The sequence below is a fragment of the Marinomonas sp. ATLA20 genome (assembly GCF_057180105.1).
On record NZ_JBXUKU010000016.1, the window covers coordinates 1 to 57,671 of the forward strand.

The 57,671-nt window shown below is 42.6% G+C and carries 46 protein-coding genes and 3 tRNA genes (1 of these 49 running past the window's edge); 25 read left to right on the top strand and 24 right to left on the bottom strand.

Annotated features, from left to right (window positions below; all coding sequences use genetic code 11):
* Positions 1-10 precede the first annotated feature (10 nt).
* The 3 genes from AC2A4J_RS18590 to AC2A4J_RS18600 form a co-directional block, all read right to left on the bottom strand.
* A tRNA-Glu gene (locus AC2A4J_RS18590) sits at positions 11-86 on the bottom strand.
* Between the two features lie 55 nt (positions 87-141).
* Positions 142-216: transfer RNA gene (locus AC2A4J_RS18595), tRNA-Gly, on the bottom strand.
* 60 nt (positions 217-276) lie between these two features.
* A tRNA-Glu gene (locus AC2A4J_RS18600) sits at positions 277-352 on the bottom strand.
* 130 nt (positions 353-482) lie between these two features.
* Between AC2A4J_RS18600 and AC2A4J_RS18605 the strand changes: the two genes are divergently transcribed.
* From AC2A4J_RS18605 to htpX, 3 genes are all read left to right on the top strand, one after another.
* The gene (locus tag AC2A4J_RS18605) at positions 483-1,052 is read left to right on the top strand and encodes a YajG family lipoprotein (protein WP_484177043.1); all 570 of its coding nucleotides are present in this window, start codon (positions 483-485) and stop codon (positions 1,050-1,052) included.
* Between the two features lie 227 nt (positions 1,053-1,279).
* Positions 1,280-2,497, top strand: coding sequence for a pyridoxal phosphate-dependent aminotransferase (locus AC2A4J_RS18610; protein ID WP_484177044.1), 1,218 nt, complete (start codon positions 1,280-1,282; stop codon positions 2,495-2,497).
* A 63-nt stretch (positions 2,498-2,560) separates the two neighbouring features.
* The gene (gene htpX, locus AC2A4J_RS18615; RefSeq protein WP_255824641.1) at positions 2,561-3,442 is read left to right on the top strand and encodes a protease HtpX; all 882 of its coding nucleotides are present in this window, start codon (positions 2,561-2,563) and stop codon (positions 3,440-3,442) included.
* 98 nt (positions 3,443-3,540) lie between these two features.
* Here htpX and AC2A4J_RS18620 read toward each other — a convergent pair whose 3' ends face one another.
* The 4 genes from AC2A4J_RS18620 to AC2A4J_RS18635 form a co-directional block, all read right to left on the bottom strand.
* Positions 3,541-3,771: a formate dehydrogenase subunit delta gene (locus tag AC2A4J_RS18620; RefSeq protein ID WP_484177045.1), complete on the bottom strand. Its 231-nt coding sequence runs from the start codon at positions 3,769-3,771 to the stop codon at positions 3,541-3,543.
* Positions 3,772-3,884: 113 nt separating this feature from the next.
* Complete coding sequence (gene fdhF / locus AC2A4J_RS18625) at positions 3,885-6,755, bottom strand: formate dehydrogenase subunit alpha (RefSeq protein WP_484177046.1); 2,871 nt, start codon at positions 6,753-6,755, stop codon at positions 3,885-3,887.
* 1 nt (position 6,756) lies between these two features.
* Positions 6,757-8,331: a formate dehydrogenase beta subunit gene (locus AC2A4J_RS18630; protein WP_484177047.1), complete on the bottom strand. Its 1,575-nt coding sequence runs from the start codon at positions 8,329-8,331 to the stop codon at positions 6,757-6,759.
* Positions 8,331-8,828, bottom strand: a complete 498-nt coding sequence (locus tag AC2A4J_RS18635) for a formate dehydrogenase subunit gamma (protein ID WP_255824647.1) — start codon at positions 8,826-8,828, stop codon at positions 8,331-8,333. The genes AC2A4J_RS18630 and AC2A4J_RS18635 overlap by 1 nt, the downstream gene beginning before the upstream one ends.
* Before the next feature lie 523 nt (positions 8,829-9,351).
* Here AC2A4J_RS18635 and AC2A4J_RS18640 point away from each other — a divergent pair.
* Positions 9,352-10,920: a Re/Si-specific NAD(P)(+) transhydrogenase subunit alpha gene (locus AC2A4J_RS18640; RefSeq protein ID WP_255824649.1), complete on the top strand. Its 1,569-nt coding sequence runs from the start codon at positions 9,352-9,354 to the stop codon at positions 10,918-10,920.
* A gap of 10 nt (positions 10,921-10,930) precedes the next feature.
* On the top strand, positions 10,931-12,331 hold the full coding sequence (locus AC2A4J_RS18645; RefSeq protein WP_484177048.1) for an NAD(P)(+) transhydrogenase (Re/Si-specific) subunit beta: 1,401 nt from the start codon (positions 10,931-10,933) through the stop codon (positions 12,329-12,331).
* A 74-nt stretch (positions 12,332-12,405) separates the two neighbouring features.
* Here the strand turns inward: AC2A4J_RS18645 and AC2A4J_RS18650 are convergent, their stop codons facing one another.
* The 4 genes from AC2A4J_RS18650 to gcvT all read right to left on the bottom strand — a co-directional run bounded on the left by AC2A4J_RS18650 (position 12,406) and on the right by gcvT (position 16,054).
* A complete protein-coding gene (locus tag AC2A4J_RS18650) occupies positions 12,406-13,128 on the bottom strand; it encodes a flagellar brake protein (RefSeq protein ID WP_484177049.1) in 723 nt (240 codons plus the stop codon).
* 16 nt (positions 13,129-13,144) lie between these two features.
* Complete coding sequence (locus tag AC2A4J_RS18655) at positions 13,145-14,284, bottom strand: 4-phosphoerythronate dehydrogenase (protein ID WP_484177050.1); 1,140 nt, start codon at positions 14,282-14,284, stop codon at positions 13,145-13,147.
* Complete coding sequence (locus AC2A4J_RS18660) at positions 14,265-14,804, bottom strand: elongation factor P hydroxylase (RefSeq protein WP_484177051.1); 540 nt, start codon at positions 14,802-14,804, stop codon at positions 14,265-14,267. Before AC2A4J_RS18660 ends, AC2A4J_RS18655 begins: the two co-directional genes overlap by 20 nt.
* 149 nt (positions 14,805-14,953) lie before the next feature.
* Positions 14,954-16,054 carry a glycine cleavage system aminomethyltransferase GcvT gene (gene gcvT / locus AC2A4J_RS18665; RefSeq protein ID WP_484177052.1) on the bottom strand — a complete coding sequence of 367 codons (1,101 nt, stop codon included), beginning with the start codon at positions 16,052-16,054 and terminating at the stop codon, positions 14,954-14,956.
* A 372-nt stretch (positions 16,055-16,426) separates the two neighbouring features.
* Here gcvT and glyA point away from each other — a divergent pair, with 372 nt between their 5' ends.
* The 3 genes from glyA to gcvP all read left to right on the top strand — a co-directional run bounded on the left by glyA (position 16,427) and on the right by gcvP (position 21,086).
* Complete coding sequence (gene glyA / locus AC2A4J_RS18670) at positions 16,427-17,704, top strand: serine hydroxymethyltransferase (protein ID WP_255824660.1); 1,278 nt, start codon at positions 16,427-16,429, stop codon at positions 17,702-17,704.
* A 58-nt stretch (positions 17,705-17,762) separates the two neighbouring features.
* Positions 17,763-18,146: a glycine cleavage system protein GcvH gene (gcvH, locus tag AC2A4J_RS18675; protein WP_114412507.1), complete on the top strand. Its 384-nt coding sequence runs from the start codon at positions 17,763-17,765 to the stop codon at positions 18,144-18,146.
* A gap of 75 nt (positions 18,147-18,221) precedes the next feature.
* Positions 18,222-21,086: an aminomethyl-transferring glycine dehydrogenase gene (gene gcvP / locus AC2A4J_RS18680; RefSeq protein ID WP_484177053.1), complete on the top strand. Its 2,865-nt coding sequence runs from the start codon at positions 18,222-18,224 to the stop codon at positions 21,084-21,086.
* A gap of 146 nt (positions 21,087-21,232) precedes the next feature.
* Here the strand turns inward: gcvP and AC2A4J_RS18685 are convergent, their stop codons facing one another.
* The 4 genes from AC2A4J_RS18685 to AC2A4J_RS18700 all read right to left on the bottom strand — a co-directional run bounded on the left by AC2A4J_RS18685 (position 21,233) and on the right by AC2A4J_RS18700 (position 24,406).
* Positions 21,233-21,988, bottom strand: coding sequence for a CLCA_X family protein (locus AC2A4J_RS18685; RefSeq protein ID WP_484177054.1), 756 nt, complete (start codon positions 21,986-21,988; stop codon positions 21,233-21,235).
* 46 nt (positions 21,989-22,034) lie between these two features.
* Positions 22,035-22,502: a hypothetical protein gene (locus tag AC2A4J_RS18690; RefSeq protein WP_484177055.1), complete on the bottom strand. Its 468-nt coding sequence runs from the start codon at positions 22,500-22,502 to the stop codon at positions 22,035-22,037.
* A gap of 206 nt (positions 22,503-22,708) precedes the next feature.
* Complete coding sequence (locus tag AC2A4J_RS18695; RefSeq protein ID WP_484177056.1) at positions 22,709-23,305, bottom strand: DJ-1/PfpI family protein; 597 nt, start codon at positions 23,303-23,305, stop codon at positions 22,709-22,711.
* 480 nt (positions 23,306-23,785) lie between these two features.
* Positions 23,786-24,406 carry a LysE family translocator gene (locus AC2A4J_RS18700; RefSeq protein WP_484177057.1) on the bottom strand — a complete coding sequence of 207 codons (621 nt, stop codon included), beginning with the start codon at positions 24,404-24,406 and terminating at the stop codon, positions 23,786-23,788.
* 100 nt (positions 24,407-24,506) lie between these two features.
* On the opposite strand from AC2A4J_RS18700, the gene AC2A4J_RS18705 reads away from it, so the two are divergent.
* Positions 24,507-25,331: an AraC family transcriptional regulator gene (locus tag AC2A4J_RS18705; RefSeq protein WP_255824679.1), complete on the top strand. Its 825-nt coding sequence runs from the start codon at positions 24,507-24,509 to the stop codon at positions 25,329-25,331.
* A gap of 190 nt (positions 25,332-25,521) precedes the next feature.
* Positions 25,522-27,420 (top strand): HAMP domain-containing methyl-accepting chemotaxis protein, encoded by a 1,899-nt coding sequence (locus AC2A4J_RS18710; RefSeq protein WP_484177058.1) that lies wholly within the window; start codon positions 25,522-25,524, stop codon positions 27,418-27,420.
* A 219-nt stretch (positions 27,421-27,639) separates the two neighbouring features.
* Here the strand turns inward: AC2A4J_RS18710 and rluC are convergent, their stop codons facing one another.
* Positions 27,640-28,611 carry a 23S rRNA pseudouridine(955/2504/2580) synthase RluC gene (gene rluC, locus AC2A4J_RS18715; protein ID WP_255824683.1) on the bottom strand — a complete coding sequence of 324 codons (972 nt, stop codon included), beginning with the start codon at positions 28,609-28,611 and terminating at the stop codon, positions 27,640-27,642.
* A gap of 470 nt (positions 28,612-29,081) precedes the next feature.
* Between rluC and rne the strand changes: the two genes are divergently transcribed.
* On the top strand, positions 29,082-32,300 hold the full coding sequence (gene rne / locus AC2A4J_RS18720) for a ribonuclease E (protein WP_484177059.1): 3,219 nt from the start codon (positions 29,082-29,084) through the stop codon (positions 32,298-32,300).
* Positions 32,301-32,424: 124 nt separating this feature from the next.
* Positions 32,425-34,077: a SulP family inorganic anion transporter gene (locus AC2A4J_RS18725; RefSeq protein ID WP_255824687.1), complete on the top strand. Its 1,653-nt coding sequence runs from the start codon at positions 32,425-32,427 to the stop codon at positions 34,075-34,077.
* A gap of 85 nt (positions 34,078-34,162) precedes the next feature.
* On the opposite strand, the gene aceF is transcribed toward AC2A4J_RS18725, so the two are convergent.
* Together aceF and aceE are read right to left on the bottom strand one after the other, a co-directional pair.
* Positions 34,163-36,085 (bottom strand): dihydrolipoyllysine-residue acetyltransferase, encoded by a 1,923-nt coding sequence (gene aceF, locus AC2A4J_RS18730; RefSeq protein ID WP_484177060.1) that lies wholly within the window; start codon positions 36,083-36,085, stop codon positions 34,163-34,165.
* A 96-nt stretch (positions 36,086-36,181) separates the two neighbouring features.
* Positions 36,182-38,848 (bottom strand): pyruvate dehydrogenase (acetyl-transferring), homodimeric type, encoded by a 2,667-nt coding sequence (gene aceE, locus AC2A4J_RS18735; RefSeq protein WP_484177061.1) that lies wholly within the window; start codon positions 38,846-38,848, stop codon positions 36,182-36,184.
* Between the two features lie 954 nt (positions 38,849-39,802).
* Between aceE and nadC the strand changes: the two genes are divergently transcribed.
* The 12 genes from nadC to AC2A4J_RS18795 all read left to right on the top strand — a co-directional run bounded on the left by nadC (position 39,803) and on the right by AC2A4J_RS18795 (position 50,597).
* Positions 39,803-40,651, top strand: a complete 849-nt coding sequence (gene nadC / locus AC2A4J_RS18740; RefSeq protein WP_484177062.1) for a carboxylating nicotinate-nucleotide diphosphorylase — start codon at positions 39,803-39,805, stop codon at positions 40,649-40,651.
* Between the two features lie 2 nt (positions 40,652-40,653).
* Positions 40,654-41,844 (top strand): acetate/propionate family kinase, encoded by a 1,191-nt coding sequence (locus AC2A4J_RS18745; RefSeq protein WP_484177063.1) that lies wholly within the window; start codon positions 40,654-40,656, stop codon positions 41,842-41,844.
* 46 nt (positions 41,845-41,890) lie between these two features.
* Positions 41,891-43,990, top strand: coding sequence for a phosphate acetyltransferase (gene pta / locus AC2A4J_RS18750; protein WP_484177064.1), 2,100 nt, complete (start codon positions 41,891-41,893; stop codon positions 43,988-43,990).
* Between the two features lie 171 nt (positions 43,991-44,161).
* On the top strand, positions 44,162-44,539 hold the full coding sequence (locus AC2A4J_RS18755; protein WP_484177065.1) for a hypothetical protein: 378 nt from the start codon (positions 44,162-44,164) through the stop codon (positions 44,537-44,539).
* A gap of 72 nt (positions 44,540-44,611) precedes the next feature.
* Positions 44,612-45,064, top strand: a complete 453-nt coding sequence (locus AC2A4J_RS18760; RefSeq protein WP_484177066.1) for a type IV pilin protein — start codon at positions 44,612-44,614, stop codon at positions 45,062-45,064.
* Complete coding sequence (locus tag AC2A4J_RS18765; protein WP_484177067.1) at positions 45,061-46,011, top strand: GspE/PulE family protein; 951 nt, start codon at positions 45,061-45,063, stop codon at positions 46,009-46,011. Before AC2A4J_RS18760 ends, AC2A4J_RS18765 begins: the two co-directional genes overlap by 4 nt.
* A complete protein-coding gene (locus AC2A4J_RS18770; protein ID WP_484177068.1) occupies positions 45,998-47,062 on the top strand; it encodes a type II secretion system F family protein in 1,065 nt (354 codons plus the stop codon). Before AC2A4J_RS18765 ends, AC2A4J_RS18770 begins: the two co-directional genes overlap by 14 nt.
* Positions 47,063-47,854 (top strand): prepilin peptidase, encoded by a 792-nt coding sequence (locus AC2A4J_RS18775; RefSeq protein WP_484177069.1) that lies wholly within the window; start codon positions 47,063-47,065, stop codon positions 47,852-47,854. It abuts the gene before it with no gap.
* Complete coding sequence (coaE, locus tag AC2A4J_RS18780; RefSeq protein ID WP_484177070.1) at positions 47,851-48,456, top strand: dephospho-CoA kinase; 606 nt, start codon at positions 47,851-47,853, stop codon at positions 48,454-48,456. Before AC2A4J_RS18775 ends, coaE begins: the two co-directional genes overlap by 4 nt.
* Positions 48,450-48,674 (top strand): DNA gyrase inhibitor YacG, encoded by a 225-nt coding sequence (gene yacG, locus AC2A4J_RS18785; RefSeq protein ID WP_255824710.1) that lies wholly within the window; start codon positions 48,450-48,452, stop codon positions 48,672-48,674. Before coaE ends, yacG begins: the two co-directional genes overlap by 7 nt.
* Positions 48,675-48,700: 26 nt before the next feature.
* Complete coding sequence (locus AC2A4J_RS18790; RefSeq protein ID WP_484177071.1) at positions 48,701-49,912, top strand: response regulator; 1,212 nt, start codon at positions 48,701-48,703, stop codon at positions 49,910-49,912.
* A gap of 1 nt (position 49,913) precedes the next feature.
* Positions 49,914-50,597 carry a sensor histidine kinase gene (locus AC2A4J_RS18795; RefSeq protein ID WP_255824714.1) on the top strand — a complete coding sequence of 228 codons (684 nt, stop codon included), beginning with the start codon at positions 49,914-49,916 and terminating at the stop codon, positions 50,595-50,597.
* A 13-nt stretch (positions 50,598-50,610) separates the two neighbouring features.
* Here the strand turns inward: AC2A4J_RS18795 and AC2A4J_RS18800 are convergent, their stop codons facing one another.
* The 6 genes from AC2A4J_RS18800 to dsbD all read right to left on the bottom strand — a co-directional run bounded on the left by AC2A4J_RS18800 (position 50,611) and on the right by dsbD (position 57,278).
* Positions 50,611-51,234 carry a GntR family transcriptional regulator gene (locus AC2A4J_RS18800; RefSeq protein ID WP_255824716.1) on the bottom strand — a complete coding sequence of 208 codons (624 nt, stop codon included), beginning with the start codon at positions 51,232-51,234 and terminating at the stop codon, positions 50,611-50,613.
* An 11-nt stretch (positions 51,235-51,245) separates the two neighbouring features.
* Positions 51,246-52,418 carry a benzoate/H(+) symporter BenE family transporter gene (locus AC2A4J_RS18805; protein ID WP_484177072.1) on the bottom strand — a complete coding sequence of 391 codons (1,173 nt, stop codon included), beginning with the start codon at positions 52,416-52,418 and terminating at the stop codon, positions 51,246-51,248.
* 74 nt (positions 52,419-52,492) lie between these two features.
* Positions 52,493-53,206 carry a ZIP family metal transporter gene (locus AC2A4J_RS18810; protein WP_484177073.1) on the bottom strand — a complete coding sequence of 238 codons (714 nt, stop codon included), beginning with the start codon at positions 53,204-53,206 and terminating at the stop codon, positions 52,493-52,495.
* A 187-nt stretch (positions 53,207-53,393) separates the two neighbouring features.
* Positions 53,394-54,707 carry an ATP-binding protein gene (locus AC2A4J_RS18815; protein ID WP_484177074.1) on the bottom strand — a complete coding sequence of 438 codons (1,314 nt, stop codon included), beginning with the start codon at positions 54,705-54,707 and terminating at the stop codon, positions 53,394-53,396.
* A gap of 61 nt (positions 54,708-54,768) precedes the next feature.
* The gene (locus AC2A4J_RS18820) at positions 54,769-55,434 is read right to left on the bottom strand and encodes a response regulator (RefSeq protein ID WP_255829273.1); all 666 of its coding nucleotides are present in this window, start codon (positions 55,432-55,434) and stop codon (positions 54,769-54,771) included.
* 14 nt (positions 55,435-55,448) lie between these two features.
* Entirely contained in the window at positions 55,449-57,278 is a 1,830-nt protein-coding gene (dsbD, locus tag AC2A4J_RS18825; RefSeq protein WP_484177077.1) for a protein-disulfide reductase DsbD, read from the bottom strand.
* A 147-nt stretch (positions 57,279-57,425) separates the two neighbouring features.
* On the opposite strand from dsbD, the gene AC2A4J_RS18830 reads away from it, so the two are divergent.
* A protein-coding gene (locus AC2A4J_RS18830) for a TlpA disulfide reductase family protein (protein WP_255824724.1) crosses the window boundary here: on the top strand, positions 57,426-57,671 show its 5' end (the start). 291 nt of this gene lie beyond the right edge of the window; the window shows 246 of its 537 coding nt (coding positions 1-246); its start codon is at positions 57,426-57,428; the stop codon falls past the right edge of the window.

The window sequence follows — 57,671 nt, forward strand, 5'->3', positions numbered from 1 at the left end:
AACTTAAAAGTGGCGTCCCGTAGGGGGTTCGAACCCCTGTTACCGCCGTGAAAGGGCGGTGTCCTAGGCCTCTAGACGAACGGGACACAATCTAGCTTTTATAGAGCTACAACTAATCACTCACTTTCTAGTTTAAGAAAGTGGAGCGGGAAACGAGGCTCGAACTCGCGACCCCAACCTTGGCAAGGTTGTGCTCTACCACTGAGCTATTCCCGCAAAAAACTTCTCACTCAACACATATTTTATGTAGACTATACAGCCAATCGTATGAAAGGATGGCGTCCCGTAGGGGGTTCGAACCCCTGTTACCGCCGTGAAAGGGCGGTGTCCTAGGCCTCTAGACGAACGGGACAACGTTTTAATCTTGCTGTGTGAGCGGGTGCGTATATTACTGTTACCAATCTTAAAATCAACAGTTTTTTTCATTAATTTAAGCAACTTAGAAAAAAGTCGCTTTAGAAATCAATCTGATCGGAGCTATTATGCTAAAGAAACAACTATTTTTATCCCTGTCCCTATCGACGCTTTTATTAGCAGGCTGCTCCACAACGCACTATATAAGCATCACTCCACAAGAAGATGTTAAAGCCGCAACCCTCTCTAATGAGAGAGTCATAGACGTAACCACCAGTACAAACCTAACCAATGCCGTTGGCTCAATTAAAACAGGCCTTAATGAACGAGCTGACATTTTCACAACCAATGACGTCAAACAAAGCGTTAGGGAAAGTGTACTAGAAGGTTTACGCAAAATGGGCTTCACTCCAGATCAAGGCGTAATGCCTGCAGCAGATCTGCAAATCGAAATAACTAAGATGAGCTACACAACTAAAGTAGAAACATTAAAAACAGTGGCCACTTTAGAGTTTGAACTAAAAACAACACTTTCTGCCAAAGGCCAAACCTATAAAGCTAACTATGGATCACAAAAGGTAAATGAGTATGGCACCATGCCTTATCAAAAGGCCATTGAAGATGACATGAATGCGCTTGCTAGCCAAACAGTCAATCGCTTATTGAGCGATCCAAACATCATCGCCCTACTCAAATAAGATTTAGTCAATAAAAAAAGGGTCAAACTTTATAAGTACCAGTGCAGTTTGACTCTTTTTATTCCCTCCGCTATTCCTTCCGTTATACGCTAGCACTTTACATCAACACACCACTGGTTTTATCTAAACAATTTTATTGCTTATAAATTCACTCTCTACCTTGAATGCGCTGAAGTAAGGAGTAAAGTTAGCACTTTACTCCGCCCAGCTTCAGTAAGGATAAAGTGGTGCAAATTCGCAAATCAAACAAACTCGCCAACATATGTTATGAAATCCGTGGTCCAGTCCTAAAAGAAGCCGTTCGCATGGAAGAGGAAGGTCAACGCATACTCAAATTAAATATAGGCAACCCTGCTCCATTTGGGTTTGAAGCGCCTGATGAAATTCTTGTTGATGTGATTCGTAACCTACCAACCTCTCAAGGCTACTGTGAATCCAAGGGTCTTTTTTCTGCCCGTAAAGCTGTTATGCAGAAATACCAAGCCATGGGAATTAAATCTGCCGACGTAAACCACGTATGGATGGGTAACGGTGTTAGTGAACTTATCGTCATGGCTATGCAAGGCCTATTAAACGACGGTGACGAAATATTAATCCCCGCTCCTGACTACCCTCTTTGGACGGCCGCCGCTACATTGGCTGGCGGTTATGTAAAGCACTATTTGTGCGATGAAGGCTCTGGCTGGCAACCTGATATCAACGATATTCGCTCTAAGATTTCAAACAAAACAAAAGCCATTGTCATCATTAACCCAAACAACCCAACGGGTGCGGTTTATGAAAAAGGCATTCTTGAAGCAATTATTGAACTTGCAGAAGAACACAATCTGCTAATTTTCTCTGATGAAATTTACGACAAAATTCTATATGACGAAGCTAAGCACATACCGACAGCCACCCTTACAGAAGGTCGGGCGCCCTGCATTACCTTTGGCGGACTCTCAAAAGTGTATCGAACAGCGGGTTTTCGATCAGGCTGGATGGTGATTACGGGCGATCGAAGCGGTATAAGCGACTATATAGAAGGCTTAGACATTCTTAGCTCAATGCGACTGTGCGCCAACGTACCTGCTCAACACGCTGTACAAACTGCTTTAGGCGGTTACCAGAGCATAAATGAGCTTATTGTCCCTGGTGGTCGCTTCTATGAGCAGCGCAAGGTGGCATGGGAGGCGCTCGACTCTATCCCGGGCGTTCATTGTCACAAACCAGAGGGTGCGTTGTATTTATTCCCGAGGTTAGATCCTAAAATCTACAAAATCAAAAATGATATGGATCTAGTTTTACAATTCCTGCGTGAAGAGAAAGTACTGATAGTTCAAGGCACAGGATTCAACTGGCCAACTCCAGACCATGTCCGATTTGTCTTTCTTCCTCATGTTGAGGAGCTCACACCTGCAATGGATAGATTTGCGGCATTTCTTAGTCGATTAAGAAAGCGCTAATCCTCTCTTGAAATAATCCAATAAAGCCCTACTATGCTCCTTAACAGTCTTTTAAGGAGCATAGTGATGCGTATTATTCTGTTTTTACTGACAAACCTAGCTGTCATGGTGGTAGCGGGTATTGTCTTAAGTCTTTTAGGCGTTAACGGTTACATGACCAGCAACGGTCTAGACTTCACATCACTGCTAATTTTCTGTGGTGTATTTGGTTTTACTGGCAGCTTAATTTCACTTCTTCTTTCAAAATGGATGGCGAAACGTGGATCGGGTGCGGTTGTTATTGAACAGCCTCGCAATCACAAAGAAGTATGGTTACTTGATACTGTCAAAGAGCTTTCCCATAAAGCGGGCATTAAAATGCCAGAAGTGGCGATATTTCCTGCGCATGAAGCCAACGCATTCGCAACGGGCTGGAATAAAAACGATGCACTGGTTGCCGTATCAAGCGGCATGTTAGATCGATTTTCCCCAGATGAAATCAAAGCAGTTCTAGGGCATGAAATTGGACACGTTGCCAATGGCGATATGATCACACTGTCTCTCATTCAAGGCGTGGTAAACACATTCGTAATGTTTTTTGCTCGTATCGCTGCTTACGCCGTCGATCAGTTCCTACGCAAAGACGATAACGAAGGTTCCGTTGGCTGGGGCTATTACATAGCGACATTCGTATTTGAAATTATCTTTGGTATTTTGGCATCCATGATTGTTATGTGGTTCTCTCGTTTCCGTGAGTTCAGAGCAGACGAAGCAGGCGCGAGACTTGCAGGTAAAGGTGCCATGATTGCCGCCCTCGCGAGATTACAGCAAGAACATGAAGAAAGTCGCATGCCTGACTCTATGCTTGCTTTCGGTATTCGTCGTGGAAAAACACCGACGTTGGGCGAACTATTCTCAAGCCACCCCCCTATCGAAGTCCGCATCAAAGCACTTCAAGATCTTTAGTGTCTAGATTTCATGAGCAATAAAAAAACGCCAGCTTATGCTGGCGTTTTCATGAATAATGTCTTCAAAGAAACATTTAGAGTAAGATTTTCACACTATTAAGCATCAAGACTAAAAAGCTTTTTACCTGCTAATAAAGCTGCAGGATGAAGCTGGCTTCCACCTTGAACGATGCAATCGTTCAACATAGTCTTCATACGTCGCGGCCAAAACTTTTTAACATGCCCTGCAATGACATCGGCGACAGCTGAATCATCTCCAGCGCTTATATTATTAACGGCAATCTGATTAATCATTTCGATTAAATGTTCTTCTTCAGTTTGGTGCATATCTTATTCTCACAACAAGAAACCAGTTAGTAATAGCCATATCAGAACCGGCTTATCAAAGTGATAGGTCCTCACCATCACAATAAAAAAGCCGGCCATGATAGACCTATTCATCACTCCTCAACAGAGACTGACAACGTCGCTTCTGAGAGGAATTTTTGTTGGCGATGATGATTTTCCACAAAACCTTTTTGCCACTCAGACGGTTGAGAGACTTTCTCAACCTGCACTGCCGTTACTTTATATTCAGGACAGTTAGTAGCCCAGTCAGAGTTGTTGGTAGTTATCACGTTCGCACCACTACCAGGATGGTGGAAGGTCGTATATACGACACCAGGCTGCATACGATCGCTAATACGAGCGCGAAGCACGGTTTGACCAGCGCGACTACTGATACCAAGCCAATCACCGTCATTAACACCACGTTCTTCCGCATCATGTGGGTGAAGCTCTAAAATATCCTCATCATGCCATGCTTGGTTTTCCGTGCGTCGCGTTTGCGCCCCAACATTATATTGGCTAAGGATACGCCCAGTGGTTAACAACAATGGGAATCGACGATTCGCTCGCTCAGTTGTCGGCACAAATTCGGTAATAGCAAAGTGCCCTTTACCTTCAATCGTTGGAAAGCTATCAACATGCATAATTGGAGAGCCAACAGGAAATTCAGCATTACAAGGCCACTGCAAACTTCCGTGCTTGTCTAACTTGTCATAGTTAACACCAGCAAAACTTGGCGTCAGTGATGCTATTTCATCCATAATTTCAGATGGATGGCTGTAATCCATTGGATAACCCAGCGCATTTGCAAGCTCAACAGTGACTTGCCAGTCTTCTTTACCAGCAATAGGTGGCATCACTTTACGTACGCGGTTAATACGACGCTCGGCGTTCGTAAAAGTACCGTTTTTCTCTAAGAAAGTTGAACCAGGCAAAAGAACATGGGCAAATTTAGCAGTTTCATTCAGAAAGATATCCTGAACAATCAAGCAATCTAAAGCTCTTAGTGCGGCTTCAACATGTTGAGTGTTAGGGTCGGACTGAGCAATATCTTCACCTTGGACATACAAAGCTCGGAACTGCCCAGCAATCGCCGCGTCAAACATGTTTGGGATACGTAAACCAGGCTCATCGTCAAGCTTAACACCCCAAGCCGCTTCAAAACGCCCACGAGCAATCGGATCAGAAACATGCTGGTAACCTGGTAACTCATGAGGGAATGAACCCATATCACAAGAACCTTGCACGTTATTCTGTCCACGTAGTGGGTTAACACCAACACCGTCACGACCAATATTGCCTGTCGCTAATGCTAGGTTGGCAATACCCATTACCATGGTTGAACCTTGACTATGCTCAGTAACGCCCAAACCGTAATAAATGGCTGCATTAGGTGCTTTAGCAAACATGCGAGCAGATTGACGCACTAATTCAGCACTAACGCCTGTAATTTCTTCTACGGCTTCTGGTGCATGGCGAGGATCAGAAATAAATGCTCTCCATTTCGCATAAGCATCAGACTCACAACGTTTCGCAATAAAGTCCGTATCTTCCAAACCTTCGGTAATAACCACATGTGCCATTGCATTGACCATGGCAACGTTAGATCCTGGACGCAAAGGCAAATGCACAGCATCACCTAAGTGTGGGGTTTGCAGCAGGTCAATTTGACGCGGATCAGCCACTATCAAACTTGCACCTTCACGTAAACGGCGACGCATTAGCGAGCCAAATACCGGATGGGCATCCGTTGGGTTAGCACCAATAACCAATACACAATCAGACTTTAGAACTGAGTCAAATGTTTGCGTACCTGCTGATTCGCCAAGAGTCTGCTTCAAACCATAACCGGTTGGACTGTGACAAACACGAGCACAGGTATCCGTATTATTATTTCCGAACGCTGCACGAATAAGTTTTTGTACCAAGTAAGTTTCTTCGTTAGTACAACGAGAAGACGTGATACCACCAATACTTTCACGACCATGCTCAGCCTGGATGCCTTTTAAACGACCGGCTGCGAAGCTCATTGCTTCTTCCCAGCTAACTTCTTTCCAAGGCTGATCGATTGAATCACGAATCATAGGTGTTCTAATACGATCTTTATGTGTCGCGTAGCCAAATGCAAAGCGCCCTTTCACACAAGAGTGACCATGGTTTGCATCGCCACCTTTATCAGGAACCATACGAATTAATTGATCCCCTTTCATCTCTGCACGGAATGAACAACCAACACCGCAATAAGCGCATGTAGTTACAACACTATGTTCAGGCTGCCCTAATTCTATAATAGAATTTTCAGACAAGGTCGCTGTAGGACAAGCCTGTACACAAGCACCACATGACACACAGTCAGATTCCAGAAAGTTTTCATTCTGACCTGCAGCAACTTTTGAGTCAAAACCACGCCCATCAATGGTCAGGGCGAATGTACCTTGAACCTCTTCACAGGCACGTACACAACGAGAACAAACAATGCACTTGCTCGCATCAAAAGTAAAATAAGGGTTTGAGGTATCTTTAGGAGCGTCTAGGTGATTTTCACCGTCAAAACCATAGCGCACTTCTCTAAGGCCTACAGCCCCCGCCATATCCTGTAACTCACAGTCCCCATTAGCAGGGCAAGTTAGACAGTCTAGCGGGTGATCGGAAATATATAACTCCATAATATTACGACGTAGCTTCGCTAACTTATCGTTCTGAGTCGTAACTTTCATACCTTGTTCAGCCGGTGTTGTACATGAAGCCGGCATACCACGACGCCCTTCAATTTGCACAGCACACAATCGGCAAGAACCAAATGCTTCTAAATTATCGGTTGCACACAACTTTGGAATGTTGATGTCAAAAAGTGCAGCGGCGCGCATTACAGATGTACCCTCCGGCACATTGACTTCAACACCATCAATTTCTAGCGTAACAAGCTTCTCACTAAGTGAGGCAGGCGTACCATAATCTTTACTCGGATCAAAATATTGCAACATATCAGACCTCCTCTACATTGTTAGTTGAAACCGCGCTCTTAACAAAGTCTTCTTTAAAAAATTTCATCGCACTTTGTACTGGGAACGGTGTCATGCCACCCATGGCGCATAACGATCCGTCAACCATGGTTTCACACAGATCGGCTAATAGATTTAGATTGCCATCCACGTTTTCACCAGAACGAATACGGTCAATAACTTCAACACCGCGAGTGGAACCGATACGGCAAGGGGTACATTTACCACAAGATTCCGCCACACAAAACTCCATTGAAAATCGAGCTTGCTCACTCATATCAACAGTATCATCAAACATGACCACACCGCCGTGACCAAGAACAGCCTCTTTTTGACTAAACTCTTCATAGCCTAATGACGTATCCCACTGACTTTCATGCAAGTACGCGCCTAATGGGCCGCCCACTTGTACTGCTCGCAATGGACGGCCACTTCGTGTACCGCCACCAAAACCGAACATCAATTCATTAAGTGTAGGACCAAATGCCAATTCTACCAAACCACCAAACTTCACATTACCGGCCACTTGGAAAGGTAAGGTGCCTCGTGAACGGCCAACACCAACATCCGCATAGGCCTTAGCGCCTTTATCCATGATAAATGGGATAGCAGCTAAAGACAGAACATTGTTAACGACTGTGGGCTGACCAAATAAACCAACAATCGCTGGCAATGGTGGTTTCGCTCGTACTAAACCGCGCTTACCTTCAAGACTTTCTAGTAGTGAGGTTTCTTCTCCGCAGATATACGCACCAGCTCCCATGCGCACTTCTAGGTCAAAGTGATTACCACTTCCCAAAATGTTCGCACCTAGTAAATTGTTTTCGTAAGATGTCTTAATCGCTTGATTAAGATTTTCAATTGAAAGCGGATATTCAGAGCGGCAGTAGATATAACCTTGCGCAGCACCAACAGCAAGACCCGCTATAATCATACCTTCAATCAGCATGAATGGATCACACTCCATGACCAAGCGATCCGCAAATGTTCCAGAGTCACCTTCGTCGGCATTACATACGATATATTTTTGATTTTTAGGCGACTCTACATTTAATACTGTTTGCCATTTAATACCTGTAGGGAAAGCTGCACCACCACGACCACGCAGGCCGGACTCTTTCACAGCATCAACGATCTCTTGTGATGACAGCTTGATGGCGTTTTCTAATCCTTTAAAACCATCATTTGCTTGATAGTCGTCTAATGACAGTGGATCAGTGATACCAAGGCGAGAGAATGTGAAGCGCTCTTGGCGTTTTAAATAAGGAATTTCCTCTACCAAACCTAAAGCTAAAGGGTGGTCGACATTACCCTTCCAAAACTCAGCGTCAAACAAAGATTCTATATCAGCTTCTTTTACTGGGCCAAAGCCATATCGACCCTCATCAGTGTCCACCTCAACAAGTGGTTCGATCCAATACAGGCCACGAGTACCGTTGCGACGTATTTCAACATCAAGCTTTTGCTCTTTGGCAACAATATCAACCAAACGAGCGACTCGGTCTGCACCGAGCGCTTTCGCGGTTGTATCAGAAGGAATATGGATACGATAAGTCATCAAAGAATCTCCACTCGCTCAGTTTTAAGGCTATCTACTAACGCATCAAAGCGCTGCGAATCAACTTCTGCGTATACTTCATTGCCAACGCGAACCGAAGGTCCGCAACTGCAATTTCCTAAGCAATAAACAGGCTCTAAGGTAATATTGTTATCCGCTGTAGTTTGATGATATTGCACACCTAAGGAACTCTTTGCATAGGATTCCAATCCACGAGCACCAACGGCCTGACAAGCTTCGGCTCGGCAGATTTCCACAACATGACGTCCTGGCTGTTTAGTTCGAAAATGGTGGTAAAAGCTGATAACACCATGCACTTCCGCACGGCTTAGTTTTAATGCCTTAGCAATTAACGCTACAGCGTCTTCTGGGATATATGAAAAGCGATCCTGAATCGCGTGCAGAAGCGGCAATAATGCTCCTGGCTTTGACTTATACTCATCAATGATTGCTTGCGCGATGGAAGGCTCCCAAGTCACGAATCTCGGCGTAGTCATTATTGTAATTCCTCCTACCACCGCCCTATCTATTGAAAAATCATATTCAGGCGGGAGTGTTACTTTTTATTTTTTAGTATCTATTGATACAGATCATACATTAGCACTTGAATCAAAAACCAATAAATAATGATTTCTGAACAATGCTGTCGTTTATTTACAATCGTAAAAACATCGAAATTTAGACACGTCATCCTACGCCAGTTACAGCGTTGAATGGCGCAGCATCGCATATCCGTCAACCTCTAACTTATCTTATTACGACATTTTCTAATGCCAGATACCCTGCCCGCACTACAAACAAAAAAAAGACAAAGATCGAATCACCCAGAAACCACTTAGGAAGACGAAAACGTCGCGAAAACAACAGCTGTTGACGCTAGCATGCAATATAACAATATACAGCTGGTTTTTAATTACTTGCGTTTCTAAAGCAGCATCTAAGCAGAAACCACGGGCAGCATTCTTTATTTTTAAATAAAAGAATGCACAGACTTAGTCTAAAAACAATAACGGCATCAATATGAAAATCGGAATACCAAAAGAGATTGAAGAAGGCGAATTGAGAGTCGCCATGACCCCGTCCGTTGCTTCCAGAGTGAAGCAATTAGGTTTTAATATCATGATAGAGAGCGGTGCTGGTGTTGCTGCATCCTATTCCGACGAAGCGTACATTGAAGCTGGCGTTGAAGTCGTTCATGATACCAAGCAACTATGGCATGACGCTGACGTCTTGGTAAAAGTCCGCCCTCCCGTCGAGCACCCAGAACTTGGTTTTTATGGTATTGAGCTGTTAGGCAAGGACCAAACCCTAATTAGCCTTATACATCCCGCTCAAAATGCAACCAAACTTCAACAACTATCTGAACGCGGAACAAATGTTGTTGCGCTCGATGCAGTACCTCGCATTTCTCGAGCTCAAAAAATGGATGTACTCAGCTCCATGGCAAACATTGCAGGCTATCGTGCCGTTGTGGAGGCCGCCCAACATTTTGGACGTTTTTTCACAGGCCAAATAACGGCAGCAGGTAAAGTACCACCAGCTAAAGTATTAGTTATAGGCGCAGGCGTTGCTGGTCTAGCAGCCATTGGTGCTGCTAAGAGCATGGGAGCGATTGTTCGTGCATTCGATACTCGCCCTGAAGTAAAAGAGCAAGTTGAGAGTATGAATGCAGAATTCTTACTTTTGGACTTCTCTGATGAAGATGGCACAGGTGAAGGCGGTTACGCCAAAACCATGAGCGCCGAATTCATAGCCGCTGAAATGGCGCTATTTGCTGAGCAAGCCAAAGATGTCGATATTATCATTACGACTGCATTAATTCCCGGTAAGACAGCCCCAGAACTTATTACGGAAGAAATGGTCCGCTCAATGAAGCCAGGCAGTGTCATTGTCGATCTTGCGGCTGAAACAGGTGGTAACTGTCGTTTGACTCAAGCCAACAAGGTTATTAAGGCTCACGACGTTTCTATCATCGGCTACACCAATTTGCCTAGCCGCATGGCTGCCCAATCTAGCCAATTATTTGCGACAAATATTTTCCACTTGCTAACTGAGTTATGCCCAGAAAAAGACGGTCAAATCGTACTTAATATGGAAGACGAAGTAATTCGTGGTGCCACGGTTGTTAAGCAAGGAAAGATTACATGGCCACCACCAGCACCTCGTATTTCAGCGGCACCAAAAATGGATGTCAGCGAACAACTACCAAAAGAAACTAAACAACCTGCAGCGAAAGAAAAAAAGCCCAGTGCGTTTGGCTTCCTCGTTCCTGTTGTTATTACTGGGGCGTTACTTCTCGGTTTAGGTTCGATTGCCCCTGCTGAATTCATGGGTCATTTAACTGTTTTTGTCTTATCTTGTTTTGTTGGCTATATGGTTGTTTGGGGTGTCAGTCACTCTCTACATACACCACTGATGAGTGTAACCAATGCCATTAGTAGTATTATTGTTATTGGTGCGATAACGCAAGTATCCAGCCAAAGCACTACCGTTTCCATTCTCGCGACACTGGCAATATTCATCACCAGTATCAATATTGTGGGTGGCTTTGCCGTCACTCATCGCATGCTTAAAATGTTTCGTAAATAGGAGATATACAATGGACTTCGGAGTAATGACTGCCTCCTATATTGGAGCAAGTGCTTTGTTTATCATGGCCTTAGGCGGATTAAGCCACCAAGAAAGTGCGAGACGAGGCAACATCTATGGAATGCTTGGAATGGCACTTGCTATTGCCGTTACCATTGCAGGAGCCGTAACTGATAATTACCAACTATTGTTACTAGGTATGATACCTGGCAGCTTAATCGGGTGGATTCTTGCAAAGCGCGTTGGAATGACTCAAATGCCGGAGCTCGTAGCCGTATTGCACAGCCTTGTCGGTTTAGCTGCCGTATTTGTAGGGTTTGCAAACGCTTTAGGTCATGGCGAGTACGACTCACTGGTTGCTCAACGCATTCATGACGTTGAAACAGCATTGGGCATATTTATTGGCGCTGTAACCTTCACTGGATCACTGGTTGCTTACCTGAAATTAAGCGGCAAAGTGTCAGGCAAGCCTCTTCGTTTACCTGCGCGCCACCTCATCAACTTGATAATATGTATTGTTGAAGTATACTTAGTAGTGCAGTTTGCCCAAGTGGGTGCTGCAGAAGGCATGAATTATTTAGCCATTATCACCGTACTTGCTTTGCTGTTTGGTGCGCATTTAGTCATCGCGATTGGCGGCGCAGATATGCCTGTTGTTGTTTCTATGCTTAACAGCTATTCAGGATGGGCGGCAGCAGCGATGGGCTTCATGCTAGGTAACGATCTACTTATCGTAGTTGGTGCACTAGTCGGTAGCAGTGGCGCTATTTTAAGCTACATCATGTGTAAAGCAATGAATCGCAAGTTTCTTCACGTCATCCTTGGTGGTATCGGCGGCGGAAAGCCAACTAGTGCGCCAGCTAATGCTTCTACAGAAGTTCAAGGTAACATTATCGAAATTCAAGTAGAAGAAGCAGCTCAAGCTCTAGCTGATGCAAAAGAAGTGATGATCTTGCCTGGTTACGGTATGGCCGTTGCTCAAGCTCAACACACGGTTTATGAAATTACAAAGAAACTCAGAGAGCAAGGTGTAAATGTTCGTTTTGGCATTCACCCTGTTGCTGGCCGCATGCCAGGACATATGAACGTCCTCTTAGCTGAAGCAAAAGTTCCTTATGATATCGTTTATGAAATGGATGAAATAAACGACGATTTCAAAAACATTGACGTGTCTATCGTGATTGGAGCCAATGATATCGTTAACCCAGCAGCCAATGAAGAACCGGACAGCCCTATTGCAGGAATGCCTGTATTAGAGCCTTGGCACGGAAAACAAACGATCGTACTTAAGCGCGGTATGAGTCGAGGTTATGCTGGAGTTGAAAACCCACTATTCTTCAAAGACAACACTCGAATGCTATTTGGTGACGCCAAGCAAAGTTTGGATGCTCTGTTAAAACACTTATCTTAATGAACAGCGCTTTTATTTCTCCCCGTTAAAAAAAACGCCAGCATATGCTGGCGTTTTTTTATGAGGCGAAACACTTACTTTGTTTTATTACGAATCGTTTCTAGAATAAAAGCCATGAGCGGTATACCAGCTTCTTTGGATACATCCAAAAAACGAATGCCATAAACGTAGAAATACTCAACTCCCATACGACTTAAGAAATCATTATCAACCAAAGTCGCCTGAACTTGCTCGAGCATTTGGATTTCTTGAGACCTAATTTCACAGTCCAGTTTAAGAATATGACTATAAGGCCCAATCTTGACATTACAAACCAAACGCATCGTTTGATTTACTGAACCGAAATCTTCTTTAGAGATCAATTTAGCCCCCCCAAGACTAAGATCGATAACAATCGCTGAGGAAAACATACTAATTGAGGTTGGCGACACATTTGGATCTATACTACAAATAAGGCGCGTCTCTACACGCCCAGCCTGCCTAACTTCAGAGGTTTCCACGTAGCTTGGGTAAGCAATATGCAGATGGGCTGAGGGTTCCATATAACTTTTGGCAATCTTACTTGAAAACGCACAAACATGCGTACTCAACATCAAGCGGACATTTACCACCTGACTTTCTCTAACAAGTATGTTGCTTCCATTTAATTTTGGGCAAGAAACAATTAATGAGTGTTTTGGAATATTACCTAGGACTTTTACCATGAAACGTCCAGGTGGAGAAATAAACTCAACCTGTACATTCGTACCTATTGGAACATCAAGATCACCTAGATCAACCTGCATTACTCCAGCCATGCAACTACCTTAGTTATTATTTATTTTCTACTGAAAAACCAACGGCACTCAAAAGGTTACAAGCATCGTTATTATGAGCATGAATTATACATGTATTTAATTCATCCCTTTCTACGTAATGCTTTCGCAACCAATCAAAGATATTTTTTTCTTTATTCTCACGGTATTTATAGCGCAATCTAGCGTCATCTCTTGCTACATCATAGATAGCCTGCACACTTCGGGCCAGCATTTCTTCCAGAGGGGCGGAACTGTTGATATTAACCGATGAAAACCATCCAGCACCAATAGCATCATGCTTCGTCACAACATCAGAATTTAACTGCAGAAACTCACACAGAGCCTGATACACCATCCACGTGCCTTTTTCACGACCTTGCTTGCTATAACCAGCAATGTGCGGCGTAGCAATATCAGCAATAGAAGCCAACTCTTGATTAAGGGCTGGCTCACCATCCCAAACATCAAGCACTAAATGAATATCACCATCCAATTGTCTATGGCGTTCAAGCAATGCATTTTCTTCAATAACACCACCACGGCCAGCTGAAATAATAGCAACACCCGATCGCAAACGAGCCAACTTTTCTCTTCCAATCATCCCTTTTGTTGGGAAAGCCCCCAAATGAGTTAAGGGCGCATGAAGAGAAATCACATCACAAGAGAGAATCTCATCCAAAGAAACAAAGTTAGCAACATCATTTTCTAATTTAAAAGGGTCATAAACACATACCTGACAACCCATATTGGCAAAGCGTTCATAAACAGTTTTGCCAACATTACCATAGCCAACAATGCCAATTTTTTTACCTAACCAGCTGATTTTTTTTGTCATATAAAGGTGGCTCAAGCCACTAAAGACATAATCAGCAACTGCGTCTGCATTGCAACCAGGCGCACTACTAAAAGCAATATTTGATTTGGCCAGGTAATCCAAATCAATATGATCTACACCAATTGTAGCGCTGCCGACAAAACGAACTGAACTCCCTTCAAGCAGTTCTCTGGTTACCTTTGTAACCGAACGAACTAAAAGCACATCGGCAACCTTCACCTGCTCATGAGTTAAAGTTCGACCATTTACTAACTCAACGCTACCCAAATGTGAAAACAAGGCTTTCGCATTTGGCATATTCTCATCTGCAATTATCTTCATACTGTCGCTTTAAAAACTCATTTAATTCTTGGTTAGGAAGTCGCTGCACCAATAAATATTTAGAAAAGATCTCAGCCCTTTTGGGTAAACCGGAAGCAATATACTTAGCGACCTGAGACATAACGGCCTGCTCAAAATGCTTGGCGTCGTAATCTGGCATAGACAAATTATCCACACTGACACGAAAAGGTAATCCTGCCACCCAATGAAAAATACATTCGATTGCCTGAGGCTTGACTTCAACCCTTTCAAACTCTTTTTGTGTTTTCAGGTTACGAGAATCTGATTCATACCAATAGCCATAATCTTCTAGTAATCGCCTATCATGTCCAGCAATACACCAATGACTTACTTCATGCAGCGCACTTGAAGGATAATCAAAACGAAAATACACAGTCGCCGAACTATTTGGTTCAGCTGGCAGATAAAAAGGCTCATCTGCACCACCAATGAGGCGGGTGTTAAAACTTGAAAGGAAACAGGCGCTGAAGGCTTCCACAAGCTGAATTGCACTTGCCAACGGTAGACCTCATAAAAATAAGAAATTATTACATAAGAAACAAACATGCGCTACGCAAAGAAGCAAGCTCCACGTAACGCTCTTTATTTAACTCTATATTGGGCGTCTTTTAACTATACGAGTGTTAATACCCAAAAATCACTAATGAATTATCCACGATAATAACGGGACGGTACAAACGGCATTGCCGCTTGTTTCAATGGAATACTCTTACCTCTCACACTGGCGAACAAAGGCTCAGCAGCATCTAGAGCCTGAGTTGAGACATAAGCCATTACAATAGGTTGAGCAAGACTTGGCGAAAAGCCACCGCTGGTTACAGAACCTTTTACTTCTCCAGAAGCATCAACGATTTCGACACCTTCACGAACAGGCGCTCGACCATCAACCAAAAAACCAACACGTTTTCTTGTAGGTTTGTTCGCAAATTGTGGCAATATAACATCAGCACCTGTGAAGCCACCTACACGCTCACCTTCTAAACGACGAACTTTTTGGATTGCCCAATTCAGAGACGCTTCAATTGGTGTGGTTGTCGTGTCAATATCATGACCATACAAGCACAAACCAGCCTCAAGACGCAAAGAGTCTCGTGCCCCCAGACCAATCCACTCCACCTCATCAAATGCCAATAAAGCATTAGCAAAGACTTCAGCTTTGTCATTTGGCACAGAAACCTCATAACCGTCTTCACCTGTATAGCCAGAACAACTAACCCATAGCTCAACGCCCTGCCATTCAAGCTTTAAGCTTTGCATGAATGTCATATTGGAAGCACCTGGAACCATCCGAGCAAACACTTCACGTGCTTTTGGCCCTTGAATAGCAAGTAATGAACGATCTTCTATAACGTCAACATCACAATCAACTAAAGTAGCCCTTAAGTAGGCGAAATCTTGATCCTTACAGCCAGCATTAACAACCATAAATATTTCATCGCCCCAATTAGCGAACATTAAGTCGTCCGTAATACCACCACTATCAGTGGTAAACATACCGTAACGCTGTGTACCTTCCGCCAAACCAAGCACATCAACAGGTAAAATGGCTTCAAGCGCAGCTTTTACATTTTTACCTCGAAGTATTACCTGCCCCATGTGCGACACATCAAACAGCCCCGCATTTTCACGAGCCCATAAATGCTCCTTCATGACACCCAATGGATATTGAACAGGCATCTCATAACCAGCAAATTCAACCATTCTAGCGCCAGAAGCGACATGTAGATCACATAGTGCAGTACGTTTCATAACGAAAACCTTTAATTAAAGTAGTAATAGTGTCTGTTTCCAATCGGAAACAGAGTATCCAAATTCAGTCGACCTTGACAAGCCCTAAGCAGCATTTATTCATACAAATTCCAACCCAATCCTCATATTTTAGACGGAAATTTTTAAACGAACGGTCAAACATATTAATAAACAAACTTCAAAATTCCATTCCAATTAGTGTTTCCAATTGGAAACTTTTTCATTATCATAGGTGAAAATGACGTAAACCGAACAATGACTGACGCTCCTAGAAAGATGATCTTTTTTCATCATCATAGACTGCCTTAGTGTTATTATACGCACGACTCATTGTCTTTTTGGCATACATGTTTATTTAAGAGGAATTTCCCCATGGCGAATACCGAAGCTTTTTTCAGCCAAACTTTAGCTGAGCGAGATCAAGAACTTTTTGCGACAATCGTTGAAGAGCAAGAACGCCAAGAAACTGGCATTGAATTGATTGCTTCTGAAAACATCACTTCAAAAGCCGTTTTAGAAGCCCAAGGCTCTGTACTAACCAACAAATATGCAGAAGGTTACCCACATCGTCGCTACTACGGTGGCTGTGAAGCAGTTGACGTAACGGAACAGCTTGCCATTGACCGTGCTAAAAAACTTTTCAACTGTGAGTTTGTAAACGTTCAGCCTCATTCTGGCGCACAAGCTAACGGTGCTGTAATGCTAGCACTGCTTCAGCCTGGCGACACTATCATGGGTATGTCATTGTCTTCTGGTGGTCACTTAACTCACGGCGCTGCACCAGCTCAATCTGGTAAATGGTTTAACGCTGTTCAGTACGAAGTTAGCCCAGAAACATTATTGATTGATTACGATGCTATCGAAGCGCAAGCACTAGAGTGCAAGCCAAAGATGATTATCGCGGGTGGTTCTGCCATTCCACGTCAAATCGACTTCAAGCGCTTCCGTGAAATTGCAGACAAAGTTGGTGCTTACCTTTTCGTCGACATGGCTCACATTGCTGGACTTGTTGCGACTGGTGTTCACCCATCTCCACTTCCACATGCACACGTTGTTACCACAACAACACACAAAACACTTCGCGGCCCACGTGGTGGCATGATTCTTTCCAATGATCTAGATCTTGGTAAAAAAATCAACTCTGCGGTATTCCCTGGGTACCAAGGTGGTCCATTGATGCACGTTATTGCTGGTAAAGCAGTCGCTTTCGGCGAAGCATTGAAACCAGAGTTTACTGATTACATTAAACAAGTCGTTGCTAACGCTAAAGCACTTGCAGAAGTAATGGTTGAACGTGGTTGTGACATCGTTACTGGTGGTACTGATACGCATCTAATGCTAGTTGACCTTCGTCCTAAAGGACTTAAAGGTAACGCAGCCGATGCCGCTCTTGAACGCGCTGGTATCACATGTAACAAAAACGGCATTCCGTTCGACACAGAAAAACCAATGGTGACTTCTGGTATCCGTCTAGGTACTCCAGCAGCAACATCTCGTGGTTTTGGTATTGAAGAGTTCCAAAAAGTAGGTCATCTTATCAGTGACGTACTTGACGGTTTAGTTGAGATGCCAGAAGGCAATCCAGAAGTTGAAGCTCGCGTACTTGCAGAAGTTAAAGAGCTTTGTAAACGTTTCCCACTTTACCGCTAAGATCACGTACCCAAGGGGTAACCCTCCTTGGGTATTTTTTTAAAGAGGCATAAATACTATGAGCACTATCCCAGAAAACCTAAAGTACGCTGACTCCCATGAATGGGTGTTAGATAACGGCGATGGAACAGTTACTGTTGGCATTACCGATCACGCACAAGACCTACTAGGCGATGTAGTTTACGTTGAACTACCTGAAGTTGGCGCCGACGTAACTGCTACAGAGCAATTCTCTTTAGTTGAGTCTGTGAAAGCCGCTTCCGATATTTATGCCCCTGTTAATGGCGAAGTAATTGAAGTTAACGAAGCTCTAAATGACTCACCAGAGCTTATCAATGAAGCACCTTTTAAAGATGCATGGATTGCTAAAATCAAGCTCAGCGACCCTGCTGACCTTGACAAATTACTTGATGCTGCAGGCTATTCAGCCACAATCGAATAGCCTCAAATCTAGGCTCTCCCTCTATCCGTATTGAGAGCCTAACTCCTCGATCTAATCTTAATAGGTAATTAAACCATGACCTCGTGCATTCGCGATTTGTTAAACAGTGATGAATTTATTGCTCGCCACATTGGCCCTGACGCTTCAGAGCAGGCAAAAATGCTATCTACAATTGGCATCAACAGCCTTCCAGAACTAATCGAAAAAACAGTCCCGGAAGCCATTCGTCAAGCAAATCTAGATCTTTCAGCTAACCCTGTTAGTGAAAACGAAGCACTTGTTCAACTAAAGGCCATCGCCAATCTAAACAAAGTAGCGCGTTCTTTTATCGGCATGGGTTACCACGACACACATGTGCCCTCACCAATTCTGCGCAACCTACTAGAAAACCCAGGCTGGTACACGGCTTACACGCCTTACCAACCAGAGATATCTCAAGGTCGCTTGGAAGCACTATTAAACTTCCAACAAGTCATTATCGACCTAACAGGCATGGAAATTTCCAACGCCTCTTTATTAGATGAAGCGACGGCCGCAGCCGAAGCGATGACACTAATGAAACGCTCCAACCGCAAGAAGAGCGATAAATTATTCGTTGCAAGCCACTGCTTGCCACAAACAATAGACGTCGTTAAAACTCGAGCAGAACTGCTTGAAATTGAAGTCATCGTTGATGATATCGCAAATTTCGCACAACACGATGTATTCGGCGCCATTATTCAATACCCAGGCATTGATGGCACAGTGACTGATTTAACCCCTGTTATTGCTCAAGCACATGAGCAAGGCGCACTTGTCAGCATTGCCGTCGACCTACTGTCTCTTGTTCTATTGAAATCACCAGGCGATATGGGTGCTGACATCGTTTTCGGCTCCGCTCAGCGCTTTGGTGTACCAATGGGCTTTGGTGGCCCACACGCTGCATTCCTAGCAACCAAAGATGCATTCAAACGCTCTATGCCAGGTCGTGTTATCGGCGTATCGAAAGACAGTCATGGCAAACCAGCGCTACGCATGGCAATGCAAACACGCGAGCAACATATTCGCCGTGAAAAAGCGACATCGAACATATGTACCGCTCAAGCACTACTAGCGATGATGGCTGGCTTCTACGCGGTTTATCACGGCCCTGCTGGCCTTAAAAAGATAGCGAACCGCGTTGCGGCGCTTACCAACTGCTTTGCCAACACCATCCAAGCAAAAGGCTTCACCACTAACTCAAGTTACTTTGATACCGTTATCGTTAACACTGGTGAACAAACTGATAGCATCATGAATAAAGGCGCTGAGAAGTTAATGAACTTCCACAAAGCGTCTGACAGCCAAGTGTCTATCGCGTTAAACGAGACAATAACCCCAAATGATCTTATCGACTTAGCTGAATGCTTCGGCGCAGAGCTATCACTAGAAGACATTACAAACACGGAAAGCGCTTATGGCTTTGATGATGCCCTATTGCGTCAAGATGACATACTGACTCACCCAGTATTTAATAGTCATCACAGCGAAACCGAATTGATGCGCTATATGCACCAATTGGAAGTCAAAGACATTGCGCTTAACCAAAGCATGATCCCTCTTGGATCTTGCACAATGAAACTAAATGCGGCATCCGAAATGATTCCGGTTACTTGGGCTGAATTTGGTCGCATTCATCCGTTTGCACCAAGCACTCAAGTTGCTGGCTATCATGCATTATTGCAAGAGCTGATCGACATGCTTTCCAAAGCAACGGGATATGACACCGTTTCTTTGCAACCAAACTCTGGCGCACAAGGTGAGTACGCAGGCCTTATCGCTATCGATAAGTACCACAAATCTCGCGGCGACCATGATCGTGATGTCTGTTTGATTCCAAGCTCAGCTCATGGAACAAACCCAGCTTCTGCTGCGTTAGCCGGCATGAAAGTTGTCATCGTGAAATGCGACGAGGACGGCAACATTGATTTAGTTGACCTTGCTGAAAAAGCTGAAAAGCATGCTGCTGAACTGAGTTGCATCATGGCAACATACCCATCTACTCACGGTGTATTTGAAGAACACATTCGTGAAGTCTGTGACATTGTTCACAAATTTGGTGGCCAAGTGTACATTGATGGCGCCAACTTAAACGCTCTAGTGGGTGTTGCGCCTCCTGGCTCATTTGGTGGTGACGTTTCGCATCTTAACCTACATAAAACATTCTGCATCCCACATGGTGGTGGCGGTCCAGGCATGGGCCCAATCGGCGTTAAATCTCACCTTGCGCCTTTCTTACCTGGCCACGCGGTTTCCCCTGTGATGGGCATGCTTGAGCAACACGGCGCGGTTTCAGCCGCGCCATACGGTAGTGCAAGTATTCTTGTGATCACTTGGATGTACATCAAAATGATGGGTGACAAAGGCTTGCGCGATGCAACCTTCAACGCAATTTTGAATGCAAACTACATTGCTAAGCGCTTAGGCGAACACTATCCAGTACTTTACACTGGCAAAAATGGCACAGTTGCACATGAATGCATTATCGATATTCGCCCATTGAAAGCGGAATCAGGTATTAGCGAAGAAGACATCGCTAAACGTTTGATGGATTTTGGCTTCCATGCACCAACCATGTCCTTCCCTGTTGCTGGCACATTGATGATCGAACCAACGGAATCTGAAAACCTAGAAGAGCTAGACCGCTTCTGTGATTCCATGATTCAAATTCGCAAAGAAATCAGCAAGGTGCAAGCCGGCGAATGGCCTCTAGAAGACAACCCGCTAGTAAATGCACCACACACAGCAGACAGCCTTTTAGATATGGAATGGAATCACGCTTATTCACGTAAAGAAGGCGCTTACCCTTTAAATTGGATCAAAGCACGTAAATACTGGCCACCCGTTGGCCGTATCGACAATGTCTACGGTGATCGCAACCTATTCTGCGAATGCCCCCCAATTGACAGCTATGAAGACTAATCTTCTAAGCAGGTAAAAAGTACTAAAAACAAAAAAAGGCGAATCAGCAATGATTCGCCTTTTTTATTTCATTCGCCATGATGAACCACATCAAATCCATATAATAATTAAAATATAAATGGTATTTTATTTATTAAATGTGCGCATTACACTTTACTTAATGCTAGACCAAGTAAGCTGAAATAATTCTGAAAGGCTTGATTAATACGAAGTCGCTGCTCACCTTGAGGATAAAGGCCTATTTTAGCCTCTTCAGAATGGCGACTGCCTTTTACCAAGAAGGTACTGGTAGGTTTTGTGTCCTCAACGAAGGCTTCGAAGGCGCGCGCTGCCATTTCTTCTGGTTTGGCGTAGTAGATGACTTTTAGCTTTTGATCGGTAAGGCGGGATATTTGAAACATGTCGCTTGGCTCATCCCCTTGCTCGTTCAGCATAATGACTTTGAAGCATTCAGCCAATAACAAGCTCAGCGGATGAGGCTGCCTGTTACGAGACAGTTGTAATTGGGCGCTATTAAGCCAGCATGCAGAAGCAAAATGAGAAGTCGATACGTGCTGGAACATTTTTTCGCCCATATAATGGTCGAAAGCATGAAACCATTCGTGAGCAAGGCTGCCAGCTCCCGCATTTTTGGCTAAGGATAGCTGCCGCGTTGCTGGCATATAGTGAGCGGCTACGCCGGGCCTTCCGCCCTTTCCATATTGAAGCCCAAGAGTACCTCGCAATGATATTAATAGCTCAGGTCCTTGCAACACAGACATTAGGTCTTCCAATGCTCGATAGAAATTGACCGCGGCTCGATCCCTTTCATCTGGCGTTACCCAACGCCCCATTTCAATACCACGAAAATCAAACTGCCGGCGTATTATGACGAAATTAATGGGGGTTTGGTTAAAGGACATGCAAACTCGATAGTTAACTAGGCTAGATTCAAAACGGCAGTATGCTTTATGTTATTCCAAATTGCTGATTAAATTCTGCAATTTTTGAACGGCGCATCTCTTTCAGATCCTGCAACTGATCTTCAACTCTACGCTTGGCAATCTGGATGCTTTCTGGATTACTATTTGTCGCCGCATCCTCTAATTCACGCTCATACTGATCTAATAGCGTATCGTAATCATCCTGGTACGCTTCCTCCACCAGCGCCAAAGCAACTTGATGCTGGTAACTAGCCGCTTTCTCCGTGTGCTTTTGAATGTAAGTCAGTGAATTATCAAAATACAACTGCTTTAGTGAATCTGTTTGGGAATCTGCGCTCTTAAGTGTGCTTTTTCTATCATCGGAAAGCACCCTAGCCTGCAGCACCTCGGCTTCATAGTTAACACCGCCAGTCTGTGCAAAGCTAACAGGTACCGTATTCAGCACAAGAATCGCGGTAAGAGACTGCAGTTTTTTCAAGAAAACTTTCTTCATGCGGACCTTCTTGTTCTATAAAATGTAGATCAAACCTCGTGGAGTTGAACTTCGGTCAAAGTACAAAGTAACCACAAGACGAGTAATAGTGACATTTGATTCTATTGAGGCGAAGCAACAAGAACAACAGTCAAAACACAGATGCACATTTTAATCTTATCTTTACAGCATTAGATTCATCTACTTAGCACTGGAGCCTCTGATTACTACAGATACGGTGAAATATTATGCATAACACGACTTACGTATTCTTCTTTTTCACCGACAGGAGCAACGTAGTCGATCGCATTTTTTGCTTCGTCAATACCGTCTAGTCGGGCAATAACCCATGCAGCAAGATAATGCGATGCCAAACAGCCTCCCGCTGTCGCTACATTCCCTTTCGCGAAAAAAGCTTGATTTAGCACCTCAACGCCAGCTTCTCTCACCCATGGTAATGTTGTTAAATCTGTACAAGCAGGCACACCATCTAATAAACCTAGTTTAGCTAAAACCAAGGTGCCAGAGCATTGCGCACCAATAACCTGACGACTTGGATCAAGTTGTAATTGCGCCATAATAGATGGGTCAGCCACCACGTCTCGTGTTTTTAAGCCACTTCCCACGATGACAGCATCGGCAGAAGCGAGTCCATCAAGCGACTCCTGCCTTTCAATCACGACACCATTCATCGACTTAACTTGTTTAGTTGGGCTAGCAATGGACACCTTCCAACCTTTATTTTTCACTCTGTTCAAAATACCAAGCGCTATAAATGAGTCCAGTTCGTTGAAATCATCAAAAGTTAAGATAGATATGTTCATAATTTAATTTTCCTCGAGGCCTGATCATTAATATATTCTATTAACTCATGACACCAAAGTGACTATCGTGAATTATTCATACATAAACAACACAACCTAGTAACCATGTTGAAGATCCAAAAGCAGGGGCTGTATACGAGCACCAGCTAGCTTGTGGACAAAAAGTCCATACTGGCAGCAATCGACAGCGAATCAGTATTCGTTAACATGCATACCCCAGCTAGCTTAATTAGCGGAGAGCTATCTCTCATCATGTATTGCCCTGCTGGTGCAGAATCAACTGGTTTGCTTGCACTGAATGAAAGTGAAAGACACATTAGACCCGTACATCTGCTATAACTACAAAAACCGTTACGGAGCTGCTGTTGGTTACATTATAGAAATCTCTAAAGTTTAAGAGCTAAGATTTAAAAGCTAAAACTTTAAATCTGTAAAAACGAAAAGGGCAACCATCTGACTGCCCTTTTCTTCATCTGATTATTAAGACAACCACAAAACAACAATCGAAAAACAGACAAACATCAAACCAATAATGGCATCCACCCACCTCATGTGCCGAACAAAGAAATCAGACACATAAGTACAGAGTTTGCTATAAGCTAAATGTACAGCAAAAGTACAGAGCAATAATATTAAAGTGAGAGTAAAAGTCTGCGATACAAGACTGCTATGTTGGTGGATAAAAGCTGGAAGTAAAGCTGTGAAAAACATCAAGGTTTTTGGATTAAAAATAGACAAAATAACACCCGTTACGAATGTCATTTTTCTCTCTGATTTTTGAGACTTCATAGCTTCTTGTTTACTGTTAAATAAAGGCCATAAAATACGCACACCCAAATAGCCAATATACAATCCACCAATGTATTTGATTACCATAAAAGCCAGTTCAGAGTGCAGAATCAGAGCACTTAAACCTGTCACTGTTGCTACGGACACAACGCCCATCCCAAACAAAATCCCAAACATGACTGGTAACGTTCTCCGAACACCAAAAAGCAACGCAGAATTCAATACAGCAAGGGTTCCTGGGCCAGGTGTGCCTGCCGCAATTAAACAAATCGCTATATAATACAAAACCGTGTCGCTACCAAGACCAAACATAAACTCTCCTTTAAATAAGCCTTCATTATCGTCTTGGAGAAATTTGCTTATAGGATAAAATTGCGCTTTTATGTCTCACAAACAATTTGCAGGACACATCATGAACTCGAAAATCGGCTCACACTTCTTTAATCTAGATTGCTATGAAGGGATTGAATGTGTTCGGGCTGATTTCAAAGACCAGCACTTCTCAAAACACGTGCACGAAGGTTATGCAATAGGTGTTATAGAACATGGCGTACAGCGCTTTTTTAATGAAGGTGAAAATCATACCTCTGGGGCTGGCAGTTTAGTAATAGTCAATGCTGATTCCGCCCATACTGGTAGCGCAGCCTCACAAAATGGATGGGGATATCGAGCTATGTATCCAACTCCAGAATTATTCGATGAGCTATTAAGCGACTTTACAGGTAAGCATAAAAACGCGCCTTATTTCCATAACCCGATTATTAACGATGAAAAGCTTATCAAACAATTTAACTTAATATTCAGCTCTCTTTCCGATAAATCATCAAGACTCACCCTAGAGACCATCGTTTATAATTTTCTCATGCAATTGACGCTCAATAGCAAAATCAATCAATCCGTTATTCAAACAAAAAAAGCAAAGAAATCATTACTAAGTGCGAAAGAGTTCATTAACGCTTACGCCAGCAAGGAAATTAGCCTAGAACACCTATCGAAAGTAATTGGCATGAGTAAATATCACCTCATACGTCAATTCCAAGCATCTTTTGGCATTACACCGCATCAATATCAAATCCAGTCTCGAATACAAAAGGCAAAATGTTTACTCAAAAGTGGCGAACAGCCAAGCAATGTGGCGTTGGAGTGTGGTTTTTTTGACCAAAGCCATATGAACTCACATTTCAAAAAAGCATTAGGAACAACACCCTATCAGTACCAAACAAATATTAACGCTTAAAAATGCCCCATTTCTTATAAGCGCAATTTCAAACACTTAAAAACATCACATTTCATACACAGTTTTACTATTTCTTGAGCTCTACCATAGCCGTTATGATAGGCATTGGAAAACGGTTATATCAACAACAAACACAAGAGAAGAATCTAGCCGTCCCAACCCTTTTCAGAATAGCTAAGGAAGCATTCTCATGAAAAAATTTCTCGAAAATAGGCTAATAGGTACTAAACTTGGTTTAGGCTTTGGCTCTGTATTATTACTTGCGCTTATAGTTGGTATAGTCGGTATATCAGGTGTCAATACTTTGCTTAACAGAGCGGATAAAGTACGACTGTCCAATGACTTAGACGATGCCGTTGTTGAAATGCAAAGAGCCAGAGTGCTTTTCGTCGAGTCAGGATCTTCAAAGGATAAAGAGGATCTAGTTCGTCGCACAGAAGTTCTAGCCGATTTCTTGAAAGAAGGTGAAAAAATCTATAATGGCTCAGATGTGAGAGAGCTGGTAATACAAACAGATCAAAACCTTTTAGAGTATAAAAAGGCATTAACCATTCTGACTGATGCCCGAAAAAACTGGGAAGCGATTGACAATGAGGCTACTGGAATACGCCTTAATATATTTAACCAATATGACCAAATCATTAAACAGCTACGTCAGAAAAATGACATGGAAAATTTGAATACAGCTTTAGATGTCGCAAACAGCTGGTATGCTTTGACATCAGAGATAAATGACCACGTCATCAAAAAAGAAAATATACCTATAGAGCTTGTTACAACGAGATTCCAAGCCATTATCAACAAAACAAAAAATCTACAATTATCAAGTGATCTTCAAAGCAAGCAACAAGCAATCCTATCTCTTTTAAACCTATATGAAGACCTTGGGAAAAGAAATCCCGCGGTTAATGCTGAGCTTGTAAAAGCACAAAAAAATCTAATGGCTCTGTCCACTAAGATGAATGATAAGATCGATTCAATCACACTACTTCAAGAAGAAAAGAGCAAAAGTGATGGTGATAGAGTCTCAACGGTTCTAATTACTGTCACTATCATCGCTATACTAATAGGCATTTTCTTTGCTTTGTTAATTCGCCATATGATTGTCAATCCAATGAATGACGTTAAGGCCGCTGTTGAAAAAATATCTAATGGTGACTTAACCCAGATATTAAAAAATGACCGTAAAGACGAACTTGGCCAACTGTATAACAATATCGGAACCATGAGCCGTACTCTTAATACGCTCATTTCCGAGGTCATTAATGGTGTTCTAAATTTAAGCTCAACCAGTGAGCAATTAGAAACCATTTCAAAACAAGGCCAAACTATGATGCAGTCTCAAAAAGATGAGACGGATCAAGTTGCCACGGCTATTAACGAAATGTCCTCAACGGTTGCCGAAGTAGCTCGTAACGCAGAAACAGCAGCAGAAGCGACCACGAAAACAGACAATATCGTTAACCAAGGTAACTTGAAAGTATCCGATACAGCATCTTCAATTGAATTATTAGCCAACGACTTGACCGCAACAAGTAAAGCAATGGAACAACTGAAAACTCGCACCGACAATGTCGGTAACGTATTAGAAGTCATCAAAGCCGTTGCAGAGCAAACCAACTTATTGGCACTTAACGCAGCAATCGAAGCGGCGCGAGCGGGTGAAGCAGGCCGAGGTTTTGCCGTGGTGGCAGACGAAGTTCGCGGACTGGCAAGTAGAACTCAAAGCTCAGCGAAAGAGATAGAAGACTTGATCGTCGAATTACAAAATGGCGCCCAAGAATCTCTGGATAAAATACTAAGAAGCAGAGACTTATCTACTAAAAATGCCGAACAAGCAAAAGAAGTATTGGCTCTTTTTGCCAACATAAGTGAGCAAGTTGGTTATGTGCAAGATATGAATAACCAAATAGCTACTGCTGCTGAAGAGCAATCTCAAGTATCTGATGAAATAAATCGCAACGTTGAAAATGTTCGTCAATTAGCAGACCAAACAACCGAAGGATCTATTGAATCTGTCCGTGCTGTCAGCAACTTAAGAACATTAAGCAATCAGCTCAAATCATTAACGGATCGCTTTAAAATCTAGTGATGGCATCATAATGTATTAGTATTTAAAACAGCCACCTAATCTAAACTGTTATAGGTGGCTGTTTTTATTTACATAAAAAGTTGCTACTAATCACACACACGTAAAGTCCGCGATACCCACAACGAACAGCAAAGACAACTCCCACTAGCAAGAAGCGAAAAAAAAGACCTACCTTAGCAAGCCTTTTTTATTTTTCTATTCAAAAGCGACAAATATCTATGGGAAAATTCCGGTCAAACTGTCATTCATCAAAGCTTGCCACTCTTTATCCAGCGGCGCCTCAAACAGCATACGCTCCCCATTCAACATAATGTCTAATCGTGTCGCATGAAGACATAAGCGCTTAAAGCCAAGGGCTTTTGTTTCTTTTAAGGATTCAGCTGGCGAGTATTTATCATCACCAACAATCGGATAGCCCGCATGCAGCGTATGAACGCGAATCTGATGCGTACGCCCTGTTACTGGCTCACACTCGACCAAACTATAGCCTTCAAACTGACGAACTAATTTAAAGCGAGTTAAACTTTCTTTACCGTCTGTGTGAACCTTCACCACACGTTCGCCAGATTTGAGTTCATTCTTTAATAAAGGCGCATTAACTTGCAATTTTCGCTTAGGCCAGCTGCCATAAACCAAAGCCAAATATGTTTTTTGCACACCTTCTTTTTCACGTAACGCCGTATGCAGCTCTTTTAGTACTGCACGTTTTTTAGCGATCATGATAAGACCCGATGTATCGCGATCGAGTCGATGAACAAGCTCAATAAACTTCTCTAACGGCCGCATTTGGCGAATAACTTCAACCAAGCCGAAGCTCAAGCCACTGCCACCATGAACGGCTAAGCCTGACGGCTTGTTAACAACGATCAACCCTTTATCTTCATAGACAATGCGAGATTCTATCTCGCTTTTCAAACGATCAGACAAAACTGGCTTGTCTGATTCTGGTGCAAGCACAATCGGCGCAATACGCACAACATCTTCATTTTGAAGGCGGTAATCAGGCTTAGTTCGCTTCTTATTAACGCGTATTTCACCTTTCCTAAGTAAGTTGTAAATCTTACCTTTCGGAACACCCTTTAAAAAGGTAACCAAAAAATTATCAATTCGCTGACCCGTATTATTGTCGTCAATAGTGACGTAACGAACCGCTGGACGCTCTGCTGATTTTAGTTCTGAGTCCGACATAAGCTAAGATTGGTTTCCTTTATAATTGAAGCACTTAGTTTTTACTGTTATATTCACATTCGCAAAGGGTAAGAGGCAACAAAACACCTCGAAGATAAGATGCAAGAATTGAATGACAATTGCCGAAGCGACACTTTGGCCCCCTATCTTACCTCTGTAACAGTTAATCTTAAATAATAAACCGCATGATTCGGAAAAATCCGCTTCAGTGGAAGGAACTCTCATTAAATTGCTAGGCCACGCGTTCGCGTTGTTTCGTAAAAGCAAAGAAACGAGACCGGTTAAAGAGACTATTTGGTATTGATCACGGCAGCGACCGCATAAAAGCGTTTAACATAAATAAACGAATCGCGTACTCCTCTCGCCAGAGAACACTAAATGACTTGCTCTAATTCTGAGTCAGATTTATTAATGTTTACCCTATCACTGTTGTGACTCTTTCGTATCAGCCCACAGAGTTCACACATATAATGATTAGAATGCTTATTAATGCAACTCAACAAGAAGAGTTGCGCGTCGCCCTAGTAGACGGACAACGTCTATATGATCTAGACATCGAATCCGGTTCACGCGAACAGAAGAAGTCGAATATATACAAAGGTCGCATCACTCGCATTGAGCCGAGTCTTGAAGCTGCTTTTGTTGACTTCGGTGCAGATCGCCACGGTTTTCTACCTCTCAAAGAAATTTCTAAAACCTACTTCTCCAAAAAGTCCAATCACGAAGGCCGAATTAACATCAAAGATGTGTTAAGTGAAGGTCAAGAAGTGATTGTTCAAGTGGACAAAGAAGAGCGTGGCAACAAAGGCGCTGCTTTGACTACTTTTGTTAGCTTGGCGGGTCGTTATTTGGTTTTAATGCCTAATAACCCACGTGCTGGCGGTATATCTCGTCGTATCGACGGCGACGATAGATCACACCTTAAAGAAGCTATGTCAGGCCTGAACACACCAGAAAATGGTGGATTGATTGTTCGTACTGCAGGCGTTGGTCGTTCAACTGAAGAGCTTCAGTGGGACTTGGATTACCTTGATACTTTATGGTCTTCTATTACTAAGGCTGCATCTGAAAAGCCTGCTCCTTTCTTAATCTATCAAGAAAGCAACATCGTCATCCGCGCCATTCGCGATTATCTACGCGAAGACATTGGCGAAGTATTGATTGATGAGAAAAGCGCTTACCAAGACGCGATAAACTTCGTTATGCAAGTTATGCCGCACTTTAAGTCGCGCATTAAAATGTATACTGACTCCACACCGCTGTTTAACCGCTTCCAGATCGAAACTCAGATCGAAACGGCTTTCCAGCGTGAGGTTCGCCTACCTTCTGGTGGCTCAATTGTTATTGACCCTACAGAAGCACTAGTGTCTATCGATATCAACTCAGCCCGCGCAACGAAAGGCGGAGATATAGAAGAAACAGCACTACAGACCAATTTAGAAGCGGCCGATGAAATAGCTCGTCAATTGCGTCTTCGCGACATCGGTGGATTGGTTGTTATCGATTTCATCGATATGACACCAGTACGCAACCAAAAAGAAGTTGAAAACCGCATGAAAAACGCTCTAGAGGCGGATCGTGCTCGTGTTCAACTTGGTCGTATTTCTCGCTTTGGCCTATTAGAAATGTCACGCCAGCGTCTGCGCCCTTCTCTTGGCGAAACCAGCGGCATTGTTTGTCCTCGCTGTAATGGCCAAGGATTTATTCGTGACGTGGAGTCTCTGGCACTTTCTGTACTTCGCCTTATTGAAGAAGAATGCTCCAAAGAACGTACTGCTCAGATCCGTGCTGTATTACCGGTATCAGTTGCGACTTTCCTACTTAATGAAAAACGTACCAATATTGCGAAAATTGAAAAACGTAACAGCGTTCACATTATTCTTGTGCCAAATCCACATATGGAAACACCGCATTTTGAAGTAGAACGTATTCGCGATGACAGCACAGTTGTTACGCAAAACGAAAATAGCTACAACTTGGTGGAAACACCTGAACAACCGCCTTACGAACCACGTAAAGCAAATGAAAATGTTCGCCCACAAGCAGCGGTAACTAGCATTGCTCCTAAAGCGCCAGCTCCAGAGCACACCGCACCAGTAGCGACACCAAAGGTAACCAAGAGCACGCAGAATACACAAAGCAAGCCAAGTTTGCTTAAACGTATTATGACGGCACTATTTGGTGAGACTCAAACCAAAGCAAAACCTAAAACCGTTAACAAGACTAGCGCTACAACACCTTCACAAAATGATCGTGATCGTGACACTAGTGCATCAAGCAAGCCTAACGATAAGCGTGTAAACAGAAACAAACGTAACGTTAAGCATCAAAATGCGGATCGTGACGACAGCAATACGACTGAAAAAAATCGCTCTACTCGTCAATCACGCCGTGAACAGGCTGAAGCTGGCACGAAAGGCAATAACAACAACCGTCGTAATAACCGTGGCAACAAGCAAGACGCTCAAGAACCGAGAGCTGAAAAGCAAGAAGCGGCTGTAAAAGCAGCTCCTCGCCAACCTCAGAAAGAGGTTCCTGAAGTCAAAGAACGCAAACGCGATCGTAATGACAACCGTCGCCGCAACGGCAAATTAAAAGACGAAGCATTGGAAGCAACTAAACTACAAGAGCAAGAAGATGCAGCTCTAGTAGAAGCAGCTCAAAATGCCGAAGTGGAAAGCAACGAAAATGGCGATGAACCTCAACGTCGTTCACGTCGCTCACGTCGTTCGCGTCGCCCACAAAAAGAAGAAAACAGCACACAACAAGAGAATGTTGAATCTGAAAATGATCAAGCGACAGAGACTGCAGCTGCAAAAACTGAAGAAGTAAAACCAACCACTCCAGAAGTTAAGCAGACTGAAACAGAAAGTGAAGTTAAATCAGAAGAAGATGTGACAACAGAAACCATTTCGGAAGACAAATACAAAACTGAGCAAAATGTTCAGACTGAGAAAACTGTTGAAGCTGTTGAAGCTGTTGAAGCTGCTGAAGCTGTTGAAGCTGTTGAAGCTGTTGAAGCATCACCTGCAGATTCAAAAGAAACAACAGTAGAAACCGTTAAAAACGAGTCTCCTGAAGCAAAACCAACAAAACCTAAGATGTCTGTAAAAGCTCAGATGCGAAAAATTGAGCAACAGACAACTGAAGCAGCAACAGAGCAAACTGAAGAAGAGTCAAACATGACTTCCAAATCAGAAGAGACTCAAACAACTGCTACAGAAGCTACAGAAGAAGCCAATGCCACGGATAAGCCAATACCTGAAGCAGAAGAAGCTAAGACTGTTACTGCAGAACCAGTCAATGCGACAGAAGAAGTATCTACTGAAACACAAGATACTGACGCTGTTATAGTGACGACAAATCAGAAAGAGACCGAGTCTACTGACAACACTTCTGAGATAACTGAAGAAAACGCTAAAACAGAAGAGACATCTAGTCCTTCCACTCGTACTCCTCGTCGCGGACGTGGCAAACCGGCTACCAAACAGGCAAATACAGAAGCTAAAGCGCCTGTAGAATTACCTGCTGCCATTTTAGCCCAACAAGAAAAGCTACGCTTAGAACAGGAAGAAAAACGCAATGCTGCGACATCTCGTCGTCGCGCATCCTCTGGAAGAGTTAAAAACGACCCGAGAATTGCAAGAGAAGAAAAATCAGAATCAACTTCGGAAGCTAACGTAGAATAAACACTGCGGTGTCTATTTAGATAATACAAAGAGCCCGCATTTATGCGGGCTCTTTTGCAACAAGAGCACTATGGATTATTTCAAAGGATTGATTTGAACATAAATAACGGACAGGAAAAAAACAATGATCATTGATTTTTCTCGCTTTAAAGATTGGACTCTTGTGGGCGATTTATTTGGTGGCGCAACGACAGCCATTGTTTCGCTACCACTTGCACTAGCATTTGGCGTGGCATCAGGAGCTGGTGCAGAAGCAGGCTTATGGGGAGCCATCCTAGTTGGCCTTTTTGCTGCACTATTTGGCGGCTCAACCAGCTTAATCTCAGAACCAACCGGCCCAATGACCGTCATAATGACAGCGGTACTAACGAGCATGATGGCCAGCAGCCCGGAAGGTGGTGTCGCCATGGCTTTTACAGTGGTGATGATCGCGGGGCTGTTTCAAATTACATTAGGCTATCTAAAGTTAGGCAAATACATCACTCTAATGCCATACAGCGTTATTTCAGGCTTTATGTCTGGCATTGGCATTATATTGATTATCTTGCAAATCGCTCCTTTTCTAGGGCACTCATCTCCACCTGGTGGAGTAATAGGAACATTAAGCGCCCTCCCCAATCTTATTGTTAACTTGAAATTCTCAGAATTATTTCTAGGGCTGCTAACACTGGGGGTGCTTTTTTATCTTCCCAAACACTGGCGTCGATACGTTCCTCCTCAACTTGTTGCTTTGGTCGCAATCACGCTTATTTCTATTCTATTATTTAACGACTCAGATGTGCGCCGCATAGGTGTTATTCCATCTGGCCTACCATCAATTCATTGGCCCACCTTTGAACAGTCTGTATTTATAGAAATGATCATAAACGGCCTCGTGCTGGGGACTTTGGGCTGCATAGACACCTTACTTACAGCGGTTATTGCCGACAGCCTTACGCGCAAAGAGCATGATTCCAATCGCGAACTTATTGGCCAAGGCACCGCTAATTTTTTCTCCGGCCTTCTTGGTGGGCTTCCTGGTGCTGGCGCAACCATGGGAACCGTCGTCAATATACAATCTGGCGGCAAATCACCGCTTGCAGGCATAACAAGAGCGTTAATTCTTTTATTGGTTGTTCTTGGTGCATCTGACTTAATTAGCCCAATTCCAATGGCTGTACTGGCTGGTATTGCCTTGTATGTGGGGATCAACATACTCGACTGGAGCTTCTTGAAACGAGCACACAAAGTCGCCCTTTCTCCCACCATTATAATGTACGGAGTGATGGCACTAACCGTATTTGTTGACCTAATGGTTGCGGTTGGAATTGGAGTTTTTATAGCCAATATCATGACAATAGAAAAACTCAGCCGATTACAGTCAGGGAATGTAAAAGCCATCAGTGATGCTGACGACGATATTCCACTATCAGAAGAGGAAAAATCATTACTAGACCAGGCTGATGGAAACGTATTGCTTTTCTATCTATCTGGCCCAATGATTTTTGGTGCAAGCAAAGCCATCGCAAAGCATCACAACCGCATACACAACTACAAAGCTGTAGTGTTAGATCTGAGCGCCGTTCCTATGATGGACCTTACCATAGGGCTTGCACTAGAAAACGCCATAAAAGACGCGATAGAAGCTAACTGTGCCGTTTATATCTTTAGCCCTAATGGACAAACCACAGAACGACTTGAAAAGCTGGGCGTATCAAATAGACTGCCGCACAATGCGTTTTGTGATTCTCGTAAATCCGCTTTGCAGCAAGCGGTTAAAAACTTACCCACTTCGTAATAAAGCAATGCAAAAACATTAGATAAAAAAAAGCCGCTTATAAAGCGGCTTTTTTATTTGCTTAGCTGTTAATCAAAGAATCTGATTAAAGAGACAAGCGACGTACATCACTCAGCAAGGAGTTTAAGAAGGTCATAAAGCGACCTGCATCACCACCATTCACAGCTCTGTGATCGTAAGACAAGCACAATGGCAACATTGTACGAGGCTCAAACTCTTTACCATTCCAGCGTGGCTCAACGTCCGCTTTAGAAACACCCAAAATACCCACTTCAGGACAGTTAACGATAGGAGTAAATCCTGTTCCGCCAATTGCACCCAAACTAGAAATAGTGAAACAACCACCCTGCATGTCAGCTGGCTTAAGTTGTTTATCTAGTGCTTTCTTAATTAGCTCTCCCGCTTCTTTTGCAATTTGAACGACAGATTTCTTATCTGCGTCACGCAAAACAGGAACAACCAAACCAGCAGGCGAATCCACAGCAATACCAATGTGTACATAATGCTTTTGAACGTAGCTTTCGCCATCGGCCATTAGCGACACATTAAAGCTTGGATTAGCAACCATTGCTTGCGCAACTGCTTTAATCAGGAATGGAAGCGGCGTTAATTTAACACCTTGTTTCTCCATTTCGCCTTTTAAGCCTTTACGGAATGCTTCAAGATCAGAAATATCAGCTTTATCAAACTGAGTAACTTGAGGCACAACAAGCGCGTTGCGAACCATGTTCTGAGCAGTTAGACGCTGGATCTTGCTCATCTTAACAACGTCAACTTCACCAAACTTGCTAAAGTCTTGATCTGGCACAGTTGGCAGACCGGAACCTGTTGCAACACCACCAGCCGGAGCAGAAGCCACCTTTTGCACAGCTGCTTTCACATAAGCATGCAAATCTTCTTTCGTAATACGACCACGAGGGCCAGTAGGACGAACAAGATACAGATCAACACCTAACTCGCGAGCGAGCATACGAACAGCTGGACCAGCATGAACTTTCTTAGAAGGTTCAGACAGTACAGCAAATTGATCTACTGCAGGAGCTGACTTTTCGGCACTTGCTTTAGGCTTTTCAGTTGGTGCAGAAGTTGCTTTTTCAGCAGCCGGCGCAGGCGCAGGCACTTCAGAACCACCTTCTACTTCAAGCTCAAGAACAAGATCACCTTCAGAAACCTTATCACCAACCTTAATAGAAACAGACTTCACTGTTCCTGATTTCGGCGCAGGAATTTCCATAGAGGCCTTATCAGTCTCAAGAACAATGATAGAATCACCTTCTTGAACTTTATCTCCGGCTGCAACAGCAACCTCGATAACTTCAACGCCTTCAGCACCACCAATGTCAGGCACTTTAACCGACTCAACACCACCAGAAGCTGATGCTGCAGCAGGAGCTGATGATTTTGGCTCTTCAGCTTTTTCTTCTTTAGCAGCAGGCGCCACTGAAGATGACTCAGTTGTCAGCACAAGAATATCAGCACCTTCGGATACAGTGTCACCAACTTTAATAGAAATCTTGGCGATCTTACCTGTAAATGGTGAAGGTATGTCCATAGAAGCCTTATCAGTTTCAAGAACGATAATTGAATCACCCTCTTCAACCATATCACCTTCAGCAACACAAACCTCTATAACTTCAACGTCAGTTGCACCACCAATATCTGGCACTGAAACTTTTTCTTCGCTGGAAGATGAAGAAGCTGGAGCTTTCTCAGCGGACTTCTCTGGTGCAGGATCTTCTACAGGTGCCTCAGGAGCAGACTCTTCCGCACCTTCAACCTCAATAATAAGAATCTCATCACCTTCAGAAACTTTTTCGCCTTCTTTCACAGAAATACTTTTTACTTTACCTGCCATGGAAGATGGAACATCCATAGAAGCTTTATCTGTTTCTAAAACAATAATTGATTGATCCACTTCAATTGTGTCACCAACCGCAATACTGATCTCGATAATTTCGACATCAGTCGCACCACCAATATCCGGTACTCGAATGATTTCAGTACTCACAGAAATCTCCTTTGTCTTATAGACGCATCAAACTTAAAAACTTATCTGACTTAGTTAAAAACATACACTAAGCCAGATACCTAGCTTGTCAGGTAATTAGCACATTACAGGGTTTGGCTTCTCAGGATCTAGACCAAACTTAGCAATTGCCTCACTAACTACAGATGCATCAATTACACCGTCTTTTGCCAGTGCACTTAAAGCAGAAACCACTACCCAATAACGGTTAACTTCAAAGAAGTGACGCAATTGAGCGCGAGTATCACTGCGGCCAAAACCATCAGTACCAAGTACATTGTAAGTACCTTTTACGAATGGACGAATTTGATCTGCGAACAATTTAATATGGTCGGTAGATGCAATCACAGGGCCATTGTCATTCAGGCAAGACTCTACGTAAGAAAGGCGCGCTTCTGATTCAGGGTGAAGCATGTTCCAGCGACTTGCATCAAGACCTTCACGACGCAATTCATTGAAAGACGTTACACTCCATATATCAGAGTTAACACCGAAATCATTAAATAGAATCTCTGCAGCGGCTTCAACTTCACGCAGAATAACGCCAGAACCAAGCAATTGAACTTGTTTCTTATTGGCTTTCTTAGCATGAGACTTAAGCTTATACATCCCCTTGATAATACCTTCTTCAACACCTTCAGGCATATCTTCGTGCGTATAGTTTTCATTCATTACAGTTAAGTAATAGAAAACACTTTCTTTCTCTTTATACATACGACGTAAGCCATCTTGCATGATAACAGCGACTTCGTATGAATAAGTAGGGTCATAAGACACACAGTTAGGAATTAGACCTGCTTGAATATGGGAATGACCATCTTCGTGCTGCAAACCTTCACCATTTAGCGTAGTACGACCTGCAGTAGCACCAATCAAGAATCCACGAGCCTGAGAATCACCTGCCGCCCAAGCTAAGTCACCAATACGCTGGAAACCAAACATTGAGTAATAAATGTAAACAGGAATCATTGGAAGAGCGCTGTTTGCATAAGATGTAGCCAATGCTAACCAAGCAGAGAATGCCCCTGGCTCATTGATGCCTTCTTGAAGGATTTGACCATCAGCAGATTCTTTGTAATACATAATCTGAGTATGGTCATGAGGCGTATAACGCTGACCTTCAGATGAGTATATACCCAGCTGGCGGAACATACCTTCCATACCAAAGGTACGAGCTTCATCGGCAACAATTGGCACAACACGTTTACCAATTTCTTTATCTTTAACCATAACATTCAGTGCACGCACAAACGCCATAGTCGTAGAGATTTCACGGCCATTCGTTCCCGCGATTTGAGACTTAAAGGCTTCCAAAGAAGGAACTTCAAGCGCTTCGCAATCATGGTTACGGATAGGGAAAGCGCCATGCAATTCTTTGCGACGAGAGCGCATGTATTGCATTTCTGGGCTATCTTCAGCCGGTTTATAGTACGGTAAATCTTTTAGCTCTTCATCGCTAATTGGGATACCGAATTTATCACGGAACTGAGCAAGGGATTCTTCATCCAACTTCTTCGTCTGGTGCGCTGTGTTTTGCGCTTCAGCCGCTTTAAACATGCCGTAACCTTTAACGGTTTGCGCCAAGATAACAGTCGGTTGACCTTTATGAGAAGTTGCTTCGGAGTACGCCGCGTAAACTTTGTAAGGATCATGTCCGCCACGATTAAGATTCATAATCTCATCGTCAGTCATGTCTTTAACCATTTCTAGCAATTCTGGATATTTGCCGAAGAAGTGTTCACGAGTATAAGCACCACCATTTGCTTTGTAGTTCTGTAGTTCGCCATCGCAAACTTCATTCATACGTTTAACTAGCAAACCGTTGTGATCTTTCGCAAAAAGAGGGTCCCAATGACGACCCCATAGGCACTTAATGACATTCCAGCCAGCACCACGGAAGACACCTTCAAGTTCCTGAACAATTTTACTGTTACCACGTACAGGACCATCAAGGCGCTGTAGGTTACAGTTAATTACGAAAATAAGGTTGTCTAGATTTTCACGACCAGCAAGGGCAATAGCACCTAAGGATTCTGGCTCATCACACTCACCATCACCTAAGAAAGCCCATACCTTACGATCACCTTGATCGATAAGACCACGGCTATGCTGATACTTCATTACGTGTGCTTGGTAAATAGCCTGCAAAGGCCCAAGACCCATAGATACAGTTGGGAACTGCCAGTAATCAGGCATCAACCAAGGGTGCGGGTAAGAGGAAATACCTTTACCATCGACTTCACGACGGAAGTTATCTAGCTGCTCGTCTGTCAAACGCCCTTCAATGTATGAACGAGCGTAAATACCTGGGGATATATGACCTTGGAAAAAAACCATATCCGCTTGCTGTTTACCGTCATTACCACGGAAAAAGTGGTTAAAACCGATATCATAAAGCGTTGCCGCAGAAGAAAAGCTTGTAATGTGGCCACCAAGTGTTGAATCAACACGGTTTGCCTTCATTACCATAGCCAATGCATTCCAACGTATTATAGAGCGTATACGACGCTCCATAAACACATCACCCGGCAATGGCTTCTCATTTTCAGGAGCGATTGTGTTTCGGTATGCTGTCGTGATAGACGACGGTAAAGACGAACCTGCTTTTGAAGCTTCATTCGTCAAACGATTTAAAATGTATTGCGCGCGATCAGGACCTTCTTCGCGAAGGACAGACTCAAGCGCATCGACCCACTCTTTAGTTTCAATTGGATCGATGTCTTCGAGAATATGCTGCTCAGTCATCGTGTTAATAACTCCCGCTATTAGAACAGATACTAACCTACCAAGGACATTATGTGTATTTAAGCCTTGGAGGCTACTTAAACGAACCGTCGGAACTTATATGAATAGCCACAAAGTTCCAGCCGACCTAGGATAAAACGACACACTGTTTAATAAGTTTTAAAACGCGTCGTTTTTATCCGTTCCAATGGCAATTATTATTGTTTTAATTTTATTTCCATTGCATCGACCACTAAAAATCTAGTCAGTTCGCTTCCAATTTGGGTTTGGTTCATCAAACCCAACATTAAATTTTCACATGCATATAGCCTTACTAATGCATGTAAAAAATCAAAGCTATGTACTTAGAAACCGCATAGATAAACTGCTTCTAATACTTTTGCATTCTAGATATTTTACTAAACCCTTACATTAAACAGGGCTTTTTTACATATCAGAAGCATCTAATTTGGGCGTTAGATTAACACCTAATCAAGAGATCGCCTAGCCACCCACATGAAGATTGAGGTGCTCACAGAACTTTTGAAGCTTTTAAATACCCTAAAATTTGTTTAGAAGTAGTGAAAAAGCCTAAGACAAAAGCGTTAAAGCGTCAGCCAGCCTCACCAAAATTCACAGAAATCATGAGGCGTATAAACACCATGAATCCACGACCACACTTCAATCAATGAAGAATACACAGCATCCGCTCCAAAGTACCATTCAAAAAACGATGATCCGTATTATTTTATTCGCTTATCAAGACCCAACTGACACAATGACTATGAAAAATAATCAGCCACTCTAAGTATATCTAAAGTGAAAGGCTGATCGCGTGTGCGAAAAAGCTACACTGTCGCTCTTTTTCATGTAGAAAGATCATGCAAATCAATGAATATAAATAAATCAACACTGACGCATTACCAATATAGCGCTACAATATCCATAATTTACTTAGCAAGATTAGGATAGTACATGACTCTTTTGAACGCTCTATTAACTGAGCACATTCAATCGCAAGTGGCGTTTGCATTAAAAGAAGACATTGGATCAGGAGACATAACCGCACAACTTATTCCTGATGATCAAGAAATAACAGCCACCGTAATTAGTCGGGAACCAGCAGTCCTATGCGGTCAAGCTTGGGTAAACGAAGTGTTCTCTCAATTAGACAGTCGAGTTACGCTCTCATGGCATAACAATGAAGGCGATATGCTGGAAAGAAACAAGCCTTTTTTAACGATCAAAGGCCATGCAAGAACAATATTAACGGGTGAGCGTACCGCATTAAATTTTTTACAATCACTTTCTTATACCGCCACTGTCACTAATCAATACAGTCAAATTGTAGCGAACACGCAACTCACCATTTTGGACACTAGAAAAACCATACCAGGCATGCGACGAGCGCAAAAATATGCGGTTGCTGTTGGTGGTGGAAAGAACCACAGAATGGGTTTATACGATGCGTTTCTAATCAAAGAAAATCACATCATGGCGGCAGGGTCGATTGCTAACGCTGTGAGTATGGCGAAAAAAATTGCCCCTGGCAAAACCATTGAAGTCGAAACTGAAAACTTAGAAGAAGTTTCCATGGCTGTTGCTGCAGGGGCAGATATTATCATGCTAGATAATTTCTCTTACGAAGACATGAGCAAAGCAGTTGCTGATTTTAAAGGTCAAGTAAAGTTTGAAGCATCAGGTAACATGGACAAAGAACGCTTGTTACAAGTGGCTGAAACAGGTGTAGATTATGTCTCCATCGGTGCCCTAACAAAACACATTCAAGCAATTGACCTTTCTTTACGAGTATCTCAGGAATAACTATGAAAGATAGTATTTTAGTCATCAACTGTGGAAGCTCTTCGTTAAAATTTGCGATTCTTGCTAACGCTGGACAAAAAACACTGGTTGAAGGCATTGCTGACAGACTTGGTACGGATGGTAGCAGCATCACGTTTAAGTTCGAAGGGCAAAAGCGTATTATCGAACTAGAAAATGGCAGCCACAAAAATGCCGTCGCTCAAATTAAAGATTGGCTAAGCAACCATCCCGACATTGAACTCTCTCTTACTGGAATTGGCCATCGCGTAGTTCATGGCGGAGAAACCTTTAGTAAATCGGTTCTAATCAATCAAGATGTGATTGATGGAATTAACGAATGCGCTCAATTCGCCCCTCTCCACAACCCAGCTCACGCCAAAGGGATTGAGGTTGCTTGTGAACTTTTCCCTGGATTACCACAAGTTGCGGTGTTTGATACTGCGTTTCATCAAACTCTAGCGCCAGAGCAATACTTGTACCCTATTCCCATGCATTTTTACAGAGAGCATCATTTTCGCAAGTATGGTTTCCACGGCACCAGCTATCGCTATATTAGCCAACGTTTAGCACAAATTGCACAAGGCAGTGATCAACAAGGTGTACTTGTTGCCCACCTTGGTAATGGTGCCAGCACATGCGCTATCAACAAAGGGCTATCTTCTGACACCAGTATGGGCATCACACCATTAGAAGGTCTAATGATGGGAACTCGTTCTGGAAGCCTAGATCCAAGCCTTCTGTCTTTCATTAGCCAAGCTGAAAATATCTCTGCCAATGCAGCCCTTGAAATTCTTAACAAAAAAAGTGGCTTACTCGGTGTCTCTGAAATTTCGAATGACTGCCGAACATTGGAAGAAGCCATGGAATCTGGAGATCAAAGAGCAAAATTGGCTTTAGATATGTTTGCAGCGCGAACAGCGAAGCACTTAGCAAGTGTAGCAACCACTTTAGAAAGTATTGATCACTTGGTATTTACTGGCGGCATCGGTGAAAATTCAAGCTATTTACGTCAAGCTATTTGCAATCATTTGAAAGCACTGAATATCCGTATAGACTCAGAAGCGAATGATAATGCTCCTCGTGGCGAGACGTTAAACATTAGTGCAAAAGGCAGTAACACCAACATTTGGGTTATCCCGACCAATGAAGAGCTAATGATTGCCCTGGATACTATAAGTTTAATTCAGCAATAACCAAAACCATACACCCCATAATGGACTAAATTAGGATTCATCAGATATGTCAATAAATGTACTCATGACCGTCCCTACAGGCCCTGGTGTAGGATTAACATCTGTTTCTGTCGGTCTTGTCCGTGCGCTTGAGCAGCAAGGGTTAAAGGCCAGTTTTTTCAAGCCAATCGCCCAGCCTCAACCAGGCGACAAGGGTCCTGACAAGTCAACAGCCATGGTTGCTCAAGGCTCAACCCTTACACCAGCTGAGCCAATTCCGCTTCATGAAGCAGAGCGTTATTTGTATAACGACAATATTGATGAACTGATGGAAGAAATTGTTGGTCGATTCCAAGCCAGTGTCGAGCCAGATTCAACGGTTATCGTAGAAGGTCTTGCTCAAATTGCAGGCCATCCTTATGCAACAAGACTAAACAAAGCCATTGCTCGTACACTTGATGCTGGTTTGGTTTTAGTGACAGCGCCGAACAACATGCGAGTTAACGAGCTTGAACACCATGTTGAAATTGCGGCAGGTTCTTATGGCGGAATTAAAGCCAATGATGTGATTGGGTGTATATTAAACAAAACAACACTAGGCTCATTAGGCGTTAAATCCTATGGAGATTTATTTGCACAGAGAGGAATCTTCAAACGTAACTTTAGTCTACTAGGTCAAATTCCAAAAGCAGACGAGTTAACTTACCCTCGTGTCAAAGATGTCGCTGATTTTCTTGGTGCTCGAATCATCAACGCTGGTGAAATCGAATCTCGTCGAGTGCAATCTTATACACTTTGTGCTCGTGGCGTTGAAAACATGCTTGAAGCCTTGCGACCTGGAGTATTGGTTTTCACTCCAGGCGATCGTACTGACATCATCATGGCGACCGCCATTGCTGCATTAAATGATATCAAGATTGCAGCCTTAGTGGTCACAGGCGGCTATCAGCCGAGTGAAGCTTTAATGGCACTTTGCGGTAAAGCAATGGCAAAAGGCTTGCCTGTTCTCTCTGTTGAATCCAACAGCTGGGAAACCGTCATTAACATGCAGTCTTTTAATCAAGAAATTCCACTTGATGATAAAGAACGCGTCTTGATGGTAAAAGAGCACATCGCCCGTTGTATCGATCACGATTGGATCAATTCTTTTGCATTGAACCAAGAAGAGAGAAAACTGTCCCCTCCTGCATTCCGATTCCGCTTGATTGAGCTTGCTCGCTCATTGAGTAAACGTATCATTCTTCCCGAAGGTGAAGAGATACGTACCATTCAGGCGGCGTCTATTTGTGCTGAGCGTGGTATTGCTCGTTGTACCCTTTTAGGCAATGAAACCGAAATTCTTCGTATAGCTCAAAACAATGGCATTGAGCTAAGTCATGGGGTCGAAATACTCGACCCAAGCAGCATTCGTGAACGCTATGTTGCGCCAATGGTTGAGTTAAGAAAGGCTCGCGGACTAACTGATATAGTGGCTCGCGAGCAACTTGAAGACAATGTGGTTTTAGGCACCATGATGCTTCAAGTTGGCGATGTTGATGGCTTGGTGTCTGGGGCTGTTCACACCACAGCAAACACTATTCGTCCAGCCCTTCAACTGATCAAGACATCTCCGAACTCAAACCTTGTCTCGTCAATTTTCTTCATGTGTTTGCCAGATCAAGTTCTGGTCTATGGTGATTGTGCAATAAACCCAGACCCGAGCGCTGAGCAGCTAGCAGAAATTGCGATTCAAAGTGCCGATTCAGCCGCTGCTTTTGGTATTACGCCAAAAGTCGCCATGATTAGTTACAGTACTGGTGGCTCTGGAACGGGTAACGACGTCGATAAAGTACGAGAAGCAACAACGATTGCCCAGAATCTTCGACCTGACCTGTTAATTGACGGCCCTCTTCAGTATGACGCTGCCATCATGGAAAAAGTAGCTAAGCAGAAAGCGCCAAACAGTAAAGTGGCGGGCAAAGCGACTGTATTTATTTTCCCTGATTTAAATACAGGTAACACCACATACAAGGCCGTACAGAGAAGTGCGGATGTTGTGAGTATTGGTCCTATGCTACAGGGCATTCGTAAACCGGTTAACGATTTATCTCGTGGCGCATTGGTAGACGATATTGTATACACTATAGCCATTACAGCTATCCAGTCAGGCCAATTAACTAGCCATTAAATCATCAACCTATCTAACCACTAACCCGTCTTCACTTATTAGCAAGCGAAGACGGGTTATCTCTTATAAAAACATTTTCTTCACCTAAATTTATCTGGGCGGTGGACAACTAATACAATGCCATCTAATATTTATTAACCTTTGTTAACAAACGTTAAGTTGGTGATTTGCATGTCTGGTAGCCTTCCTCATTCTATAGCACTTTCAAATCATACCCTCACGAGTACAAATACTCCTGGTTACACGACGTTTGATTTGCGCTCTGATGAAGATACAAGCATGGCGGCTCTTAATGCTCGAAATGCCAAAGCATCCAGCGATCTTGTTGTCACAATTTCAGAACAGGGCCAAGCACTGTCCCAAAGAAAGCAGAAGAAATTTGAAGAAATAGAAGCCCAGAAAAAGCAGGACCTATTACTCGATCTTTTAGATGAAGAGTTCATTGAAGATGACGAAGAACTCACTATGCATTCATCAAACAAAGACCATAAAACGAGTAATTACCAAGAAAAAACGCCTACAGGTGACTTTCTCGACCAAATTGTTTAATCTAATAGATACTCGTTAATTTGAGTATCTCGGCAGGATGCCATCAATTTTAAAATCTTCAAGGAGTGAAGAATGTTACTTACTCGTCTAACCATACGTGGTTTTACGCTACTAGAGTTAATGGTTGTAATCGCTATTATTTCTATTTTAGCAAGCCTTTCAGCCCCTACATTTACTCGTCAAATTGCCAAAGCAAAATTGATAGAGGCACAAAACCTAGCCACCCAACATCAGGCACTTGTTGAAGAATTCATTCTTCTACATGGCTCTTTTCCTAGCGAGACAGAGTTCAACTTAATAAAGCAATCCCCAGCAGATGATTCCATTGCAAAATCCATTTCTGTCCAGAGCCAAAACAAAAGCATGGGTGATCTTGTTCTCACCCTAAACAACAGCACCGGCATTAGTGAAAACCAATACCTGAAGTACTCTCGCGATGAAAATAGGAATTGGACATGTCTTTCTGACTTGGAAAGCAACATCCTCCCGCTTCAATGTGAAAGCCTAGCTGGAGAGGACGAATGACTTTAGAAGAGATAATCTCCAATGCGGTTAGCAATAGAGCTACCGACATTCACATAGAACACTCAAGCCTTGGCATAAAAATATATCAACGCTGCTATGGATTACTTCATAAAGTGACCGAGTTAACGCAAGGAGCAAATTTACTCAACCGCATAAAAATGCGCGCCAACCTAGACTTATCTGAAACAAGGCGAACTCAAGAAGGTCAATTTTTTTTTGAAGAAAGAAGCCGTAGCACTTTTATTCGCGTCAGCATTATATCAACTATTAAGGGCGAAAAAATTGCCTTAAGGCTCTTGCCAGAAAAGAACCGTTTAGCATTGGATGAGATCGGCATACAGTCATCTCTGCTAAAAACACTAACATCGACATTAAACACTCCCAGCGGCTTAATTTTAGTTTGTGGCGCGACTGGAGCTGGAAAAAGCACCACTCTGTATTCATGCCTTGATACCTTAAACAATGGCAAAAAGACGATTTTTACCATCGAAGACCCGGTCGAATACGAAATCCCAGGCTTATTTCAATGCGAACCCAATCCGGCCATTGGCTTAGATTCCGCTTCTCTTTTAAAGTCATTCTTAAGACAAGATCCAGATGTAATCATGGTGGGAGAGGTGCGGGATGCCGTTACAGCAAATCTTGCGGTAAATGCGGCATTGACAGGTCACCTTGTCTTAGCAACATTACACACAAACTCAGCTCTTGACGCCATGCATCGTTGTCATGGCTGGCAGGTAGATTTTTTCTCTTTAGTTAGTTCCTTAAAACTGATAATTCATCAATCCATGCATTATAAAATTTCATCGCAGCAGCCAATATTCAACGGGTTACAACCTCTTTGGAATGAATTGCTTCCAAGAGATTACGATACGCTTATTTCATCCCCTGCCTTATGGAAAGCTTTTTCCCATCAGAACAGCGAGGCGCAAAATGCCTTGGTATAAAATCCAACATCAAAATGGCAAAACAGACTACCGCTATGAACCCTCTGAAAGCAGAGCATTATTTGGCTATATAAACCGCGGCTGCTGGTATGTAAGCATTTCTGAATGGAAACCCAAAGAGCTAGACTATAAATCATTACAGACATTTTATACTGAAATCCAGAGTGCCTTGCAGTCTGGGCTTCAACTTAATCAAGCCATTTCTCATTTTGCACTTTCTTCTACCCATCAAAAAATCGCTACTACCAGCAAAGCCATATTAAGTGAATTAGAAAATGGGGCAATTTTCAACGACGTATTAAGCAAGCTGGTAAAGCCTTCTGCTGCTCCCTATTGCCAGCTCCTTAACTCGCAGGGTTCGAGAGAAGACTGTGAAAAAAGTTTAAACATGTCAATCACACAACTTAATACTCTACTAGATTGCTCCCAACGTTTATTAAAGGCCATTATTTACCCTTTTAGTATCATTCAGATTGCTCTCATTATTCTTATAGCCAATCAACTAATGCAAAAGAGCACCGATGAAAATTATCTTTTTGAGCTAATCAAGCATATGAGCATTTACTTTGCTTGCAGCGTCGTTCAACTCATCATCATACGAAGTTTATATCAAGGACAGGCTTGCTATTGGCTTGAAAAATACAGTGGGACCTTCCGATTAACCAAACTCTTTTCTTTATTAAGCACAACAAGAAAAGCAGGCATTACATTGCAGCATGCGTTGAAAACTATGCCTGAGTACTTCCAGCATCCACCTATTAAAAAAGATATTTACCAAGTCTATTACACCCTACGTCTCGGTAAAAATTACGCTAATAGCTTCCCAGTCGAGTGGTTCCCTAATGAATCCGCTATTGCACTTCATTCTGCTGAGCAGGACGGGGATATAGAAAGAGCGCTTTTGCTTGCAGAAAATGAACACACAAAGCGTTGGCAAAAATTCATTGCTCTGCTTGAAAAATTGATCCCGGCCGCTTGCCTTATGATTGCAGGTGGATTTGTTGCCTCAGCACTCATTGCACTATATGCACCACTCATTGAGATGTCCTAGATGTGGCTCACTTCAATCAATTGGTTTTTATATACATTAATGGTCTTGAGTATTGGCAGTTATGCTGCTGCATTTACAGTAAGGTGGCCGATTAAGAATATCTATTTATGGGAAAAGGAAGCGCATGCTTTATTGCAACTTCCTTTTAGTAAACACCTTCCAGCTAACATAAATAATAACCGCTCCTTCTGTTTTGATTGCCACTTCCCGCTGTCTTGGCAAGACCTTATACCACTACTTAGCTACATAATGCTTAAAGGAAAATGCCGTTACTGCCAATCTAGAATTTCATATCGCTATCCCGCCATAGAATTCCTTCACCTAATAGGCTGCTTCCCGTTACTCTTTATCTTTGACGATACCTATCAGCTTATACTGCATACACTGTTGGTGAGTGTTTTAATAACGGCAGCAGTAATTGATCTTGAACATCAATTAATACCTGATGAATGCAGCACCATAGCATTAGCTTGTGCGCTCTTAATTAATCTTCCTACTAATAGAATAGAAAGCAGTGTCTTAGGTATGATCATCGGCTATGGACTTATCTATGTGCTACGTTGGTTTTATTTAACGTTCAGAAATCAAGAAGGGATAGGATTAGGTGATGCGAAAATTATAGCCGCGCTCGCTGCATGGTTAGGATTTTCAGGCTTAACTCCCTTGTTACTTTGTGCAAGTTTAAGTGGAATCCTATACACTGTATTAATTAACAGAAGTAGAGCTAAGTACATGGCATTTGGCCCATTTCTTATATTTTCAGCCATGATGGTGTTTTATTTTAGTCTATGACAACTCCAACTATAATCGGTCTTGCTGGTGGCATAGGCTCTGGCAAAAGCACAATTACAAAATACTTCAATAACATAGGCATTCAAAGCGTTGATGCCGATGACGTGGCGCGACTTGTTGTCCAATTAGGTTCAACTTGCTTGGATCAAATACACCAACGTTACGGTGATAGCATACTCTTGGACGATGGTAACCTTAATCGTAAATCCCTACGCAGTCTTATTTTTGACAATCCAGAAGAAAGGTCCTGGCTTGAAGGACTAACGCACCCTGCAATTCGAAAAGAAATATCAGTGCAATTAAGTAGCATTACCTCACCCTATGCATTGCTTGTTCATCCTTTACTGTTTGAAACAAACCAAGACGCTATATGTGATCTCGTTATAGCAATTGATGTCCCTGAAAGCATACAACTACAACGCGTCATGAGTAGAGACAACATTAGTAGAGAAAATGCAGGTAAAATTATGGCGACGCAACTCAGCAATAGCGAACGCATTAAGAGAGCCGATCTTGTCTTGGAAAATTCTGGTAATATTGATGAAATGAATGCTAAAGTCTTCAAATTGCACAAAAAAATTTTAGAGTCACAATCATGTTAAATAGTAATACTGCAACCTTGGTTGCCTGCCCTACTTGTCAAAAAAAATCGCCTTGGTCTAAAGAGAATCCAGATCGCCCTTTTTGCAGCCCAAGATGTAAATTGATTGATTTGGGTGCTTGGGCAAGTGAATCTTATTCTATTCCACAGCAAACCTCTGAAGAGGATGAAATTTTTTCAGAAGATCTAGTAATAGATCCAAATAAATCCTTTTTATAATTGCTTAATATGGAATGTAATTATTTATGGCTCAACAAGATTTTTCGAAGAAAAAAGCTCTACTCATAGAAGATATGGCGGAAGCAAGAATCATGCAGCGAAAAATGCTGACTGATTTTGGCTTTACTTCGATAGATATTGCTATGAAAGCAGAAACCGCCATCGAACTTCTGAGGAACAAATCCTTTGATGTCATTCTATCCGATTACAATCTCGGAAATGGCAAAGACGGTCAGCAGCTTTTAGAAGAAGTCAGACACTCAAAACTCATTCCAAATACCGCCACTTATTTAATGGTAACAGCAGAAACGTCCATTGAAATGGTGATGGGAGCCATTGAATATCAGCCGGATGGCTACATTACAAAACCTTTTTCTCAAGCTGTTCTTCAACGACGCCTTAGCAAGCTATTAGAGACAAAAGACAGGCTTTATGATGTGAACGCTGCCCTCGATGCAAATAATTTTGAAGATGCAATTAAGGCAGCTAAAGGGGTAATGAAAAAATACCCTTCCCTCATAGGCAAATGCGAAAGAATAATTGGTGAAAGTCTCTTAGAGATTAAACAATATAAAAAAGCGTTGTCGTTGTTCAATAAAACCCTTAAAAGCAGAAAAATGCCTTGGGCATTGTTTGGCAAAGCCAAATCCTATTTTTTAATGGGAGAATTGGAAAAAGCCGAACTACACTTTCGTCAACTAATGCTTGATAACCGTTTTTTTGTGAGTGCTTATGATTGGCTTGCCAAAATCCAAGTTCTCCAAGATAAACCTGAGGAAGCGCAAGCTACACTAGTTGAAGCAATTGGTCGTTCACCAAAAAATATTCTCCGCCAAATGGAGCTAGGAAACATAAGTTTGTCCATTGGCGACAGCATGACTGCAGAAATGTCATTTCGCAGAGCTGTATTTTTAGCGAAATTTTCATGTTACAACACCGCCGATGTTTACTTAAAGCATTTAGAATCTCTTGCTAGAATCTCTGACAACGGCCCACTTTTACCAAGACAACGAGATAACTTTGAGAGTACCCTCAAAAAAGTTCATGAGTCTTTCTTTGAAGACCCAACCAACAAATCAAAAGCCTATAGCTACGAAATCGACATTTATTTAGCTGATAATGATCCACTCACAGCTAAGCAAATTTTTGAAGGCTGGCTTAGCGAAGTAAAAACCGCAAGTGCCACAGCACCAACTAAAGAACAAAGCGCAAATTACACAAAAGCATTTGGAGGCTAAGATGGAAAAAATCGACATCAGCACTATCTTGGCCAGCGCCATTCATGAAAGTAAAAACCAAGTAGGTACGTTACTTTATCAGCTACAAGGTCTTAAAGATTCAACAAGTAAAAGCGATTCGAACCTGAAAAGAATCGTCTTGATTGAAGAGTCTCTCAAAAAGCTCAATGATGAATGGGTTGAATATTTATACCTTTACCGCCTAGCATCTGATGGTTATGACTTACATGTAGACACCTTTTTACTGGATGAGTTTTTAGATGACCAAGTATTTGCTTTGCAGCCGTCCGCCAATGCAAAAAGTCTAGATTTAGAATATAACTGCGATGCACAGCTAACTGGGATTTTTGATGAACGATTAATGACAGCGGTCGTTAGTACTGCTGTATATAATGCTCTACGATTTGCAAAATCAAAAATCCTCATTAATGCAAAAATGGAGAATGGATTCCTAATTATATCAATTGAAGATGATGGCGATGGTTTTAAACAGATTGATACTGACGATCAGCCGGAGGAATTTCCAGAAGGTAATACTGGCTTAGGTTTGTATTTTGCTGAGTTATCAGCCACTGCACATATCGTTAATGATATCAGAGGGTTTATTAAAAAAGAGTCTTCTTCTACCCTAGGTGGGGCCAGCCTAACCGTTTGTCTCCCCCAACCGATCAACTTAACATTGTAGTTTGCAAGTTCTCTTATAAATTCAGTTTTTTTAAATACTTAGTTAACAATATTCCTGCATTTTCTATATGCTGCCTCAGAAAAATGAGTGCAGCCTTCTTTTCTTTTGACTCAATTAATGAAAGTAGCTGCTCATGCTGAGCCTGACTAGTATCTCGATAGCCTAATGGTCCATACTGAAAGCCGAGATAGCGTACTGCCTGTTTATTAAGACCTTCCACTACCCGTTGCAACGTTGGTCGTTCAGCGGATCTGTACAAAACTTGATGGAATAACCAATTAAGCTCGCCTTTATAGACCAATGTTAAACTCTCTTTATTTAGCTCCTCTAAGAAGTGCCTAGCCTCAACTAGATCACCTTTACCGATGTGATCAAATGCCCTTTCAAACAACAAACATTCTAATTCAGCTCGCATCAAATAAAGATCTTCTGCTTCCTTCCAATTCAAATCAGGAATCATAACCCCAGCTTTACCATGTAAAACAAGCCAACCTTCAGACTTCAAAACCTGCAATGCATCCCTAATAGGAATTCTGCTCACACCATATCGAGTTGACAGGTTCGCTTGTCGTAAAGGAACACCTCTTGGCAGCTGATTTTTTAAAATGTCTTCTTTGATACTATGGCTAATGTCCATAAAGAACCTTCTTATCTGAACTTAATATTGCCTATCAACAGACAAATAACACCAAACAAAATGCCCCAAAAAGCTGACGCAATACCACCAAATGACACACCAGAAACTGTTACTAAAAAAGTAATCAATGCCGCTTCTCGATTAGAATCATCCGCCATCGCATTTTTCAAATTCATACCAATGGTTCCTAGTAAGGCAATACCCGCTAAAGCCGCAATCATGGTTGCAGGAAAAATCGAAAATAAAGCAACTACTGATGTGCCAGCTAAACCAGCAAACCAATAAAACACGCCTGCAGATAATCCCGCTATATAGCGCCGCTTAGGGTCTTTGTGACATTCATCACCAGAACAAATAGCCGCCGTAATCGCGGCTAAATTGAAAGCGAAGCCACCTAAAGGTGCCAACATAATAGAAGTAAAACCTGTCCAGCTAATGAGTGGAGATACAGGAGTTTGGTAGCCACTACTGCGCATCACAGCTACACCTGGAATATTCTGAGAGGTCATAGTCACAATATATAACGGAATACCAATACCAATTAATGCACCAATATTCCATTCAGGCCAAACCCATACAAACGCGCCAAGTGAGAAAGGAACATCAGACATTAACTGGCCATCGGATCTAGCCAGTACAAATGCAACACCAGCAACCAAGACAAACAACACAGCATAGCGAGGTAAAAGCCGTTTGCTCACCAAATATGTCATCAACATTATTCCGACAAGGAAAACATCACTCATCATAGAATCGAAAATAGAAAGCCCAAACTTGAAAAGTACTCCAGCCAACATGGCACAAGCTAGGGGTAAAGGAACCAAACGCATGACTTTGTCAAATAGCCCAGAAACACCGGTTAGCAAAGTGAGTATGCCAGCAAAAACGAACACACCTATCGCCTCGGCATAACTGATTGTTCCTAGGCTCGTCGCTAACAATGCGGCGCCAGGCGTAGACCAAGCCGTGATAACAGGAGATCGGTACCACAAAGAAAGGAAGAAGCAGGTTGCCCCCATACCAAGCCCTAACGCCATAATCCAAGACACTATGATGTTAGAATCAGCGCCAGCCGCTTGAGCGGCCTGAAATACAATTGCAACGGAGCTTGCAAAACCTATAAGCACGGCCACAAATCCTGCAACAAGTGCACTTAAACTAAAATCTTTTACTATTCTGAGCACAACCCTACTACCTGTATGGTTTAAAAAGAGCACTCACTATATTTCATAACAACTATTTTTGTATACATTTTTTACTAATGTACTAACATATAACCAACCAAACCAAGTACAAAACCCATTACGGCCCCCATTGGTGGCATCCAATGCTTCTCTAAGGCAACTCGCGGAGCAATGTCTTGGAATACAGCATATAAAATACCGCCCGATGCGAACAACATCACAGCAGATATAATAACTGGCCATTCAGCTAACCAAAGATGCGCAATAACACCCGCTATCGGTCCGCACAAAGCAAGCAACACAAACAACAAAATAATTGTCCGTGAACGATAAGGTGATGACGCTTTTAATTCACGAAAAGCATTAAAACCTTCAGGAAGGTTTTGCATAGCAATCAGCCCTGCAAGCAACACGCCGTTAATAGTACCTAAAGCAAACGCAGCACCCAACGCCAGAGACTCAGGAATAAAATCTGCTAGCATAGCGACTAATTGACTCATAGAGGTCTGCTGTTTAGATAACCAAATATCAAGCCACATAAACGCCACGCCACCGGATAAAAATAATACCGCTGCAGACCAGGGAGAAAATTGAGAAATACCTTCTGGAACAAGAACCAAAGCAATCGCCGACAACAAAGCACCGCCGCCAAAGGCCGTAATGCCATGCATTAATTCTGTTTCTAACCACTCAGGCTTTATACGCTCAAAATTGGCAATCAAAGCCCCTAATGGCATTGCTAAGCCAGCACATAAAGTTAGAAATATAACGCTATACAAAGGTGCCATTAAACCAATACTCCAAAAGATATAATGTGATTATCTGTGTTGAGAGCGTTACCTGTCATGACTAATAGGTAAGACTTCACTAAGTATGCTGACTAACACTTACGGCGTTATAATCCGCCAAAATCAAATGCCAGACGTTATCTGGTATTGAATCTAAAAATAAGCTTAAAAAAATAATTTTTACTTCTTATATCTTTCTAATTGGCATTATAACGCGCACTAGAAAGCCTTGATGAATGGCGTCTTCAAACGAAAGTGAACCCTGATACTTATCGACAATATTTTTAACGATAGACAGCCCAAGACCAGCACCTTCAACTTCACCAGACCGAAAAAATCGCTCACTGAGTCTCTGTTTTTCTTCTTGACTAACACCCTTGCCTGCATCTAGGACTTTTAATTCAACTAAATTCGCCGTCTGCGTCCAAATTACTTGAATAGTTGAGCCTTTAGGCGAAAACTTAATCGCATTACTCATCAAATTTTGCAGTAATATCTCAATGTGATTAGGCTCTACATAACAATACCAAGGTAAGTTATCATCGACATCTAAGCTAATCTCTACATTATTCTTCCAAGCTAATGGAAGGATATCCGCAATCATGGATCGGCTAATCGCAATTACATCGACCTCTTCACTTGTGACTTTTTTCTGATGCTCTAAACGCGCAAGTGCAAGTAACTGAGAAACAATTCGAGTGGATCTATCAACGCCAGATGTGAGCTGAGTTAACGATTGATTACGCTCTTGATCATTTACAGCCGACGCCGCATTTTCAGCATGAACTCGTAGAATGCTTAATGGCGTCCTTAGTTCATGAGCCGCATCGGCTATCCAACGCTTTTCTCGTTCCATCAATACATCAATTTCTAAAAGCAAGCCATTCAATGCGGTTTTAACAGGTGCCAACTCTTCTGGTACATAAGACATCTCGATGGGTTCTAACTTGGTTGGGGTTATCTTTTGAATTCGCTGAGCAAGTTGTTGAAGTGGCTCAAGCCCAAACCCTACAGCAGCCCAAACAAGAACAGCCAAAATGGGCCAAGCTAATATTTCAGGAAAAAGCGTTTGCAAAACAATTTGATCTGAAATCTCTCCTCTTACATCAGCACGTTCTGCAACAATAACCTTGGTATTTCCAGACAGTTGCTTCAAGGTAAAAGTACGCCATTGATACTGATCGGCCATTGCGTCCCCATAACCTGATGCATCTTCTTTTTGCAAAGACAGCATCATTGAATCAGAGGCTATTTTTAATTTATCACCACTCCAAATCTGATAGAAAATTTTACTTTCGTATTTATGGCCAATTGATTCATCAGTATTTGCTTCATCAATTAATAACGGTGATATCGTATTTTTACTCGAACCAAGCTTTTCAATATTGTCAGACAACGTCAATAATAAACGGGCTTGTTGGGCCAGTCTGGCATCAAATAACTCTTCGACTTCATGATTGGCAAATAGCAAACCAATCACCATGATAAGAATACTTGTCATGGTAAAAATACACATTACAAAAAAAAGGGTTCTACGACGAATTGAACTTAATAGTTTTTCGTTAGCCCAATTCTTGATCGACCACATAGCCAATGCCTCGTATGGTGCGAACTAGTTCTGGGAAGAGTTTTTTACGTAAATGATGGATATGTACCTCTAGCGCATTACTTTCCACATCATCCCCCCAGCCGTACATTAATTGTTGAAGTACATCTCGAGTAAAAACATGACCAGGCTGACTAACAAGTTCGTGCAGCAAAGAATACTCTCGGCGAGTTAAACTGATGTCTTTATTTTGATAAGTTACTTTATGACTTGCAGGAAACAACGTAAGACCTTTGTAATGAATTTCACTGATTGCTCGACCATAGCTTCGACGCAGTAATGCCCGAGCACGGGCTTTAAGCTCTGTCACATCAAAAGGCTTCACCAAATAGTCATCCGCCCCTAAATCCAGACCAGACACCCTGTCTTCCAAGGCATCCCGAGCAGTCAGAATCAAAACAGGAATGCCATTATCATTTGAGCGCAGCTGCTTCAATACAGCCAAACCGTCCAATCTTGGCAAGCCCAAATCCAGCACAACTAAATCGAACACTTCATTGGCCAATGCTTCCAATGCATGAATGCCATCATGAAGTAGATCAACCGTGTATCCTTCACGCTTTAAAGCAGTGGCAAGGCCATCCGCTAATGAAAGATCGTCCTCTACAATGAGTATGCGCAAACCTCTTCCTTCTTTCATAAGTTTGCCAAGATTGATTGCAGCACTCTATCAAATTGAGCTAAATTCATTTCACCTTGGCGGGCGTTGATCAAATCACCATCTGCAGAAAAGAATAACAGAGTTGGTGGTCCAAATACGCCATATTTTGATAAAAATGCTTGCTGAGCAGGCGTGTTTTCAGTGAGATCAAGCTGCAAAAAAGCAATGTTATTCAAATAAACTTTTAGATCACTGCTACTAAAGACATCTTTTTCCATTTCTAAACAAGCGGTACACCAGTCGGCATACATATCTAAGACAACCAACTTCCCATTAGCTTTAGCCTGTTGCATCGCATTTTCAACAAGAACAACATTTTGCATGCGATCAAATAAAGGCTTCATTTCAGCCGCACTCACACCATTTGAAGCTGAGGAAAAGTACCCTAACGGCTTGTCTAAACTAGGTTTACCCGCTAAACCAGAGGTTAATATCGCAGCACCGTAGATTAGCAAAACTAACGCTAAGCCTTGTCGCGTCTTACCCCAACCATTATTACCAGACTCAAAGGGAGAGAGATGAATAGCATACACAATGCAAAGCAGCGCCCATAAATACACACTGATAGTGTCAGATACGATACGGGATACTAAAGCGATGGCCACTCCCAACAAAATCACGCCAAATGCCGCCTTTACCTGCATCATCCACATACCGGCTTTCGGAAGATATTTCCCACCTCCCAAGCCAACTAACAGTAAAGGCACGCCCATCCCTAAACTCATTACAAACAACACACTGCCACCTAGAACAGCATCTCCTGTTGTACTGATATAAATTAGCGCGCCTGCCAAGGGAGCAGAGACACAAGGCGATACAATTAATGCTGAAATGGCCCCCATAATACCAACACCAAGATATGGACCACCGACGCTTTTTTGACTTAATCTATCCAACCTGTCACGCAGAAACATCGGTAACTGCAGTTCATAGAAGCCAAACATAGACAAAGACAAAAGAACAAACAAAACACTAAAACTAATTAATACACCTGGAGCCTGAAACAAAGCTTGAAGATTAAGCTGTGCACCAAAAATACCGACTAAAACTCCCGCTATACTGTAAGAAAAGGACATCCCCAAGACATACGAAAGGGATAAGAAAAAGCCTTTTCTAGCGGTGATATTTCCAGCTTGCCCTGCAATAATACCAGCCAATATTGGAATCATCGGCAACACGCAAGGTGTAAAAGTAAGACCCAAACCTAAAACAAAAAAGGTGATCAAGACCCAAAAGCGATCACCATTTAATAACAACTTAACTAACTGCCCTGCTTCACCTTCAGTGGATGCTTTAGGGGGAGCTTGCACTGTATTATTGATGGATTTAGAAGGCACAGAAACCGATAATTGCTCGATCTCTACGGCTTTATCACTGCTGCCGCTAAAGGCCACAATCTTAGTTTGTGGTGGATAACACAAACCTGCCGCAGCGCAACCTTGATACGTCACCTTCAGGTCACTAGGCTTTTTTTCATCGCCATCAATGGCAATCGCCATTTCATTATGAAAAACATTAACCAAACCAAAATTTGGATCGTCTTTTTCTTCAGATCTGGTTAAGAAATGAAAAGGAATCGATACAGCCTTATCCTCTGCCAACGACACTTTTACTCGTGATTCATATAAATAATACCCATCAGCAATTCCCCAATGGATCTCTTTTTTAATATCATCAACCTGCAATTTAAAGGCCTCAGACGGCTTCAAAAAATCGCTATCCGCAAAGGCTGGAATTGCCAAAAGCAAAGCAATTAAAGCAGCTACTACCCATCTAATTTGCCGATAATACATGAAAGAAGTCATCACTCAATATTCCTTAATATGCGTAGATTTACACACTATAGATAAGCAACCTTAAGCAAATCTTACGTCATATCTTTTTGCCCCTTAATTTTTCCTTAAGAATGGCACAGTAGTATTTCCAGTAAATCTACTACTTGGAAGCACGCTATGACCAAACATCCTAAATGCATTTTGCTAGCCGCTTTAACTGGTTACCTTTTGTTATCTTCATCGTTGTGGGCATCCGATTTGACACCATCTTCCACAGCAAAAGCTGCACCTCACCAAGCTGTGATGCTGCCTAAGTATCAAACAAACCAGAAAGTTTCGTTACAAATGGAAAAGGGCAAAGTGATACTCGTAGATTTCTGGGCTTCGTGGTGTGGGCCATGCCGAGAATCATTCCCTTGGATG

Coding starts and splice junctions, on each gene's coding strand:
- AC2A4J_RS18810 (WP_484177073.1), bottom strand. CDS start 53,206: ATGGCACCTTTGTATAGCGTTATATTTCTAACTTTATGTGCTGGCTTA.
- fdhF (WP_484177046.1), bottom strand. CDS start 6,755: ATGTTGCAATATTTTGATCCGAGTAAAGATTATGGTACGCCTGCCTCA.
- AC2A4J_RS18640 (WP_255824649.1), top strand. CDS start 9,352: ATGAAAATCGGAATACCAAAAGAGATTGAAGAAGGCGAATTGAGAGTC.
- AC2A4J_RS18710 (WP_484177058.1), top strand. CDS start 25,522: ATGAAAAAATTTCTCGAAAATAGGCTAATAGGTACTAAACTTGGTTTA.
- AC2A4J_RS18760 (WP_484177066.1), top strand. CDS start 44,612: ATGTTACTTACTCGTCTAACCATACGTGGTTTTACGCTACTAGAGTTA.
- AC2A4J_RS18795 (WP_255824714.1), top strand. CDS start 49,914: ATGGAAAAAATCGACATCAGCACTATCTTGGCCAGCGCCATTCATGAA.
- AC2A4J_RS18645 (WP_484177048.1), top strand. CDS start 10,931: ATGGACTTCGGAGTAATGACTGCCTCCTATATTGGAGCAAGTGCTTTG.
- rne (WP_484177059.1), top strand. CDS start 29,082: ATGATTAGAATGCTTATTAATGCAACTCAACAAGAAGAGTTGCGCGTC.
- gcvP (WP_484177053.1), top strand. CDS start 18,222: ATGACCTCGTGCATTCGCGATTTGTTAAACAGTGATGAATTTATTGCT.
- AC2A4J_RS18700 (WP_484177057.1), bottom strand. CDS start 24,406: ATGTTTGGTCTTGGTAGCGACACGGTTTTGTATTATATAGCGATTTGT.
- AC2A4J_RS18775 (WP_484177069.1), top strand. CDS start 47,063: ATGTGGCTCACTTCAATCAATTGGTTTTTATATACATTAATGGTCTTG.
- AC2A4J_RS18685 (WP_484177054.1), bottom strand. CDS start 21,988: ATGTCCTTTAACCAAACCCCCATTAATTTCGTCATAATACGCCGGCAG.
- nadC (WP_484177062.1), top strand. CDS start 39,803: ATGACTCTTTTGAACGCTCTATTAACTGAGCACATTCAATCGCAAGTG.
- AC2A4J_RS18815 (WP_484177074.1), bottom strand. CDS start 54,707: ATGACAAGTATTCTTATCATGGTGATTGGTTTGCTATTTGCCAATCAT.
- gcvH (WP_114412507.1), top strand. CDS start 17,763: ATGAGCACTATCCCAGAAAACCTAAAGTACGCTGACTCCCATGAATGG.
- AC2A4J_RS18745 (WP_484177063.1), top strand. CDS start 40,654: ATGAAAGATAGTATTTTAGTCATCAACTGTGGAAGCTCTTCGTTAAAA.
- AC2A4J_RS18605 (WP_484177043.1), top strand. CDS start 483: ATGCTAAAGAAACAACTATTTTTATCCCTGTCCCTATCGACGCTTTTA.
- AC2A4J_RS18765 (WP_484177067.1), top strand. CDS start 45,061: ATGACTTTAGAAGAGATAATCTCCAATGCGGTTAGCAATAGAGCTACC.
- coaE (WP_484177070.1), top strand. CDS start 47,851: ATGACAACTCCAACTATAATCGGTCTTGCTGGTGGCATAGGCTCTGGC.
- AC2A4J_RS18695 (WP_484177056.1), bottom strand. CDS start 23,305: ATGAACATATCTATCTTAACTTTTGATGATTTCAACGAACTGGACTCA.
- AC2A4J_RS18770 (WP_484177068.1), top strand. CDS start 45,998: ATGCCTTGGTATAAAATCCAACATCAAAATGGCAAAACAGACTACCGC.
- AC2A4J_RS18635 (WP_255824647.1), bottom strand. CDS start 8,828: ATGACTACGCCGAGATTCGTGACTTGGGAGCCTTCCATCGCGCAAGCA.
- aceE (WP_484177061.1), bottom strand. CDS start 38,848: ATGACTGAGCAGCATATTCTCGAAGACATCGATCCAATTGAAACTAAA.
- AC2A4J_RS18690 (WP_484177055.1), bottom strand. CDS start 22,502: ATGAAGAAAGTTTTCTTGAAAAAACTGCAGTCTCTTACCGCGATTCTT.
- dsbD (WP_484177077.1), bottom strand. CDS start 57,278: ATGACTTCTTTCATGTATTATCGGCAAATTAGATGGGTAGTAGCTGCT.
- AC2A4J_RS18630 (WP_484177047.1), bottom strand. CDS start 8,331: ATGACTTATCGTATCCATATTCCTTCTGATACAACCGCGAAAGCGCTC.
- glyA (WP_255824660.1), top strand. CDS start 16,427: ATGGCGAATACCGAAGCTTTTTTCAGCCAAACTTTAGCTGAGCGAGAT.
- AC2A4J_RS18655 (WP_484177050.1), bottom strand. CDS start 14,284: ATGAAGATAATTGCAGATGAGAATATGCCAAATGCGAAAGCCTTGTTT.
- gcvT (WP_484177052.1), bottom strand. CDS start 16,054: ATGAAACGTACTGCACTATGTGATCTACATGTCGCTTCTGGCGCTAGA.
- AC2A4J_RS18650 (WP_484177049.1), bottom strand. CDS start 13,128: ATGGCTGGAGTAATGCAGGTTGATCTAGGTGATCTTGATGTTCCAATA.
- AC2A4J_RS18705 (WP_255824679.1), top strand. CDS start 24,507: ATGAACTCGAAAATCGGCTCACACTTCTTTAATCTAGATTGCTATGAA.
- rluC (WP_255824683.1), bottom strand. CDS start 28,611: ATGTCGGACTCAGAACTAAAATCAGCAGAGCGTCCAGCGGTTCGTTAC.
- yacG (WP_255824710.1), top strand. CDS start 48,450: ATGTTAAATAGTAATACTGCAACCTTGGTTGCCTGCCCTACTTGTCAA.
- AC2A4J_RS18725 (WP_255824687.1), top strand. CDS start 32,425: ATGATCATTGATTTTTCTCGCTTTAAAGATTGGACTCTTGTGGGCGAT.
- AC2A4J_RS18790 (WP_484177071.1), top strand. CDS start 48,701: ATGGCTCAACAAGATTTTTCGAAGAAAAAAGCTCTACTCATAGAAGAT.
- AC2A4J_RS18800 (WP_255824716.1), bottom strand. CDS start 51,234: ATGGACATTAGCCATAGTATCAAAGAAGACATTTTAAAAAATCAGCTG.
- AC2A4J_RS18755 (WP_484177065.1), top strand. CDS start 44,162: ATGTCTGGTAGCCTTCCTCATTCTATAGCACTTTCAAATCATACCCTC.
- pta (WP_484177064.1), top strand. CDS start 41,891: ATGTCAATAAATGTACTCATGACCGTCCCTACAGGCCCTGGTGTAGGA.
- AC2A4J_RS18620 (WP_484177045.1), bottom strand. CDS start 3,771: ATGCACCAAACTGAAGAAGAACATTTAATCGAAATGATTAATCAGATT.